The sequence below is a fragment of the Corallococcus exercitus genome, from assembly GCF_042231735.1.
GTDB lineage: Bacteria > Myxococcota > Myxococcia > Myxococcales > Myxococcaceae > Corallococcus > Corallococcus exercitus_B.
On sequence record NZ_CP102577.1, the window covers coordinates 2732769 to 2789749 of the forward strand.

The 56981-nt window shown below is 70.9% G+C and carries 51 protein-coding genes (2 of these 51 cut by a window edge); 24 read left to right on the plus strand and 27 right to left on the minus strand.

Annotated features, from left to right (window positions below; all coding sequences use genetic code 11):
* The 6 genes in view from NR792_RS10235 to NR792_RS10260 are tightly spaced (at most 22 nt apart) and all read left to right on the plus strand, a layout consistent with a single transcriptional unit that may run on beyond the window.
* Nucleotides 1–771, plus strand: the 3' portion of a protein-coding gene (locus NR792_RS10235; RefSeq protein ID WP_375759871.1) for an alpha/beta hydrolase. Its footprint begins 141 nt before the window's first position; 771 of the gene's 912 nt are visible here — the last part of the coding sequence; the start codon falls outside the window, past its left edge; it ends in the stop codon at nt 769–771.
* Nucleotides 768–1997, plus strand: a complete 1230-nt coding sequence (locus tag NR792_RS10240) for an aminotransferase class I/II-fold pyridoxal phosphate-dependent enzyme (RefSeq protein WP_375759872.1) — start codon at nt 768–770, stop codon at nt 1995–1997. Before NR792_RS10235 ends, NR792_RS10240 begins: the two co-directional genes overlap by 4 nt.
* A 15-nt stretch (nt 1998–2012) precedes the next feature.
* Nucleotides 2013–2954: an ornithine cyclodeaminase family protein gene (locus NR792_RS10245; protein ID WP_375759873.1), complete on the plus strand. Its 942-nt coding sequence runs from the start codon at nt 2013–2015 to the stop codon at nt 2952–2954.
* A 22-nt stretch (nt 2955–2976) separates the two neighbouring features.
* Nucleotides 2977–3948, plus strand: a complete 972-nt coding sequence (locus tag NR792_RS10250) for an isopenicillin N synthase family dioxygenase (protein WP_375759874.1) — start codon at nt 2977–2979, stop codon at nt 3946–3948.
* A 10-nt stretch (nt 3949–3958) separates the two neighbouring features.
* Complete coding sequence (locus NR792_RS10255) at nt 3959–5314, plus strand: hypothetical protein (RefSeq protein WP_375759875.1); 1356 nt, start codon at nt 3959–3961, stop codon at nt 5312–5314.
* 3 nt (nt 5315–5317) lie between these two features.
* Entirely contained in the window at nt 5318–6499 is a 1182-nt protein-coding gene (locus tag NR792_RS10260) for an ATP-grasp domain-containing protein (RefSeq protein WP_375759876.1), read from the plus strand.
* A gap of 71 nt (nt 6500–6570) precedes the next feature.
* On the opposite strand, the gene NR792_RS10265 is transcribed toward NR792_RS10260, so the two are convergent.
* From NR792_RS10265 to NR792_RS10280, 4 genes are all read right to left on the minus strand, one after another.
* On the minus strand, nt 6571–7221 hold the full coding sequence (locus NR792_RS10265; RefSeq protein WP_375759877.1) for a PIN domain-containing protein: 651 nt from the start codon (nt 7219–7221) through the stop codon (nt 6571–6573).
* The gene (locus tag NR792_RS10270; protein ID WP_375759878.1) at nt 7218–7679 is read right to left on the minus strand and encodes a hypothetical protein; all 462 of its coding nucleotides are present in this window, start codon (nt 7677–7679) and stop codon (nt 7218–7220) included. Before NR792_RS10270 ends, NR792_RS10265 begins: the two co-directional genes overlap by 4 nt.
* Before the next feature lie 140 nt (nt 7680–7819).
* Nucleotides 7820–8476 carry a dTMP kinase gene (gene tmk, locus NR792_RS10275; RefSeq protein WP_375759879.1) on the minus strand — a complete coding sequence of 219 codons (657 nt, stop codon included), beginning with the start codon at nt 8474–8476 and terminating at the stop codon, nt 7820–7822.
* Nucleotides 8473–8811, minus strand: coding sequence for a hypothetical protein (locus NR792_RS10280; protein ID WP_375759880.1), 339 nt, complete (start codon nt 8809–8811; stop codon nt 8473–8475). The genes tmk and NR792_RS10280 overlap by 4 nt, the downstream gene beginning before the upstream one ends.
* 213 nt (nt 8812–9024) lie before the next feature.
* Between NR792_RS10280 and ribB the strand changes: the two genes are divergently transcribed.
* Both ribB and NR792_RS10290 read left to right on the plus strand, forming a co-directional pair.
* Nucleotides 9025–10152: a 3,4-dihydroxy-2-butanone-4-phosphate synthase gene (ribB, locus tag NR792_RS10285; protein ID WP_375759881.1), complete on the plus strand. Its 1128-nt coding sequence runs from the start codon at nt 9025–9027 to the stop codon at nt 10150–10152.
* 79 nt (nt 10153–10231) lie between these two features.
* The gene (locus NR792_RS10290) at nt 10232–11602 is read left to right on the plus strand and encodes an MFS transporter (RefSeq protein ID WP_375759882.1); all 1371 of its coding nucleotides are present in this window, start codon (nt 10232–10234) and stop codon (nt 11600–11602) included.
* A 9-nt stretch (nt 11603–11611) separates the two neighbouring features.
* Here the strand turns inward: NR792_RS10290 and thrC are convergent, their stop codons facing one another.
* The 5 genes from thrC to greA all read right to left on the minus strand — a co-directional run bounded on the left by thrC (nt 11612) and on the right by greA (nt 17955).
* Nucleotides 11612–12943: a threonine synthase gene (thrC, locus tag NR792_RS10295; RefSeq protein ID WP_375759883.1), complete on the minus strand. Its 1332-nt coding sequence runs from the start codon at nt 12941–12943 to the stop codon at nt 11612–11614.
* Nucleotides 12940–13506 (minus strand): hypothetical protein, encoded by a 567-nt coding sequence (locus NR792_RS10300; protein ID WP_375759884.1) that lies wholly within the window; start codon nt 13504–13506, stop codon nt 12940–12942. Before NR792_RS10300 ends, thrC begins: the two co-directional genes overlap by 4 nt.
* A gap of 99 nt (nt 13507–13605) precedes the next feature.
* The gene (locus NR792_RS10305) at nt 13606–14241 is read right to left on the minus strand and encodes a protein-L-isoaspartate(D-aspartate) O-methyltransferase (protein ID WP_375759885.1); all 636 of its coding nucleotides are present in this window, start codon (nt 14239–14241) and stop codon (nt 13606–13608) included.
* A 90-nt stretch (nt 14242–14331) separates the two neighbouring features.
* The gene (gene recG, locus NR792_RS10310; RefSeq protein WP_375759886.1) at nt 14332–17331 is read right to left on the minus strand and encodes an ATP-dependent DNA helicase RecG; all 3000 of its coding nucleotides are present in this window, start codon (nt 17329–17331) and stop codon (nt 14332–14334) included.
* Nucleotides 17332–17442: 111 nt separating this feature from the next.
* Complete coding sequence (greA, locus tag NR792_RS10315; RefSeq protein ID WP_375759887.1) at nt 17443–17955, minus strand: transcription elongation factor GreA; 513 nt, start codon at nt 17953–17955, stop codon at nt 17443–17445.
* A gap of 184 nt (nt 17956–18139) precedes the next feature.
* Between greA and NR792_RS10320 the strand changes: the two genes are divergently transcribed.
* Nucleotides 18140–18670: an FHA domain-containing protein gene (locus tag NR792_RS10320; RefSeq protein ID WP_375759888.1), complete on the plus strand. Its 531-nt coding sequence runs from the start codon at nt 18140–18142 to the stop codon at nt 18668–18670.
* 18 nt (nt 18671–18688) lie between these two features.
* Here the strand turns inward: NR792_RS10320 and NR792_RS10325 are convergent, their stop codons facing one another.
* The 5 genes from NR792_RS10325 to NR792_RS10345 all read right to left on the minus strand — a co-directional run bounded on the left by NR792_RS10325 (nt 18689) and on the right by NR792_RS10345 (nt 24938).
* Nucleotides 18689–19645: a hypothetical protein gene (locus NR792_RS10325; RefSeq protein ID WP_375759889.1), complete on the minus strand. Its 957-nt coding sequence runs from the start codon at nt 19643–19645 to the stop codon at nt 18689–18691.
* Between the two features lie 312 nt (nt 19646–19957).
* Nucleotides 19958–20443, minus strand: a complete 486-nt coding sequence (locus tag NR792_RS10330) for a hypothetical protein (protein WP_375759890.1) — start codon at nt 20441–20443, stop codon at nt 19958–19960.
* 87 nt (nt 20444–20530) lie between these two features.
* Nucleotides 20531–23599 carry a CHAT domain-containing protein gene (locus NR792_RS10335; RefSeq protein WP_375759891.1) on the minus strand — a complete coding sequence of 1023 codons (3069 nt, stop codon included), beginning with the start codon at nt 23597–23599 and terminating at the stop codon, nt 20531–20533.
* Nucleotides 23596–24207: an RNA polymerase sigma factor gene (locus NR792_RS10340; protein WP_375759892.1), complete on the minus strand. Its 612-nt coding sequence runs from the start codon at nt 24205–24207 to the stop codon at nt 23596–23598. The genes NR792_RS10335 and NR792_RS10340 overlap by 4 nt, the downstream gene beginning before the upstream one ends.
* Before the next feature lie 107 nt (nt 24208–24314).
* A complete protein-coding gene (locus NR792_RS10345; protein ID WP_375759893.1) occupies nt 24315–24938 on the minus strand; it encodes a hypothetical protein in 624 nt (207 codons plus the stop codon).
* Between the two features lie 121 nt (nt 24939–25059).
* On the opposite strand from NR792_RS10345, the gene dgcN reads away from it, so the two are divergent.
* Nucleotides 25060–26073: an N-acetyltransferase DgcN gene (dgcN, locus tag NR792_RS10350; RefSeq protein ID WP_375759894.1), complete on the plus strand. Its 1014-nt coding sequence runs from the start codon at nt 25060–25062 to the stop codon at nt 26071–26073.
* Nucleotides 26074–26134: 61 nt separating this feature from the next.
* Nucleotides 26135–26863 carry a YebC/PmpR family DNA-binding transcriptional regulator gene (locus NR792_RS10355; RefSeq protein ID WP_375759895.1) on the plus strand — a complete coding sequence of 243 codons (729 nt, stop codon included), beginning with the start codon at nt 26135–26137 and terminating at the stop codon, nt 26861–26863.
* Between the two features lie 15 nt (nt 26864–26878).
* Here the strand turns inward: NR792_RS10355 and NR792_RS10360 are convergent, their stop codons facing one another.
* Genes NR792_RS10360 through NR792_RS10370 form a run of 3 tightly spaced genes read right to left on the minus strand, consistent with a single transcriptional unit; the run spans nt 26879 to nt 31247 of the window.
* Nucleotides 26879–28591, minus strand: coding sequence for a sodium:solute symporter (locus NR792_RS10360; RefSeq protein WP_375759896.1), 1713 nt, complete (start codon nt 28589–28591; stop codon nt 26879–26881).
* The gene (locus NR792_RS10365) at nt 28588–28767 is read right to left on the minus strand and encodes a hypothetical protein (protein ID WP_375759897.1); all 180 of its coding nucleotides are present in this window, start codon (nt 28765–28767) and stop codon (nt 28588–28590) included. The genes NR792_RS10360 and NR792_RS10365 overlap by 4 nt, the downstream gene beginning before the upstream one ends.
* Nucleotides 28764–31247, minus strand: a complete 2484-nt coding sequence (locus NR792_RS10370) for a PIG-L family deacetylase (RefSeq protein WP_375759898.1) — start codon at nt 31245–31247, stop codon at nt 28764–28766. Before NR792_RS10370 ends, NR792_RS10365 begins: the two co-directional genes overlap by 4 nt.
* A 132-nt stretch (nt 31248–31379) precedes the next feature.
* Here NR792_RS10370 and bshC point away from each other — a divergent pair, with 132 nt between their 5' ends.
* From bshC to bshA, 3 genes are read left to right on the plus strand one after another with little or no spacing between them, the layout of a single operon-like run.
* A complete protein-coding gene (gene bshC, locus NR792_RS10375) occupies nt 31380–33005 on the plus strand; it encodes a bacillithiol biosynthesis cysteine-adding enzyme BshC (protein WP_375759899.1) in 1626 nt (541 codons plus the stop codon).
* Nucleotides 33002–33808, plus strand: a complete 807-nt coding sequence (gene bshB1, locus NR792_RS10380; protein WP_375759900.1) for a bacillithiol biosynthesis deacetylase BshB1 — start codon at nt 33002–33004, stop codon at nt 33806–33808. The genes bshC and bshB1 overlap by 4 nt, the downstream gene beginning before the upstream one ends.
* Nucleotides 33805–34968, plus strand: a complete 1164-nt coding sequence (bshA, locus tag NR792_RS10385) for an N-acetyl-alpha-D-glucosaminyl L-malate synthase BshA (RefSeq protein ID WP_375759901.1) — start codon at nt 33805–33807, stop codon at nt 34966–34968. Before bshB1 ends, bshA begins: the two co-directional genes overlap by 4 nt.
* Before the next feature lie 24 nt (nt 34969–34992).
* Here bshA and NR792_RS10390 read toward each other — a convergent pair whose 3' ends face one another.
* Nucleotides 34993–35850, minus strand: a complete 858-nt coding sequence (locus NR792_RS10390) for a DUF2911 domain-containing protein (RefSeq protein WP_375759902.1) — start codon at nt 35848–35850, stop codon at nt 34993–34995.
* 152 nt (nt 35851–36002) lie between these two features.
* Between NR792_RS10390 and NR792_RS10395 the strand changes: the two genes are divergently transcribed.
* Nucleotides 36003–37643 carry a DUF2339 domain-containing protein gene (locus NR792_RS10395; RefSeq protein WP_375759903.1) on the plus strand — a complete coding sequence of 547 codons (1641 nt, stop codon included), beginning with the start codon at nt 36003–36005 and terminating at the stop codon, nt 37641–37643.
* 37 nt (nt 37644–37680) lie between these two features.
* On the opposite strand, the gene NR792_RS10400 is transcribed toward NR792_RS10395, so the two are convergent.
* Both NR792_RS10400 and NR792_RS10405 read right to left on the minus strand, forming a co-directional pair.
* Entirely contained in the window at nt 37681–37941 is a 261-nt protein-coding gene (locus NR792_RS10400) for a hypothetical protein (protein ID WP_375759904.1), read from the minus strand.
* On the minus strand, nt 37938–38291 hold the full coding sequence (locus NR792_RS10405; protein WP_375759905.1) for a hypothetical protein: 354 nt from the start codon (nt 38289–38291) through the stop codon (nt 37938–37940). The genes NR792_RS10400 and NR792_RS10405 overlap by 4 nt, the downstream gene beginning before the upstream one ends.
* An 87-nt stretch (nt 38292–38378) precedes the next feature.
* Here NR792_RS10405 and NR792_RS10410 point away from each other — a divergent pair, with 87 nt between their 5' ends.
* On the plus strand, nt 38379–39251 hold the full coding sequence (locus NR792_RS10410; RefSeq protein WP_375759906.1) for an alpha/beta fold hydrolase: 873 nt from the start codon (nt 38379–38381) through the stop codon (nt 39249–39251).
* On the opposite strand, the gene NR792_RS10415 is transcribed toward NR792_RS10410, so the two are convergent.
* Entirely contained in the window at nt 39224–40408 is a 1185-nt protein-coding gene (locus tag NR792_RS10415) for a DNRLRE domain-containing protein (protein WP_375759907.1), read from the minus strand. The genes NR792_RS10410 and NR792_RS10415 overlap by 28 nt on opposite strands.
* A 225-nt stretch (nt 40409–40633) precedes the next feature.
* Here NR792_RS10415 and NR792_RS10420 point away from each other — a divergent pair, with 225 nt between their 5' ends.
* The 3 genes from NR792_RS10420 (at nt 40634) to NR792_RS10430 (ending at nt 43375) form a co-directional block, all read left to right on the plus strand.
* Nucleotides 40634–42241: a patatin-like phospholipase family protein gene (locus NR792_RS10420; RefSeq protein ID WP_375759908.1), complete on the plus strand. Its 1608-nt coding sequence runs from the start codon at nt 40634–40636 to the stop codon at nt 42239–42241.
* 65 nt (nt 42242–42306) lie between these two features.
* A complete protein-coding gene (locus NR792_RS10425; protein ID WP_375759909.1) occupies nt 42307–42708 on the plus strand; it encodes an MGMT family protein in 402 nt (133 codons plus the stop codon).
* A gap of 121 nt (nt 42709–42829) precedes the next feature.
* Complete coding sequence (locus tag NR792_RS10430) at nt 42830–43375, plus strand: D-alanyl-D-alanine carboxypeptidase family protein (protein WP_375759910.1); 546 nt, start codon at nt 42830–42832, stop codon at nt 43373–43375.
* Between the two features lie 6 nt (nt 43376–43381).
* Here the strand turns inward: NR792_RS10430 and NR792_RS10435 are convergent, their stop codons facing one another.
* Together NR792_RS10435 and NR792_RS10440 are read right to left on the minus strand one after the other, a co-directional pair.
* A complete protein-coding gene (locus tag NR792_RS10435; RefSeq protein ID WP_375759911.1) occupies nt 43382–45805 on the minus strand; it encodes a PAS domain S-box protein in 2424 nt (807 codons plus the stop codon).
* A gap of 161 nt (nt 45806–45966) precedes the next feature.
* Entirely contained in the window at nt 45967–47175 is a 1209-nt protein-coding gene (locus tag NR792_RS10440) for an extracellular solute-binding protein (RefSeq protein ID WP_375759912.1), read from the minus strand.
* A 379-nt stretch (nt 47176–47554) separates the two neighbouring features.
* Between NR792_RS10440 and NR792_RS10445 the strand changes: the two genes are divergently transcribed.
* A complete protein-coding gene (locus NR792_RS10445) occupies nt 47555–48079 on the plus strand; it encodes a DUF421 domain-containing protein (RefSeq protein ID WP_375759913.1) in 525 nt (174 codons plus the stop codon).
* A gap of 51 nt (nt 48080–48130) precedes the next feature.
* On the opposite strand, the gene NR792_RS10450 is transcribed toward NR792_RS10445, so the two are convergent.
* Nucleotides 48131–49123 (minus strand): alpha/beta fold hydrolase, encoded by a 993-nt coding sequence (locus NR792_RS10450; protein ID WP_375759914.1) that lies wholly within the window; start codon nt 49121–49123, stop codon nt 48131–48133.
* Nucleotides 49124–49239: 116 nt separating this feature from the next.
* On the opposite strand from NR792_RS10450, the gene NR792_RS10455 reads away from it, so the two are divergent.
* From NR792_RS10455 to NR792_RS10470, 4 genes are all read left to right on the plus strand, one after another.
* Nucleotides 49240–50163 carry a hypothetical protein gene (locus NR792_RS10455; RefSeq protein WP_375759915.1) on the plus strand — a complete coding sequence of 308 codons (924 nt, stop codon included), beginning with the start codon at nt 49240–49242 and terminating at the stop codon, nt 50161–50163.
* A 105-nt stretch (nt 50164–50268) separates the two neighbouring features.
* Nucleotides 50269–52527, plus strand: coding sequence for a DUF4139 domain-containing protein (locus tag NR792_RS10460; protein WP_375759916.1), 2259 nt, complete (start codon nt 50269–50271; stop codon nt 52525–52527).
* Nucleotides 52527–54086 carry a mucoidy inhibitor MuiA family protein gene (locus NR792_RS10465; protein ID WP_375759917.1) on the plus strand — a complete coding sequence of 520 codons (1560 nt, stop codon included), beginning with the start codon at nt 52527–52529 and terminating at the stop codon, nt 54084–54086. The genes NR792_RS10460 and NR792_RS10465 overlap by 1 nt, the downstream gene beginning before the upstream one ends.
* Before the next feature lie 14 nt (nt 54087–54100).
* Nucleotides 54101–54865, plus strand: coding sequence for an alpha/beta fold hydrolase (locus tag NR792_RS10470; protein ID WP_375759918.1), 765 nt, complete (start codon nt 54101–54103; stop codon nt 54863–54865).
* On the opposite strand, the gene NR792_RS10475 is transcribed toward NR792_RS10470, so the two are convergent.
* The 3 genes from NR792_RS10475 to NR792_RS10485 form a co-directional block, all read right to left on the minus strand.
* A complete protein-coding gene (locus NR792_RS10475) occupies nt 54866–55393 on the minus strand; it encodes a hypothetical protein (RefSeq protein ID WP_375759919.1) in 528 nt (175 codons plus the stop codon). It abuts the gene before it with no gap.
* A gap of 68 nt (nt 55394–55461) precedes the next feature.
* The gene (locus tag NR792_RS10480; RefSeq protein ID WP_375759920.1) at nt 55462–56622 is read right to left on the minus strand and encodes an FAD-dependent monooxygenase; all 1161 of its coding nucleotides are present in this window, start codon (nt 56620–56622) and stop codon (nt 55462–55464) included.
* A 30-nt stretch (nt 56623–56652) separates the two neighbouring features.
* A protein-coding gene (locus tag NR792_RS10485) for an MBL fold metallo-hydrolase (RefSeq protein ID WP_375759921.1) crosses the window boundary here: on the minus strand, nt 56653–56981 show its end. The gene runs 520 nt beyond the window's last position; 329 of the gene's 849 nt are visible here — the last part of the coding sequence; the start codon falls outside the window, past its right edge; its stop codon occupies nt 56653–56655.

Consider the following 56981-nt stretch of genomic DNA (forward strand, 5'->3'; position numbering starts at 1 on the left):
ATCGGCGTGGAGCCCGTCAACGTGAACGGCGTTCGCGCCCAGTGGCTCACGCCGCCGGAGTGCGAGCAGGACCGCGCCCTCCTCTTCCTGCACGGCGGCGGGTTCGTCTTCGGCTCGCTGGTGAGCCATGGCCACATGGCCGCGGAGATGGCGCGGCAGGCCCGCTGCCGGGTGCTCCAGCTGGACTACCGCCGGGCCCCGGAGCACCCCTACCCGGCCGCGCTGGATGACGCGACCACCGCGTACCGCTGGCTGCTGGAGCAGGGGTTCGCGCCCGGCCGCATCTCCATCGCCGGAGACTCAGCGGGCGGCGGACTGGTGGTGTCCATGCAGGTCAACGCCCGGGCCAGGGGCCTCCCGCTCGCGGGCGCCCTGGTCTGCATCTCCTCCTGGTTCAACCTGGGCATCCAAGGCGAGAGCTACGAAACGCGCGAGAAGGCGGACGCGCTGGTGCAGCGCAAGGTGGTGGTGGAGGTCGCCCGGCACTACCTCAACGGGCAGGACCCGCGGCAGCCCACCATCTCTCCCATCCATGCGGACCTCACCGGCTTGCCGCCCCTGCTCATCCAGGTGGGCGAGCGGGAGCTGCTCTTCAGCGACTCGCAGGCGATGGCGAAGAAGGCCCAGGCGCAGGGCGTGGACGTCACGTTCGAGGAGTGGCCCGACATGGTCCACGTCTGGCACCTGCACTTCAACCGCCTGACCAGCGGCCGTGAGGCCCTGCAGCGCATTGGCCAGTTCGTGATGGACAAGACAGGAGCGCGGAAGTGACGACGCCCAGCGACGCGGTGATGGGACCCCACCTGCACCGCAACAACCAGAAGATGATCCCCGCCAGCGAGAGCGCCTGGGCCGTGGCCCGCGACTCGCACATGCTCAACATCCGCGTGGAGGCCGTGGGCGGCCAGAACCACTTTCGCGAGGTGGACACCGGGCACGAGTTCGCCAACCTGTGCTCGTGCTCCTATCTGGGGCTCAACAGCCACCCGGACGTCATCCAGGGCGGTATCGACGCGCTCAGGAGCGCGGGCATCACCGGCCTGTCCATGGCGGAGTTCCGCATCCGGCTGGGCCTGATGGAGGAGCTGGAGGAGCAGCTGGCGGACCTCTTCGGCGGGCCCGTGCTGCCCGCCGTCACGTCCAGCGCGCTCACGGCCGCCATCCTCCCGGTGCTGGGGTCCGGCCACCTGACGGACAGCGGTCCGCTGGCGATGGTGTTCGACAAGTTCGCGCACTTCTCCATGGCATTCGTGAAGCCCATCGTCGCCGACGAGACGCTGGTGCTGAACGCTCCGCACAACGACATGAACTACCTGGAGGACGTCTGCCGGAAGTACCCGCGCGTGGCGTACGTCTGCGACGGCGTCTACTCCACGGGCGGCGCGACGGACCTCCCCGCGCTGCTCACGCTCCAGGAGAAGTACGGCCTCTTCCTCTACATCGACGACTCGCACGCGCTCTCCACGCAGGGCAAGAACGGCGAGGGCTACATCCGCTCCCGGTTGCGCGAGATGAACGACCGGACGGTCATCATCGCCTCCATCGCAAAGGCGTTCGGCAGCACGGGCGGCATCGCGATGCTCGGGTCGCGCAAGCACTACGACTTCCTCTACCGGACGGGCCCCATGGGCTGGTCCCAGAGCCTGCGGACGGCGGCCATCGGCACCTCCATGGGGAGCATCAAGGTGCACCGCAGCCCGGAGCTGGCGAAGCGCCAGGAGCAGTTGCGCCGGAACATCTCGCTGTTCGACGAGCACATCCAGACCGCGCAGCGCGGCGACGGGCTGCACATCAAGGTCGTGGAGGTGGGCGAACAGGAAAAGGCCGTGAAGCTGTCGCGCGAGCTCTACAAGCGCGGCTTCTACACCTCCGCGGTCTTCTTCCCCATCGTGCCGGTGGGCAAGGCGGGCATCCGGCTCATGCTGCGCGGCGACCTGCCCACGGAGATGGTGCGGTCGTTCATCGGCCACCTGAAGGAAGTCCTCGCGACGCTGTAGCCGGAGGAGCACGCGATGGCTGCCTTCCTGCCCCACGACGTCGTCTCCGCGCACGGGAACCTGCCCCGGCTCGTGCGCGAGCTGGAGGCGGCGCTCACGGAGGGCCTGCATGAGCGGGTGCAGGTCCCGCTGCGCGTCGCGGTCCCCTCCTCCACCCGGCACGCCGCGTTCGTGTCGATGCCAGCCGTGTCGGAGCACCTGGGCCTCTACATCAACAAGGTCGCGACCCTCTTCGAGCGGGCCGCGACGGATCCGCTGCCCACCATGAACGGCGTGGTGGCGGCGTTCTCCACGCGCACGGGGGAGCTGCTCGCGCTGCTGGATGGCGCTGCGGTCACGGAGCTCAAATGCGCCGCCGTGTCCGCGCTGGTGACGGACCTCTGCGCGCGCACGGATGCCCGGACGCTGGCGGTGGCGGGGGCTGGTGCACAGGCCCGGCAGCAGGTGGCGGCGGTCCGCGCGGTCCGCCCCATCCAGGAGGTGCGGCTCTGGGCGCGCAACCCGGCCCGGCGTGGCGCGTTCGCGGCGGAGCTGCGCGCGTCGCTGGGCGAAGCGGTGCACGTCGTCGCCTGCGCCTCGCTGGACGAAGCCATCCGGGGCGCGGACGTGATTGGCACCGCCACGTCGTCGAAGACACCGCTGGGGAGCTTCGAGGGCCTCACCCCCAGCGTGCACATCAACTGCATGGGCGGACACACCGTGGAGGCGCGGGAGGTGCCGCTCGAACTGCTGCGCTCGTCGACGGTCATCGTCGAGGACCTGGCCACCGCGCTCGCGGAGGCCGGGCCAGTCCATGCCAGCGCCATCACCCTGGGGCAGCTCGTGCGGAGGGACAGCGGTCCCCTGCGCGCGGGCCGCACCGTCTTCAGCTCGACGGGCCATGCCTTCCTCGACGTCCTCACGGTCGCGCACGTGCTGCGCGAGCTCGAGGGACGGCACCGGCCCGGGAAGCCCTGAGCCATTGAACCTGGAGGAGCACATGATGAAGGAGTTGCCCCGAATCGATTTGACGTCCGCGACGCCAGGGTCCGAAGCCGAGCGCCGGGCGGCGTTCGAGATCGACCGGGCCTGCAAGCAGGTGGGCTTCTTCACCCTCAGCGGCCACGGCATCGCGCCGGCCATCTTCGAGGACGCCTATGCCCTGTCACGGGCGTTCTTCCACCAGCCCTTGGAGGTGAAGAACCGCTGCCGGTTGCAGTCCGGCTTCACCATGGCCGCGGACGACTACACGCCCTATGGCTACAGCGGCATGCTGGAGGAGAACGCCTTCGCGTACATGGGCCGCAAGGGGCTGCCCAGCGACTACGTGGAGAAGTTCAGCGTGGGCCGGCTCATCGAGGACGACGGCGCGAGCCTGCCCTTCAGCGCGGACGCGGAGGGCCAGCGGCTGCGCGCGGCGCTCAAGGCGTACTTCCGCGAGTGCGAGGCGCTGACGTCCCGGCTCACGGAGCTGTTCAGCATCGCGCTGGACCTGCCCCGGGACTTCTTCGCGAAGAAGACGTCCGCCTCCACCGACTCGCTCCGCTCCCTGCTCTACCCCCAGCTCAGCCCGGAGCTGGTCAACGACCAGGGCATGGGCGAGCACACGGACGGGACGCTGCTGACGATGCTGGCCCAGACGGGCCCCGGCATCCAGGTGAAGGAGCGCGGGGGCTCGTGGATCACCCCCACGCTGGAGCGGCGAGACCACCTCATCGTCAACATCGGCGACCTGATGGCCCGGTGGGCCAACGACGAATACGTCTCCACCCCGCACCGGGTCGTGCTGCACGGCGGTGAGCGCCAGTCCCTGGCGTTCTTCAAGCTCGCCAACGACGACGCGCTCATCGAGTGCTTCCCCAAGTTCTGCAAGGACACGCCCGCGAAGTACGAGCCCGTCGTCTACAAGGCCTTCTCCCTCCAGAAGATGAACGCGCTGTTCGGTGTCGGCGGCGACGCCGGACGCACCTAGAGGCCCACCCATGATTGGCGAATTCAACGAAGCGTTCCTCGCCGCCCTGGAAGAGGGGTGGACCCCCGCGCGTGACGCCACGGCGCAGGCGAGCACGATTGCCGCGATCCACGACCTGGACTCGCCCATGTACGAGAAGAGCCAGTTCGCGCACCCGCTCCTCTTCAGCCAGGCGGAGTTCGTGGAGCTGAGCCAGGCGTGCCGCGCCCTGCTCTCCGCGCAGCTGAAGCTGATCAACCACCTCATCGACACGCGCTCGCGGGAGGGCCTGCTCGACCTGCTGCGGATGCCCCGCCACCTCGCGCGCTTCATCCACTGGGACAACCTGCGCCACGGTGACGCGACGATTGGCCGCATGGACATCGTGCCCACGCGGCAGGGGTACTTCTTCTGCGAGTTCAACATCTTCCCCGGCGTGGGCGGCGGCGAGGCCTACGAGGGCTCCCGCGCGGCCACCGAGGCGCTGGGCTTTCCCAAGGCCGGGTTGATGGGCAGCCCGCTGCGGGACCTCGCCGTGCTGTACGCGGAGGAGTGCCGGAAGCGGGAGCTGCGCCGGGTGGTGATCCTCGACTCCCGGGGGCACTCGGGCCTGGGGTATCCGCGCCAGGAGTACCTGAAGCGCTACCTCGAAGCGCTGAACCCAGACGTGCAAGTCCACATCCTCGACGAGGTGAGCTATCCGGAGGCCTGGCTGAAGCGGGAGGAGGCGGAGCGCACGCTCATCCACCGCATGTTCACCTACGAGGAGGTCACGGACGGCTTCGCGTTCCTGGAGAAGCTCTGGGCGAGCGGCGCGGTGCTCACCAACGGCTTCGAACCGGAGCTGCGGATGAGCAAGCGGTTCCTCGCGCTGCTGTACGAGCCGGGCCACCATGCGCTGTTCAGCGACGAGGAGGTGGCCGCCATCCGGAAGTACCTTCCCCCCGCCTTCTCGCTGTCGGAGGAGAACCTGGCGGGCGCGCTGCGCGACAAGGCCGGGCTCGTCTTCAAGATCGACGACAGCAGCTCCTACGGCGGCAGCGGCGTGCTGATGGGGGCGGACTGGTCCGCGGGCGTGCTGGAGCAGAAGCTGCGCGAGCCGGGCGTCGAGCGGTGGATCTGCCAGCGCGTCGTGGAGGCGGAGACGGTCCGGCTGCGCGCGGGCGGTGACTCGGCCCCGGAGGAGTACCGGTTGGTGCTGGGCTTCTACTCCTACGGCGGCAGGACCAACGGCTTCCTGGTGCGCGGCAGCCGCACTTCCAAGGTGGTGAACATCACCAGTGGAGGCAAGCTGGGGTGGGCGTTCGTCGTTTCCGAGGAAGGACGCCAGGCCTTCATCCGTCACGCGCGGAGCCGCGTGGAGGACTTCACTTCAAGGAGCGCATGAACCATGGCTGCGAACCTCATCCTTCTGGGCGCACGGCAGTTCATCACGGAGCGGGCGTGGCAGCTGGGCCTGCGGCCGTTGATCATCCAGCAGCCGGGGCTGTCCGATGACGTCGTGAACCGGCAGTCCGACCGGGTCCTGCTCATGGCCTACGACGACCCGGCGCTCATCCCCATGCTGAAGGCCGCGCACGCCGTCACCCCGTTCGTGAGCGCCATCACCGTCGCGGAGGAGGCGCTCATCCCCTGCGCGCGCATCAACGAGGCGCTGGGGCTGCGGGGCACGCCCCTGGAGCTGGTGGAGAAGACGCGCGACAAGCCGGCCATGCGGCGGGTGCTCGACTCCGGCGGGTTCTCCCCCGTGCAGTGGGCCGCGGTGAAGACGCGGGAGGACGCCGTCGCGTTCGCGGAGCGTCAGGGCTACCCGTTCATCCTCAAGCCGGTGGATGGCGTGGGCAGCATCGACGTGCGGCTCGTCCGTAGCGCCGCGGACCTGGAGGGCGTGCTCAACGGCCGCGCGTCGTGGATCGCCGAGGAGTACCTGGACGGCCCCGAGTACTCCGTGGAGTGTTTCTCCTTCGCGGGGCGCCACGTCATCCTGGGCATCAACGAGGAGACGAAGAGCACGGACCCTCACGGCAGCGCGTTCCTGGAGATCGCCCACCAGGTCCCCGCGCCGATGAGCCCGGAGCGGGACCGCGAGGTGCGGGACTTCATCCGGAGCTTCCTGGACGTGCTGGGCATCCAGGACGGGCCTTCGCACACGGAGCTGAAGTACACGTCGCGCGGCCCCCGCATCGTGGAGACGCACACGCGGCTGGGCGGCGACCGGCTGTGGGACCTGGTCCGGCTGACCACCGGGCACGACCTGCTGGACATGACGCTCCAGTGGGCCATGGGGACGCTGAAGCCGCTGGAGGCGGATCCGGTGCCCCGGGGCGGCGCGGCCATCCAGTTCTTCACGCCGCCGCCCGGCAAGCTCAAGCGGCTCAACGGCGCGCACGCGCTGCGGCGCATTCCAGGCGTGGTGGAGATCTCGCTCCAGGTGGAGCTGGGCGCCACCGTCCGGCAGGCCCTGAAGTCGGAGGACCGCGCCGGCTTCGTGATTGCCTACGCGGACACCGTGCAGCAGGCGCAGGCCGTGTGCAGGGAGGTCAGCCAGCGGCTCGTGTTGGAGACCGCTTGAGGTGATGCGTTCTCCGGCGCGGTGGGTGTGAAACCCGCCGCGTCGGCCGCGGCGCTCAGCGCTTGTGAGCGCTACGCGACTCCAGGGATTGGCAATACCGACGGGCGAGGGAGCTTCACATTGTGCTGCGCGAGCTTCTCAACGGTTCTTTCGAACGAATCGCAGTACTCGGCCCCGAGAGAGCCCAACTCATCGTGTACCTGCGGGATGTCAAAGTCCTTGTGATTGCGACTGACAAACAGCTTGGGCCGAATCCGCTCTCGCTTCCGCGCATCCGCGACAACAGACGCATAGATGATGGCGTCAGACGACGAAAGGTCATAGTCGCGCCTGTAGTTCAACGCTTGCTCGAACATCTCGATCGTCAATTCAATCCGGCTCGCGGTTCGCAAGGACCGCATGACCACGGAGTCGAGTGCGTCTGATTCAGCCGTCTCCAACCCCAGAAGAACCGCGGGAGCTGTCTCGAAGGGCTGAATCGTGGCCTGGTGCTGCCTGGAACGGCGAAGCTGCCGGAACTGCTCCTCCAACTGGTTTCCAATCTTCTTTCGCTCCCGGCCGCGGTGGGCCAGCGTCCCGAACGGCTCACTGAGCGAGAACGCTGGAATCACCAACTCGAACAGTCGCTGCTCTGCCCCGGAAAGAATTGACTCCGCTGCGGCAGCCCCTTCTTGCCCCAATGCAAGCTCAAGGATGAAGTTCGACTCAATATAGACAATCAAGCGGGCGCCCCGAACGGGTCCAGCGCGACTTCGTGCATGACCTGGGCGCCGCGAATCGCGTCGAGGAATCCAAGCTTCTTCAGCTTCAATTCGGTTCCCGACCTCGAAGGCGCCGTTTTCAGGGCCAGCTCGGTCAACCACTGGACCAACAGCAGTTCCAATTGCGTTCCGTGAAGCCGAGCCCCCTGCCCTGCCGGCAGGTATCGCTCAACCACCTTGCCCATGGGGAACTCGGCATCAGGAAGCGCGTCCGCGCGGCTTGTGGTCGCGCCCTTCCAAATGAATCCACGCTCCTGGGTAAGCAGCAGGAAATAAGGAACTGTCGCAGGAAGCCCGTGCGCAAGCATCCGGCGGCGCAGTTCCATGGCGAGCGTAGGCGTCAACTTCATGGAGCCCTTGGCCTCGACCACGGCAATGACTTTTCCGTTCGGGCTTCGGAGCACGATGTCCGCATTCATGTCCACGACCTCCAGCAAGGCTCGCCCAGTAAATCAGTCATGGCACCATAGCTGACATCATCCAAGGGATGCCCTGGGATACCAGAAGGCGTTTACCCTGAGGAACAGATGGGCCAGGAAAGGCTGTGTCCCGCGAGGCGTCAGCGCTTGCGCGCGAGCAACTGCCGCACTTCCACCAGGCACGCTTCCGTCACGGCCTCGACGGACAGCTCACCGTCGATGTGCACGATGCGCTCGTGCTTCTCGCGCAGCTCGATGGCCTTGACGTACTGGGCCGCGATGCGGCGCTGGGCCTCGTCCGCCTCGAACAGCTCCTCGGGGCCTCCGCGCACGGCCCGGCGCTTCGCCGCGACCTTCGGGTCCACGCCCACGAACAACGTCAGGTCCGGCGACACGGCGTGCGCGTTCACCTCGTCCACCCACGCCATGGGCAGGCTTGCCCCCTGGTACGCCAGCGAGGACAGCACGTAGCGGTCGCACAGCACCACCTTGCCCTCCTCCAGCGCTGGCAGCACCCGCGCGTGCAGGTGGTCCGTCCGGTCCGCCGCGAACAGCAGCGCCAGCGTCTCCGGGGCCAGCGGCCCCCGGCCCTGCGGCAGGCCCAGGCGGCCCGTGAGCGCCTGGCGCAGCATCGTGCCCACCGGGCCATCCGAAGGCTCGCGCGTCGTCACCACCGCGTGCCCTTCCGCCCTCAGCACGGACGCCAGCCGCTCCGTCTGCGTGGTGGTGCCCGCGCCGTCCAGGCCTTCCAGCACGATGAAGCGCCCCGGAAGGGCGGCCTTGCTGGCGGTGCTCACCGGGGAAGGAGTGCGGCCGGGTTGTCCAGGTGCAGCTCGCGGCGCAGCGCCAGCAGCGCTTCATAGCGCTGGAGCTCGTCCACCAGCACCTTGCGGCCCTGGCGGTAGCTGCGGAAGCCGTACACCAGCAGCCCCAGCGCCAGGAGCGTGGCGCCCCAGGCCAACAGCGGGGTCCGCAAGGAGTCGTAGAACAGCTTCCCCGCCGCCCCTGAAATCAGCATGAAGGCGATGACGGAAACACCCGCGTGGGTGAAGTGGGTGGTGCTCTGCCGGGTCGCCAGGCTCTCCTGCAGCTGGTTGAACCGGGCCCGCTTGTCCTGGATGTCTGCGCTCACGGAGCCGAGCACCCTACATCACGCGCCCCAGGCCGTCGAGTCGCCGGCCGGGCCACGACACCTACACGGACGCCCGGTCACAGGTTCCCCTCATCCCAGCCATCGAACGGACGCACGCTCGCACCCCGGGCATCGCTTGCCACCCCACCCCCCTCGCGTTACATGCCGCGCACCATGCCCCTCCACGTCGTCAGCAGGGCGAGCACCCCCGACATGAGCCAAGACTCCGAGTTGAACACCATCGAGGAGGCCATCCGGGACATCCAGGCCGGCAAGTGCGTCATCGTCGCCGACGACGAGGACCGCGAGAACGAAGGCGACCTCATCATGGCCGCCGAGCTGGCCACCCCGGAGCAGCTGGCCTTCATGGTCCGCCACACCAGCGGCATCATCTGCCAGCCCATGCTCGCGGAGCGGCTGGACGCGCTGCGCCTGCCGCAGATGGTGGCGGAGAACACCGAGTCCCACCGCACCGCCTTCACCGTCTCCGTGGACTTCCGCCACGGCACCACCACCGGCGTCTCCGCCAGCGACCGCACGAAGACCATCCGTGCGCTCGCGGACCCGAACAGCACCGCGGACGACTTCCTGCGCCCCGGCCACATCTTCCCGCTGCGCTACCGCGAGGGCGGCGTGCTGCGCCGCGCGGGCCACACCGAAGCCGCCGTGGACCTGGCGCGGCTGGCCGGCCTGCAGCCCTCCGGCATCCTCTGCGAGCTGGTGAAGGACGACGGCACCATGCAGCGCATGCCGGACCTGAAGCAGTTCGCGCGCGAGCACAACCTCAAGCTCATCACCATCGCGGACCTCATCCAGTACCGCAGCCGCAAGGACCGGCTGGTGCGCCGCGAGTCCGGCCAGAGCGTCGTGCGCACCCGCCACGGCGAGTTCACCGCCCTCACCTATACCTGGACGCCCGACGGCGCGAAGTCCCTGGTCCTGGTGAAGGGCGACCCCTCGAAGGCCCAGCCCGCCCCGCTGGTGCGCCTGCACGGCGCCTGCGCCATGGGTGACGTGTTCGGGTCACCGGATTGCAAGTGCAACCTGCTGCTGGACCGCGCGCTGGAGACCGTGGCGCGCGAGGGCAATGGCGTCATCGTCTACCTGCCCGGCATGCACGGCAACGACTTCGGCATCCACCACAAGCGCGCGGGCGACGGCAGCAACGCGTCCTCCACCCGCGCGGCCAACGAGTCGCGCGACGTGGGCATGGGCTGCCAGATCCTCACCGACCTGGGCGTGAGCGCCATGCGCGTGATGTCCAACACGGACATGACCTACCGGGGCCTTTCTGGCTTCGGTCTCACCATCGAGTCGCGCCTGCCGCTCGTGGTGGAGTAGCAGGACCCGGGAGGTTCGCCGGACGTCCGGTGTCAGAGCGGAGTGGCAGGGTTCGTGGCCATTCCAGTTCGACCCGGGCATGCGAACCTCCCTCCCCCAGACACCGCGCGGCCGTGACAGTGGGCCTGGGCCCTTCTCCCGGTTCGTGCTGCTGTGGCTGGGGCAGACGGTGTCGGGCATGGGCTCGCACCTGAATGGCTTTGGCCTGAGCGTGTGGATGTATGAGCACACGCGGTCCACGTCGCTCTACTCGCTCATCGCCCTGGCCGCCTTCGCGCCGGGCGTGCTGGTGGCACCGCTGCTGGGCGGCGTGGTGGACCGGCACGACCTGCGCAAGGTGATGATGCTGGGGCATGCGGGCGGCGCCGTCTGCACCGTGCTCATCGCGCTGCTGCTCCTGCTGGATCGCCTGAGCGTGGGTGCCATCCTCGCGCTCGTCGCGGCCGGCGCCGCGTTCAACAGTGTCCAACGGCCCGCCTTCACCAAGGCCACGACGCTGATGGTGGGCCCGGAGCGGCTTCCGCGCGCCAACGGCCTCATGCAGCTGGGCCTGGCGCTGGGCTACATCGTCGCGCCGCTCCTGTCCGGCTCCCTGCTGCCCGTCATCGGCGTCACCGGTCTGCTGACCATCGACGTCATCGCGGCGGCCTTCTCGCTGGTGGTGCTCCAGGCCCTGCGCATGCCCGCCGCGCCACCGCAGGAGGCAGCGCCGGTGAAGGCGTCCCTGGGAGGCCGCGCGCTCCAGGACGCTGGGGTGGGCTGGCGCTTCATCCGCGAGCGGCCGGGCCTGCTGGGGCTCCAGGTCCTCCTCACGCTGATGAGCTTCAACCTGGGCATCCTCCAGGTGCTCGTCACGCCCCTGGTCATGTCCTTTTCCGACGTGCGCACGCTGGGCGCGGTGATGACCGCGGGCGGGGTGGGCATGCTCGCCGGCAGCCTGCTGCTGCTCGCCTGGGGCGGGGCTCGCCGCGTCTGGACCGTGCTGGGGTTCGTGTTGCTCCAGGGCCTGTGCATGGGGCTGGGCGCTTCACGCGCATCTGTGTGGGGGGTGGGCGCGGGCGCGTTCGGCGTCCTGTTCACCGTCCCCGTCATCATGAGCTGCAACCAGACCCTCTGGCAGCGCAAGGTCCCCACCGGGCTGCAGGGCCGCGTCTTCGCCGTGCATGCCGCGCTGTCCGGCGGCGCCATCCCCGTGGCCTACCTGCTCTCCGGGCCGCTCGCGGATCACGTCTTCGAGCCGATGATGGCCGTGGGCGGGCCGCTGGCCTCCACGCTGGGCCCGTGGGTGGGGGGCATGGGGCCGGGCCGGGGTATCGCCCTGTGCTTCCTGCTGCTCGGCGCCGCCACCGTGTTGCTCGTGGCGACGTGCACGCTGCTGCCAGGTGTCCGCCGCGTCGAACAGGCCCTGCCCGATGCGCCGCCGGATCCGCTTCCCGGCCTCACCTCCTGAGCTGCTGGCTCAGCCCAGGTCCTTCAGGGCGGCGCGCACGGCGGACAGGTCCGCGGGCAGCTCCACCGGCGGGTTCGCGTGCGCGGCCTTCACGTCCGTCAGCGTCTCGCGGTGGTAGCCCACCTTGAAGTCCGCGAACTTCAGCCCGTGCGCGGTGGCCACCACCGCGACGCTGGCGCCCTTCGCCATCACACCCGACGCGGCCAGCTTCTCCACCGCCGCCAGCGCGACGCCCGTCTGCGGACAGGCGAAGGTGCCCTCGCGGTCCGCCCGGGCCGCCGCGTTGGCCAGCTCCGACTCCGTCGCCTCCTCCACCACGCCGTCGAACGCGCGCAGCATCCGCACCGCGCGGCGGAAGGACACCGGGTTGCCAATCTGGATGGCGGACGCGAGCGTGGCGCCCGCCTGCATGGGCACCAGGTCCTGGAAGCCGCCCCGGAAGGCGCGCGCCAGGGGGTTGGCCCGCTGCGCCTGCGCCACCGCGATGCGCGGCCGGCGGGAGATGAGCCCCAGGTTGAGCAGCAGGTCCAGGCCGCGGCCCAGCGCGCTCGCGTTGCCCAGGTTGCCGCCCGGGATGACGATCCAATCCGGCGGCTCCCAGCCCAGGTCCTGGCACAGCTCGATGGCGATCATCTTCTGGCCCTCGATGCGCAGGGAGTTCATCGAGTTCGCCAGGTACAGCCCCGTGTCCGCCGTCACCGCCTGCACCAGCTTCATGCAGCCGTCGAAGTCCGTGTCCAGCGACAGCACGCGCGCCCCGTTGGCGATGGGCTGCACGAGCTGCGCGAGCGACACCTTGTTCTTCGGCAGGAACACCACCGCCGGGATGCCCGCCGCCGCGGCGTACGCGGACAGCGCCGCGGACGTGTCGCCCGTGGACGCGCACGCCACCGCGCGGATGGGCGTGCCCCGCGAGCGCAGGTGCTTCACCGCGGACACCAGGACGGTCATCCCCCAGTCCTTGAAGCTGCCCGTCGGGGAGACGCCGCACTCCTTCAGCATCAGCGAGCCCAGCCCCAGCTCCGCCGCCATGCGGGGCAGCGGCTTGAGCGGCACGCGCCCCTCGCCCAGCGAGACGATGTCCTCCACCGGCAGCTCGGGCAGGGCCCACTCGCGCTTGCCCCAGACGCCGGAGCCGTCCGGCAGCCGGGACGTGGCGAAGCGGGACTCGAAGCGGCGCTTCCACTCCGCGGCGGGCACGGCGCGCAGGGCGGCTTCGTCGTGGGCCACCTCCAGCAGCCCTTCGCAGCGCGGGCAGCGGTAGACGACCTCCCACAGCGAGGCGGTGAAGCCGCAGCCCTCGCTGCACGCGTAGCCCGCCTTCAGCGCCGGAGCCGTCACGCCTCCGCCTCCACCTTCGTGCCGCACGCCACGCACGCGCGGCCCGGCCAGGCCGGCACGTGGCAGGAGGGACAGGGCACGCGCTCACCCTCGTCCGCGCCCTTGCGCTTCGCGGTCGTCTGCGCCGCCACGCGGGCACGGGGCAGCCGCATGCCGCAGCCGTCACACAGCAGGCCTTCCGCCTGGACATTGCGGCAGTAGCGGCACGTCACCGCGCCCACGGGGGCGGCGGTGCGCACGCCGTCGTCCTGCGCGCGGCCCGTGTCCAGGTCCGTCATCTGCGCGACGGGCACCTCGCCCGTGACGCCCGAGCGGGTCAGCTCCAGGTCGGGCACGGACATGGCCGGCAGGTCCGGCCCCGAGCGCAGCCGCGTCAGGTCCAGCTCCGGCAGCACGGGCGCGTCCACGGGCACGCGGCCACCCGCGTGGTGCGTCAGCTCCAGCTCCGGCAGCGGGGCCACGACGGGGTCCGGGGTGTTCACGAGGCCAGGAAAGCGCTTGCCGCAGCCTTCGCACTCTTCGCCTTCCGACTGCACGTGGTCACAGACCGGACAGATGATCATGGACGGGACGTTACCGGTCCCCTCCCCTGACGGCAACGCGACCCGGGACGCAGGGAGTGGGCGTGCAGGCGTGCGTCCTTCCGCACCCGCCAGCTCCCCTCAAGGAGGAACCGAGGCCTGGCCCGTCATGGGGACGAAGCGCACCGGCAACAGGCGCTCGACCCGGGGCAGCAGCCCCGGCTGGCCCCGGCGGATGCGCAGCAGCTCCTGCGCCTCGTTCATGGCGCCCACGGGGATGACCATGCGCCCCCCGGGCCTCAGCTGCCGCAGCAGCTCGCGTGGAATCTCCTCCGGCGCGGCGGTGGCGATGATGGCGTCGAAGGGCGCGGCCTCGGGCCAGCCCAGGGAGCCGTCGCCCTCCCGGAAGAACACGTTGGTGAAGCCCAGCCGGTGCAGCAGGCGCCGGGCCGGCCGGGCCAGCTCGCGGACGATCTCCACCGTGAAGACCTCGCGGGCCATCAGCGCGAGCACCGCCGTCTGGTAGCCGGAGCCGGTGCCAATCTCGAGCACGCGCTCGCAGCCGCGCAGCCGCAGCGCCTCCGTCATCAGGGCGACCACGTAGGGCTGGCTGATGGTCTGTCCGTGGCCGATGGGCAGGGGCACGTCCTGGTAGGCCGCGTCCCGCTCACCGTCGGGCACGAAGTCCGCACGGCTCAGGTTCGCGATCGCCGCGAGCACCCGCCGGTCCCGGATGCCCTGCCGCGCCAGGTACTCCGCTCGGCCCCAGTCTCCCATCGTGTCCGTCCCCCCGTACGCCTCCGGGGAAAAAGTAAGCACGACGACAGTCCGGGACAATCCAAGGGGCGGGGGCAGGCCTCCCCGGGCCTACCCCACCCGGGCAAGCGCGAGCCGGCCCTCCCAGCGCTCCTCCAGCGCCTTCACGAGCCCCTGGTGGTCCGGATCCTGGAGCTTGGGGTCGGTGTCCATGATGCGCCGCGCTTCCACCTGGGCCAGCGACAAGAGGTCGCCGTCGCGCACGAGGTTCGCCACGGCCAGCTCCGGCAGGCCGCTCTGGCGCGTGCCCAGGAACTCACCCGGACCGCGGATCTCCAGGTCCTTCTCCGCGATGACGAAGCCGTCGCTGCTGCGCTCCATCACGCCCAGCCGCTCGGTGGACTCCCAGGAGCGCGCGGCGCCCGCGACGAGGAAGCAGTAGCTGGCCGCGGCGCCACGGCCCACGCGCCCGCGCAGCTGGTGCAGCTGCGACAGGCCGAAGCGCTCCGCGGCCTCCACCACCATGACGGACGCGTTGGGCACGTCCACGCCCACCTCCACCACCGTGGTGCAGACGAGCAGCTGGATGCGCTTGTCGCGGAACGCCTCCATCACGGCGTCCTTCTCCTCCGGCTTCATGCGCCCGTGCAGCAGGCCCACGCTGGCGGTGGGGAACACGACCTGCAGCTTCGCCGCGCCCTGGGTGGCGTCCTCCAGGTCCAGCTTCTCCGACTCCTCCACCAGCGGGTAGACGACGTAGGCCTGGTGGCCCTTGGCCAGCTCCGCGCCCACCGCTTCGTAGACGCGCGCGCGCTGCTCGTTGTTGAAGACGCGCGTGGTGATGGGCGTGCGGCCCGGCGGCAGCTGGTCGATGATGGAGACGTCCAGGTCGCCGTAGAGCGTCATCGCGAGCGTGCGCGGGATGGGCGTGGCGGTCATCACCAGCACGTCCGGCGTGAGCCCCTTGCTCATGAGCGTGTGGCGCTGGAGCACGCCGAAGCGGTGCTGCTCGTCGATGACCACGAGCCCCAGCTTCTGGAACGACACGCCGCCTTCAATCAGCGCGTGCGTGCCCACGGCGAGGTGGATGTCCCCCTTCGCCACGGCCTCGCGCACCTCGCGCTTGTGCTTCGCGGAGCCCGCCGCGCTGATGAGCCCCACGCGGTAGCCCAGCGGCTCCAGGATGCGGCGGAAGGTGCGCTCGTGCTGTTCGGCCAGGATTTCGGTGGGGGCCATCACCGCCACCTGGTAGCCGTCCTGCAGCGCCACCATGCCGGCCACGAGCGCCACGGCCGTCTTGCCGCTGCCCACGTCGCCCTGCACCAGCCGGTTCATCGGCTCCGGGCGCGCCATGTCCCGCGCGAGGTCGCCCACCACGCGGGCCTGCGCGCCGGTGAGCTGGAAGGGCAGCGCGGCGCGGGCCTTCTCCAGCCGCTCCGGGGTGACGTCGAAGGCGATGCCCTCCTCCGCCTTGATGCCCTGGCGCTTCAAGGCCATGCCCAGCTGGAGGAAGAACAGCTCGTCGAACGCGAGCCGGCGGTGCGCGGGGCTCTGGTGCGCGTCCAGCGCTTCCAAGTCCGCGTCGTCGGGCGGGAAGTGGATGAAGCGCAGCGCGTCCGGCAGCCCCATCAGGTGGTAGCGGCGGCGCAGGTCCGCGGGCAGCGGCTCCTCCAGGTGGTGCGCGTGCTGTTCGCTGATGCGCGAGGTCAGCTCGCGGAAGGAGCGCTGCTCGCCGCGCTCGAAGCCCGGGTAGACGGGGACGATGCGGTGGAAGTGGACGGAGGTCGTGTTCTCCAGGTCCTCGGCGGGCTCCAGCTCCGGGTGGGCCATCTCGCGGCCGTTCATGGAGGCGCGCACCTCACCGGAGAGCACCAGCTGCTTGCCCACGGAGAAGCGGCTCTTGAGCCACGGCCCCGCGTTGAAATAGGTGGCCGCGATGCTGCCGGAGCGGTCACCCACGACGGCGCGGAACATGCGCTTGCCGCCGCGTCCCGGGACGAAGTCGGCCGTCTTGACGGTGCCTACCGTCACGCCGCGCTCGCCGGGGATGAGCTCCGCGATGGTGCGCAGCCGGCGGCGGTCCTCGTAACAGCGTGGCAGGAGGAACAGGATGTCGCCGGTGCGGCGCAGGCCCTTCTTGTCGAGCGCGGCGATGAGGCGCGGCCCCAGGCGCTTGCCCAGCGTCTTGAGCGGCGCGGACAGCGGGCCGGTGCGCGGCGCGATGGACAGGAGCTTCGCCTCGGAGCGGGACGCCTCCGCGCCCACGGCCTTGGCCTTCTTCTTCCGGGTCTTCTCGGCGGGTGCCCGATCCGCCGGCGGCGCGCCCTTGCGCGGGTCGGCGCCCGTCTTCGCCCCGGGAGCGCGGGCCACCGCGTTGCCGGGAGCGGCGGCCGAGGGAGCGCGAGCCGCGGCATTGCCGGGACCGGCGGCGGCACGGGCCGCCGCCATGCGTGCGCCGTAAGGCTGGGCGTCGCCCTGCGCGAAGCCTGCTGCGGCGCCTCGCGAGGCCGCCATGCGCGCACCATAGGGCACGGGCTCGCCCCTGGCCGGGCCTGGGTTCGCCCCCGGAGGTGTCGCGGTCCGCGCTCCCAACGGAAGCGCCTCGGACACGGGGGCCTGACGGACCTGTGCGCCCTGGGGTACCCCACCCGCCTGCGGCACGGGGTCCTGCGAACGCCAGGGCGGCACGGTGTTGCCGCGCGCCTCCACCGTCCCCGGCGGCGGCGTCAACCGGCGGCGGGGCGGCGCGGGGAGGAGCTCCCCTTCGAGCAGGTGCGTCCGCTCCGGCGCACGCGGGAACCCCGCCGCCACGGCGTTGATCTCCCCCGTGACGACCACCCGCTCCAGCTCCTCTGGCAGCGCCACGCCGCTGAGCTTCAGCGCGCCCAGCACCTGGCGCAGCGCGGCCTTGCGGTGCTCCGGAGGCGCGGGCGGATCCACGTGCGGCAGCGCCGCCCTCAAGTCCTCCAGCGCCCGCGCGTCCACGCCCCCGGCCGCGGCCAGGGTGCGCTCCATCAGGGTGCGCAAATCCCGCACGGTCCCGAGCTGGGCGAAGTCACGCTGACACGCGTACTTGAGAGGTCCAACGAGGCTGGCGAGCGGGTGGTTCACGCGGATTTTCCAGCCTCCATCCTACGAAGCGCACCTGACGCCGCAGGGAAAACGAAACCGGGGGAGCGAGCCCAGGCCCGCCCCCCCGAAGGACACCCGACCGGCCGGGCTTCAGCTCGCGCTGGCCGGCTCTTCCTGCGGATCCTCGAAGGAGATCTTCACGACCTCCAGCTCGCGGACGCCGCCGGGGCTCTGCACCGTGGCGATGTCGCCCACCTTCTTGCCGATGAGCGCGCGCGCCACCGGCGAGGTGACGGCGATCCACCGCTTCTTCAGGTCGGCCTCCGTCTCACCCACCAGCCGGTAGCTGATGGTCTTGTCGTTCTCCGTGTCCACCAGCTCCACGGTGGCACCGAAGACGACCTTGTCGCCGCCCAGCTTCGCCGGGTCGATGACCTCCGCGCGGGCAATCCAGTCGCCGAGGGTCAGGATGCGCCCCTCGATGTGCGACTGCTTCTCCTTGGCCGCGTGGTACTCGGCGTTCTCACGCAGGTCGCCGTGCGCACGCGCGACCTCGATCTCACGCGAAATCTTGCCCCGCTCCACGGACTGGAGGTGCTTCAGCTCGTCCTTGAGCTTCTGCAGACCGTGAGGGGTCATCGGGATGTTGTCGCTCCCGCTCATCGAACCACCGCTCCTTCCATCACCTGGCTGCATGCATCGGGGGTCCGGCGCTCCCTCCTGGAACCCGGCCCGCGACTCGAAAGGGTCAATGTAGGGAACGAGCGACTCGCGGGTCAACGAAAGCCTCACCCTGACCGTCCGGTAGTGGCTGGGCGCCCGACGGCCGACCCGTTAGGCTGCCCCCGTGTTGTCCGTCCAGGAATTGCGTGCGCTCGCCTCCGCCCTGCCCGTGGGCGCCTTCCAGCATCAGCTGGGCCCCTTCGCGCTGGTGCAGCGTCCGCCGTCGGAGCTGTCCGCCGCCGCGCTCGCGCCCACCCGCATGGCGGACCCCGGCGACGTCGAACAGGGCATGCTCGCCCTGCTCTTCGAGTTCGACGACCTGCTCGTCGCCACGCTGCCCAACCTCAAGGACTCCGACGTGCTGAGGATTGGCCGGAGGCTGGACTGCGAGCTGGTGCTGGACGACGCGTCCGTGTCCAAGCAGCACGCGGAGCTCAAGTGGAGCCGCGCGGAGGGCCGCTGCACCGTGCGCGACCTGGGCTCCACCAACGGCACCTTCGTCAACGCCAGCACCATCGGGAAGCGCGAGGTGCCGCTCAGGGGCGGCGACATCCTCAGCTTCGGCAACGTCCAGTTCTGGTACCTGCTCACCGACGCGCTGCACGAGCGGCTGCGCGCGGGCGCGGCCTCCGGCCTGGGCTCCCACTCCGGCTGAAGGCCGCCCCGCGCTCCCTCAAGGACAGGCGCCGCAGTCCGCCGCGCACGCGTTGTACGTATCGGACGTGCCGCAGGACTCCGTCACCTGGCAGACGCCGTCGCCGCACACGGCCACGTCCGCGTCGCGCACGCGCGTGGTGATGGGCTGGAAGGTGACCCCGCCCGCCGTACAGCTCGCGAAGGCCAGCCCCGCCGTGCCGTCCGGGGTGCACGCCGCCGAGCAGCTCCCCACGTAGACGAGCGGCGCGCACGTCATGCGCGGCGCGCCGGAGCCATCCACCACCGCGCAGGCGCGCGTGGTGCTCTGGTTCGCGGCGAGGGGCGGGTTCTGGCTGCCCGCGTAGATGCCCTGCCCCTGGAAGAGGTTGCCGAAGAAGCACGACTCCGGCCGGGCGAACGTGGCCAGCTCCTCCGCGGAGGAGGCAATGGGCTGCCCCTGCCCGTTCCGTCCCTGCACGGAGATGGGCACGCTCACGCCGAAGGGGTTGGCGTGCGCGGCGAGGCACGCGGAGACGATCTGCTGTTCAGCCAGCGTGGGGGGCGCGCCCCCGGCCCAGCCCGGCGCCAGGCCCAGCAGGCCCGTCCAGGTGTGCACCGTGTTCGTCGCCGCATGCGTGTACGCGCGCGTCTGCCCCGCGGGGACGGCGCAGCGCACGACGTAGCGCATGACCTCATCCGCGAGCGCCGGATCCGAGCCGAACCACGACGCGAAGGCGGCGGTTGACAAGCCATTGAAGGACAGCCCGTTGAACGACAGCCCGTTGAATGACAAGCCGTTGTACGACAGCCCATTGGCGGACAGCTGGTTGTAGCTGAGGGCCTCCTGCTCCTGGGTGGCCAGTGGCTCCATTAGCGCGGGTTCCTTCGCGCCCGGGTCACAGCCCGCCCCCAGCCCCGCCAGGGTCAGGACCCATGCCCCGAACAGCGTGCGCACTCCCGCGCCACGACGACGCCCATTTTCCATGTTCCCCATGTGTGCACCCTCTTGCCGCCTTGGGGTCCTCCGGCCGGACCCACAGTCATTCGGACGAGAAGGGCGTCAAAGACAAACAGGCGAGCCGCGCCCCCTCACGCACGAAAAGTGTGACCACGTTGTACGTGGGGCAAGGCATGAGAGGCATGGGAAACGCGGGAGCGCGGTCAGGGCCGACACTCGGGGCGTCTGGGGTTGAACGCGCAGGCCCGGGTCCATCCAGGAACGTGAAGGCCGTGGCCCTCCGGGGTGAGGGTACGTGTCCCCACCCCGGCGCCACGGCCGTCCGTTCCATCCCGTGAGAGGTTGCGATTACCGCAGCCGCGCCGCGCCGAGCTTCACCTGAGCCTTGTTCAGCTTCAGGGTGGCCAGCTCGCGCTTGATGTTGGCCAGGTCCGCCTGGGTGAGGAGGTCCGGATCATGTCCGCCCGGGGGGCCTCCGCCCTTGGGAGGCCTGCCTTCGGGGGCGACAGCGCCGCCGCGGTCCGGGTCCACCAGGGACGCACCGCCGCTGCTCTCCACGGAGGCCAGCGCCTTGAAGCCGGCGGTGGTGCTGGCCGCCTCCTTCTGGCTGAGCTGCTTCACCAGCGTGAGCTTCCCGCTGCTCCGGTCGTACCGGTACATCCGGGTGCCCTTGGCGCCGTCATCCACGGCCACGTCCACCGCGCCGGTGGCCTTCGCCTTCGCCGGGCTGGCGACCGGCTTCGCGGCCGGGGCGACCTTCACCGCATTGTTCGGGGTCTTCACCTGCTGGGCCCCGGCCTGCGTCGCCGACAGCGTGGCGATCCCCACGGCCATCCTTCCTACTGCGGACTTCCAACGCGTGATCATGATTCCTCCCGGTTCCTTTACGCGCTCGGGCGCGATTATTCGCCGGAAGCCCTGCTATTCGAACGCGACCAGGTCCTGGACCCACCGGGCGCTGCCCTGCTGGAGCCACCGGGCCCGGGTGTCCCGGAGCGCCTGGGCGGGCGGCGTGCCGCGCCGCAGCGAGTCCAGCAGCGCCTGGAAGAAGGCCCCCGCCTCCACGTCCGGCACCTCCGTGGACGGCGCGACCACGGCCCGGGCGCCCGCCTGGATGAGCGCGGCCGGCAGGCTCCACACCGCGTGGTAGCGCCATGCGCCCACGTTCGCGTCGCAGGCGGCCAGCATCACCACCGGGGCGCCCTGGAGCGTGTGCCCCTCCAGGTCCTCCGCGGTGAGCGCGTAGCGGCCGGCCGCGTCCGGGGACAGCGCCAGGAAGGCCGCGTCGGACACGGCGCCGGAGAGGCCGTGCGTGTGCAGCTCCACCTCCGTGGCGTCCTTCATCTCCGCGAGCACCGCCTCCGGCGTGGCCGCGCGGCCCCGCAGGTGGACGTCGCCCGGGCCCGTCATGCCCTTCCACGGCATCAGGCGCGGCAGCCCCAGCGCCGCGGGGGGCGCCACGTCCGACACCACCAGCCGCTTCGGGGCGGGCGCCACGGCCGAGGCCTCCACGCGGTGGCCTCCGGGGGCCAGGTAGCTCCATGCGCGGTCCGCCGGCAGCAGCCCGGGGCGCCCCTGGAGGATGGGCTCCGCGAGCACCCGCACGGCGTCGCAGCCGGCGAGCACCTGGAGGAGCGGCTCGGGCACCGCGGGCACCTGTTCGCGCAGGGGGCGCTTCAGGGCGTTGAGGTACAGCCCGCTGCTCGCGCCGGTGGGGCCGCGGGCGACGAAGAGCAGCCGTTCGTCCTGGCCGGCCAGCGCCAGCAGGCACGACGTGGGCGCGGTGCGGTCCACCTCCTCCGCGAGCAGATCCACGGCGGGGCCCCACTCCTTCGCCCGGCCCGCGTCCATCACCAGCACGTGGTGGCTGTGGGCCCAGGCCTTGCGCGCCTCGATGTCGGTGGAGCGCGGGAGCGCGGAGCCGGTGATGACCCCTCGGAGGATCTTCTGGCCCTCCTCGCGGTCGCGCTCGATGAGGATGCGCCCCTCGATGTGGTCCACGAGCAGCCGCTCGCCGGCCGTCAGCGACGGGTCCTCGCGCAGCACGCGGATGCGCTCGCGCACGCGGTCCAGCTCGCGGCCCGGCACCGCGCTGCCCTCCAGCCGCAGCAGGTCTCCGGCGACGGCGACCTCCAGGAGCGTGGGCGCGGTGGGACAGGCGAGCGCGTCCTGCACCTCGCGCCGGGCGCGCTTCGCGTCCAGGTCCTCCACGAAGAGGAGCGCCCGCGCGTGGTGGTACTCCGAGCGGCGCGCGCAGTCCTCCGGCGCGTGCTGGACGTACTCGTCCAGGAACGCGCGGGCCAGCGCCGGGGCGTGGCTCAGCCTCGCGCTCGTCACCAGCTCGGCCAGGAGCATGTCCTCCTGGAACCAGCTGTCGCTGCGGAACGCCTCCTCCAGCGCGGAGCGGGCCAGGGACTCGGCCTCCTTGCGGCGGTCCAGCCGGTTGTAGAGGCCCGCCAGGTGCCGCTGGAGGTCCACGCAGCGGTACTGGAAGCCCGCGCTCCGGCACGCGGCCAGCCCGTCCTCGAGGGACGTCTCCGCCGTCCGCGTGTCGCCCCGCGCCTGCGCCGCCTGGGCCCGGCCCCGGGCGAGCGGGGCGTCGTACCAGGCGGGCTCGCCGGACTGCCGGACCAGCGTCGTCAGCTCGTCGACGAAGCGGTCCTCCTGGTGGAGCAGCAGGATGGCGCCCAGCAGCAGGTCGCGCTCGCTGGAGCGCCGCAGCCGCGCGAGGAACGCGTCCGCCTCCGCGCCCTCCAGCGTCCGCGTGCCGGCCAGTATCTCGCGGTAGGTGTTCGCCAGCGGGCCGCGCTTGTGGAAGTCCGCCGCCGCCACGTGGGCCACGTAGGCGCTCGCGGTCTTCGTGCGGGTGGCGTCGTCCAGCACTTCGGCCAGCGGCGCCAGCGCCTTCACGCGCTCCACGGACGGGGCCGCGCGCAGCGCGTGGTAGAGGTACAGCCGCGCCAGGTCCGGGTTGCGCCGCGCCATGGAGGCCGGGTACGGCGTGCCGTCCAGCGCCAGCGCCATGCCGGCCGCGTTCATGGCCTTCCACGAGTCCCGCCGCGCCAGCGCGCCCTTGCGCAGGCCGTCCGCGCGCTCGAGGGCCTCGGTGCTCCAGCCGGGCTCCTTCGCCTGCGCCACGCGGGAGAACTCCGTCGCGGCGGCCAGCTCCAGCGAGAGCGCCTGGAGCGCGAGGCCCCGGTTCCAGTGCAGCCGCGCGTCGTCCGGCGCGGACTCCAGCCCGAGCTCCAGCAGGGACAGCGCGCGCTCCGGCTGGGAGCGGCCCAGGGCCGCCAGCGACAGGTCTCCCATGACGGCGGGCGACGCGGGCAGGCGCTCCAGGATGCGCTCCGCGCGCTCGAAGTCCCCGGCCGCGAGCCAGGCGGTCGCGACGCCGTGCAGGTCCCCCTTCGCCTCCAGCTCCGTCAGGGCCTTGAGGTCCAGGTCCGGCCGTCCGTCCGCGCCGCCGCGCATCGTGCCCGGCGCGCGGTAGCCCGCGAGCCCCGGGTGGCTCAGCCGGCCCTCCAAGGGGCGCGTGGCGGCGAGCGCGAAGGGCAGCACGCGCTCCGTCTCGGACGAACGCCACGGACGCCCCACCGCCAGCACCGCGAGCACCACCGCGGCGGCCGCCGCCGCGAAGCCCACCACCCGGCGGCGATCCCAGGCGCGTGCGCGGGGATGTTCGGAGCGACCGGATGAAGATCGCGTTCCGGCGTCGGACAGCGGCGCGGAGGGCGTTCCCGTACCGGGGACGGCCCGGAGTCCCGCGCCGGGCCGCGCTTCCGCCCCCGACGACTCCACAGCTCCCGCACCGGCCCCCGCCTCCGCGCGCGCGTCCGCGGCGGCCTGCACGAGGAGGCTCGCCTGCACCTGGTCCTCCAGGGCGGCCTGGCACTCGGCGCAGTCCGCGAGGTGGACCTGGAAGGCCTCCGCCTCTTCGGGCGGAAGCTCTCCGTCCACGAAGGCGGCGAGCTGTTCACATGACACCGTCACGCCGGACCCTCCGCGGTTCCTTCGCGGGCCAGGAGCAGCTCCTTGAGCTTCTTGCGCGCCCGGAACAGGCGGGTGCCCACCGTCATGGACGGGATGCCGAGCCGCCGGCCGATCTCCGCGTAGCTCTGTCGCTCCATGTCCTTCATGCGGACCACCTCGCCCAGCTCCGGGGGGAGCTGTTCCACCGCCTGCCACACGTCGTCCAACGTGTAGCGCGCCCAGGTCTCCGGGGCGGCTTCGGCCTCCGCCAGGGTGTCCCCCATCGCGTCGGTGAACTCCTCCTGGGGGTGGCGCCGGTCGTGCCGGCACCAGTCGAGGAAGCGTCGAACGAGGATGGACGCCAGCCACGCCATGGGGGGCGCGGACCGGTCATACGTATGAAACGCGCGGAAGGCGCGCTCGTAGGTCTCCTGCAGCAGGTCCTTCGCGTCCCCCGGGTTGCGGCCCCGGCACAGGATGCGGGCCCGCGCTTCCAAGGCCGGCGCGCACTGCGCGATGAGCGCCTGGAACTCCGCGGCGTCCTCACGGGAAGCCGAAGGCACCTCCGTGTCGGAGGCGGAGGACTCCCCGGGCCGGGGGGCGACGCGGGGCGATCGCGGGCGGAACACCACGGGGGCGTTCCTAGCAGGAGCGGCCCCGCCCGCGAAGTCCATCGACACCCTCCCCCGCGCTTCCCACCTGGCGGGTGGGACGCCCGGGACGGCGGCCCGGAGGGCTAGCAGGGGCCGTTGCCGACGCGAACGCCCGTGCGCACCCGGGTCTTGAAGACACCCAGCGCCGCTCCAAAGCCCGTGACACGCATCTTGCTGTAGCCGGACCCGCCCGTGCCGATGTTGAAGCGCAGCACGCAGAACCCATTCGGGAAGAAGAGCCCCGGCGGAATCCAGGTGCCGTTGGTGCTCACCGAGCCCAGCCCCCACCAGACGCCGTTCGAGTAGCCGAACGCGGCGCCGGTGATTGCCACGCCCTTGCAGGCGCTCTCCGTGACGTTGCTCGACGCCGGGATGAGCTCCACGAACGGCTGGGCGTAGTTGCCCCCCAGGCCGGTGACCTCCGTCACGAAGCGGTGGGCGCAGGACGGCTGATCATAGGTGCCGTCATTGGAGGCCGCGGACGCGTCCGCGTACGAGCAGTGGGGAAAGACAGCCGTGACCGAAGCACCGTCCGGCTGCGCCAGCACCACCCCCGAGCCCACGCAGGCCTCGTCAACGCCCTGCTCCTGGCTGGCGATGGACTCGTCCACGACCTCGGCGCCAGGGGCCTCCTCCTCCAGCGGGCCTCCACACGCGGTGGCGAGCGAGGCAGCGAACACGAGGGCGGCGGAAGGCAGCAAGCGCATGGGGGGACTCCGGGGCAGAGGGGGAAGCCCGTGGCCGGGCTCCACCCTGTTACGTCCGCTGTCGCGCTTATTCCCCCGCGCCATTTCCACGCCGTTTTTCGGCCGTGCTAAGGCACCGCGCGTGGACATCGACAAGCCCTACCTGCTGTTCCTGGGGGACGTGAAGGATCAGCTCGCGGCCAAGACGGCTCACGGCATCGTGGACTGGCGGCCCGACTGGTGCGTGGGTCAGCTGCGCCTCCCGGGCTGCGCGGCGGACTGTGGCCTGCCGGACATGGACCTCGCCCAGGCGAAGGCGAAGGGCGCGCGCACGCTGGTGGTGGGCGTGGTGAACCCGGGCGGCGTGCTGGCGGACACATGGGTGGACACGCTGGTGCGGGCGCTGGAGGCCGGGCTGGACGTGGCCACCGGGCTGCACAAGCGGCTGTCTTCCTTTCCCGCCGTGGCGGCCGCGGCGGCGAAGCACGGGCGCAAGCTGCACGACGTGCGCTTCCCGGACCGGGACTTCGCCACGGGCCAGGGCACGAAGCGCCCCGGCCTGCGCGTGCTGACCGTGGGCACCGACTGCGCGGTGGGCAAGAAGTACACGGCGCTGGCGCTGGAGAAGGAGCTGCGCCAGCGCGGGTGGAAGGCGGACTTCCGGGCCACCGGGCAGACGGGCATCCTCATCTCCGGGCGCGGTGTGGCGCTGGATGCCGTCGTGTCCGACTTCGTCGCCGGCGCGGCGGAGTGGCTCACGCCCGCGAACGACGCGGACCACTGGGACGTGGTGGAGGGCCAGGGGTCGCTGTTCCATCCCTCCTTCGCGGGCGTCACGCTGGGCCTGCTGCACGGCGCGCAGCCGGACGCCTTCATCGTCTGTCACGAGCCCACGCGCACGCGCATGCGGGGCGTGAAGCACCCGCTGCCGTCCATCCAGGACGTCATCGACCGCACGGTGCTGGAGGGGCGGCTGACGAACCCGGCCATCCAGTGCACGGGCATCGCCATCAACACCGAACACCTGGGCGAGGCCGAGGCGCTGGCGTTGTTGGAGTCCACCGGCCGGGCGCATGGCCTGCCCTGCGTGGACCCGCTGCGCACGGGCGCGGGCCCCCTGGCCGACGCGCTGGCGAGCCGCTTCCCGCGCGGGTGACGCGGGCCCCTTCTTCCGAAACCCGCTCCACCGGAACGGGTCACGGTATATTGAGGAAACCATGGGACGCATTTTCGAGACACGCAAGGCGACGATGTTCGCCCGCTGGAACAAGATGGCGAAGGTCTTCACGCGCATCACGAAGGACATCGTGATTGCCGTGAAGGCGGGCGGGCCGAACATCGAATCGAACCCCGCGCTGCGCCGGGCCGTGCAGAACGCCCGCGCGGCGAACATGCCCAAGACCAACGTGGACGCCGCCATCAAGCGCGCCAGTGGTCAGGACCAGGCCGACTACCAGATCCTCCTCTACGAAGGCTACGCGCCCCACGGCGTGGGCATCCTGGTGGAGGCCGCCACGGACAACGTCACGCGCACCGTGGCCAACGTCCGCTTCCCCTTCACCAAGCTGGGCGGGAGCATGGGCACGGCGGGCAGCGTGTCCCGCCTCTTCGAGCACATGGGCGCCATCCGCCTGGACGCCGAGGGCGTGAACGCGGAGGAGCTGGAGCTGGAGCTCATCGACCACGGCCTGGAGGAGATGGGCGAGACCACGGGCGAGAAGGGCGAGAAGCAACTGCTGCTGCGCTGCAAGTTCGCGGACTTCGGCAAGCTCATGTCCGCGATTGAAGCCAAGGGCATCGCGCCCGTGTCCACGCAGTCCGAGTACATCCCCCTGCCCGGCACCCTCAAGGAGCTGCCCGAGGACCAGGCCACGGAGGTGCTCAAGCTGGTGGACATGCTGGAGCAGGACGACGACGTGCAGCACGTCTTCCACAACCTCGCCTGAAGCACCCCCGCGGACTCAGGCCCCCGTCGCCGGGGCCTGCGTCCCGCCGCGCGGCAGGACGGCCTGCATCACCCAGCTGAGCACCACCACCAGCGCGCAGCCGATGACGTTGAACCAGAGGTAGCCCACGTCGGAGAGGAAGAAGAGGGCAATCACCGTCGCCTGGGAGAGGACGGCCGCCGCGAACACGGCATGGCCTCGCACGTGTTTCACGAAGAAGGCCACCAGGAAGATGCCCAGCACCGTGCCGTAGAAGATGGACCCCAGGATGTTGATGGCCTGGATGAGGTTGTCCAGCAGCGAAGCGAAGGTCGCGAAGGCCACCGCGACCAGCCCCCAGAACACGGTGAACAGCTTGGACGCCACCAGCACGTGCCGGTCCGAGGCGCCGGGCTGGAACACCCGCCGGTAGAAGTCCACCGTCGTGGTGGTCCCCAACGCCGTCAGCTCGCTGGCGATGGAGCTCATGGCCGCGGACAGGATGACGGCGATGAGCAACCCGAACAGCCCGCTGGGCAACCAGCGCTTCACGAAGGCGATGAAGATGTAGTCCGAGTCCTTCGTCTCCGCGCCCGGAAGCGCGCGCGCCACCATGGCCTTGGCCTCCTTGCGGACCGCGCTCGCCTGCTGCTGCGCGCCCTGGAGCAGTGCCCGTGACGCCTCGCCGGCCGCCACGTCGCCCGACTCGACGGCCGACAGGTAGCGCTCCACCTCCGCGCGCTTGCCGGACTGGACCTGCTCCCACTTCGCTTCCAGCTCGGAGTACTCGGTCGCCTGCGGCGTGCCCTGCATGCGGGTGCGCAGCGCCTCGTTGAAGATGAGCGGCGGCGTGCTGAACTGGTAGAAGACGAAGACGAGGATCCCGACGAAGAGGATGAAGAACTGCATCGGGATCTTCAGCACGCCGTTGAAGAGCAGCCCCAGCCGGCTTTCGGAAATGGAGCGGCCCGTCAGGTAGCGGCCCACCTGGGACTGGTCCGTGCCGAAGTACGACAGCGACAGGAACAGCCCTCCCGTGATGCCGGACCAGAAGTTGTAGCGGTCCTGCATGTCGAAGTCGAAGCTCACCACGTTCATCCGGCCGAACGCGCCCGCGACGTCCACCGCCTTGCCGAACGACACGTGCGCGGGCAGGCGCCAGAGGATGACCGCGGCCGCCACCACCATGCCGCCCATCATCACCACCATCTGCTGCTTCTGCGTCTGGCTCACGGCCCGGGAGCCCCCCGTCACCGTGTAGAGGATGACGAGCGCGCCCATGACGATGACCGTGGGCTCCAGCGGCCAGCCGAGGATGGTGGAGAGGATGATGGCCGGCGCGTAGATGGTGATGCCCGCGGCCAGGCCGCGCTGGATGAGGAAGAGGAAGGCGCCCAAAAGCCGCGTCTTCAGGTCGAAGCGCGACTCCAGGTATTCGTACGCGGTGATGACGTTCAGCCGGTAGTAGATGGGCACGAAGACGGCGCTGATGATGACCATCGCGATCGGCAGTCCGAAGTAGAACTGCACGAAGCGCATCCCGTCCTCGTAGGCCTGCCCGGGGACGGAGAGGAAGGTGACGGCGCTGGCCTGCGTGGCCATGACGGCCAGGCCAATGGTGGGCCACTTCAGCTCACGGCCTCCCCGCATGTACTCGTCGCTGGTGGCCTTCCCCCGGGACTTCCAGAGGCCCCACACCACGATGAACGCAATCGTCCCGCCCAGGACCAGCCAGTCGAGCCCCGTCACGCGTACGCCCCGGTGAGCGCCCAGAACAGGGCGACGAACAGCACGAAGATGCCCAGCACCAGGATGTAGATGTTGCGCCAGGAGCCCAGGAGCGGCGGTGCGTCATCGAGCTCGGGCCGGTGCGCGGGGGCGGCGCCGGCGGGCTCGCGGGGGGTCAGGTGGGGAGCGGTGCTCATGGGGAGAGGATGTTGGCCAACAGGCGGTAGGCGCCGGGGACCCCGGCGGGGAGCTGACGGAAGAAGGCGAGGCCCGTGTAGATGAAGGTGCCCTTGCCGTGACGCGCGACCAGCAGCGCGCCCTGGAGCGGCGCCTCGCCGGCATCGTGCATGGCGAACACGGGCTGATAGCGAGCGTCCCACGACGACGCGAAGTAGAGGCCCCGCTCCTGGACCCAGCCCTCGAAGTCCGCGGCCGTCAGCGCATTGGGCGCGCGCAGCAGCGGTTCATGGGCGCGCAGCGGCGTCATCACCGCCGTCTCATCCGTCACCCGGTCGCGGCCAATCTCCATCGGATAGGGCCCGACGAAGGACGTGAGCGGCCCCACGCGGCTGTTGGTGTTGTACTGCACCACCAGCCGCCCACCGCCTTCCACGTACTGGAGCAGCCGCTCCCGGTGGACGGCCAGGTGCGTGTTGGCGTTGAAGGCGCGCACGCCCACGAGGATGGCGTCGAAGCGCTCCAGCGGCTCCCGGGCCAGCCGCTCCTCGGGAAGCAGCGTCACCTCATAGCCCACCGCGCTCAGGCTCTCCGCGACGCGGTCACCCGGACCGGGGATGTAGCCAATGCGCTTGCCCTTCATGGCCAGGGAGAACGGCACCACCGTGGCCGTGGAGGGCTGGCGCACCGTCAACGGCGGGATGTGGGGATGGGACACGGAGCGGGCACGCCACGACCAGGCGCGGTCCGCCACGTCGACCTCCACGGAGAGGACTCCCTGCTGCGTCGACCCCTGGGGCGGCGTGACCTGGAAGGTGGCGGTGCGCTCGTCTCCGCGCGCCGCGAGCTTGAACTCGATGGAGGCGGGCTCCACGCGCCAGCCGGGCGGCGCCACCATCCGCACCCTGCCCGGCACCTGGTCCATCCCCGCGACCAGCACCACCGGCACGGCACGGGACTCGCCGTTGGGGAACATGAGCACGTCCTGCGCCAGGGTGGCGGTGACGGGCGGGACGATCTCGAAGTCACGGTAGAGCTCGCCGCGCACCGGGTCCGTCCAGGCGTGGACCACCGGACGCACCGCGCGGAAGCGCCGGCCCGCGACCTTGTATTCGAACACCACCGACAGCGCGGGAGCGCCCTCCGGCTGGCCGGTGAGCGCGCGGTCCTCGCCCTTGAGCGTGTAGAGCCCTCCGGCGACAGGCTCCCGGAGCCAGTAGGGCGTGGAGATGGGCGCCGTCGCCGGCGGCGTCACCGTGCGCGACAGCTTCAGGGGCACGTTCGCGCCCAGCGCCTTCCCCACGGCCTCGGGCGCCTCGCCTGGCAGGGTCAGCCCCACCCACTCGACGGCGGCGGGCGAGCGGTTCAGCGCCACCACGTCCAACGCCACGGGCACGCCTGGGATGCCCATGGGCGCGGCGGCGCGCACCTCCAGGAACAGCCCCGCGCAGGCGGCGATGAGCGCCTCCGTCTCACGCAGCTTGGGCGCCTTCCACGGGTGGGTGTCCGGCAGCGCGCTCAGCGCGTCGTGGACGCGGACGAGCGCGGGCAGGGAGCGGTGGGGGGCGCGCGCATCGAACGTCTTCGTCGCGGCGGCCACCGCGCCGGACACGGCCTCCGAGCCCTTCCAGCGCTTCCAGGAGAACTCGAGCCCCTCGAACACGTCGCGCTTCGGAAGCGTCCCCGCCAGCGGCGTGAAGTACTCGGTGGCGGGGCCCCGGTCCGCGGCCTGGCCGAAGCCCTGGCTCTTGTGCTGGCTGCGGCTCTCCGCGGCCACCTCGCCCCACGAACGCCCGAGCAACGCGTCATAGCCGCCCACCTCCAGCTTCACGTAGCGGGACAGGTCCTCACCGGGCTTGAACGACCACGAGGAGGCGTTCTGCAGCAGGCGGTCCGCCTTCCACGGCTTCACCTCGGACAGCTGCTCGGGGAAGCGCTTCGGGTCCGCGGCGGCGATGAAGGCCTCCGCCGCCAGCAGCGCGGAGGCCGTGTGGTGGCCGTGGTTCGGCGGCTGCGTGGTGAAGCGGGTGATGATGACGTCCGGCTGGAAGCGCCGGATGGCGAGCACCACGTCCGCCAGCACCGCTTCATGTCCCCAGATGCGCAGCGCCTCTTCCGCGCTCTTCGAATAACCGAAGTCCCGCGCCCGCGTGAAGTACTGCTCCGCGCCGTCCACGCTCCGCGCGGCGAGCAACTCATGCGTGCGGATGAGCCCGAGCAGGGCGTCCTGCTCGGTGCCGATGAGGTTCTGCCCACCATCCCCGCGCGTCACGGACAGGTAACCCGCGCGCAGGCCGCGCTCTCCCACGAGCCACGCGAGCAGGCGCGTGTTCTCGTCGTCCGGGTGGGCCGCGACATAGAGCACACTGCCCGTCACACCGAGCCGCTTCAGGCCCGCCGCGATTTCACCCGCGTGGAGCTGCCGGGCAGGCCGCGCCATCGCCGTCGACCCGAATCCAAGGCTCATGGCCAGCGTCATTCCAAGGAGCAGGTTCCGCATTCGCACGGACCCTATACCAACCCCTGCGGTCCGCATTCATTCCGGAATGACGCTCGCCGCCATGCACGGACGCAAGGTGCGAGTCCGCACTTCCGGTGGCGTGCCCGCCGCGACCTGTTATCACCGCAGGCCGTGACGTCCTCGTTCTCGACCGCGTGGCTGCGCGGAGATGCGTCCGCGCTCTCCTTTCTCTCCGACGACTATCGGCACCGCGAAGCGCGCGCCCGCGCCGTGGCCGCCGCCGCGTCGCGCACGGTGTCGCCCGCGCTGCTGGACGTCCTCGCCGCGCAGAACGCGCGCCTCGCGCCGAGTCCCGCCCGGGAGCGGAACCTCGCGCTGCTCGCGCGGCCCGGCACCGTGGCGGTGGTGACGGGACAGCAGATGGGCCTCTTCCTGGGCCCGCTGTACACGCTCTACAAGGCCGCGTCCGCCATCGTCACGGCGCGCGCGCTCCGGGAAGAAACCGGCCGGCCCTGTGTTCCCGTCTTCTGGCTCCAGACGGAGGACCACGACCTTCCGGAGATCGACCACTGTGTCATCCCTCGTCCGGGCGGAGGGCCCTGTCGCCTGGCGCTCGAGCTTCCGGATGCGGCAACGTCTCGAGCGCCCATCGCCCACCGCCACCTGGGTCCGAGCGTCCTCCCCGCCCTGGCCACCCTCCGCGCCCAGCTGGGAGCGGAACCCCACGCGGAGGAGTTCCTCCGCCTGCTGGAGCAGGCCTACCGGCCCGAAGCCACGCTCGCGGGTGCCTTCACCGACGTGCTGTCGTCCCTCTTCGCCGACGAGGGCCTTGTCTTCCTCGACCCGAGAGACGCACGGCTGGCGCCACTGGCCGCGCCCGTGCATCGCTTCGCCCTCCAGGAAGCGGGGACACTCTCCGCGGTGCTCGCGGCCCGCGTGGAGGCGCTCACCCGCGCGGGCTACGCGGTGCAGGTCCATGTCCGCCCGGGCTCGCCGCTCAGCTTCTTCTCACCGGATGCGCTCGATGGCCCGCGCTACCGGCTGGACCCGGCGGAAGCGGGCGCCTGGAGTCTGGTGGGCCACCCGGAAGGCAGCGCCATCCCCCAGGACGCGCTGCACGCCGCCCTGGAGCGCGAACCGCTGCGCTTCACCACGTCCGCGCTGCTGCGCCCCCTCCTCCAGGACACCTGGCTCCCCACGGCCGCGTATGTCGGCGGCCCGGGCGAGCTGGCCTACTTCGCGCAACTGGCGCCGCTCTACGCCCACGCGGGCCAGCCGATGCCGCTCGCCATTCCCCGGGCCCGCTTCCGCGTGCTCGATGACCGCGCGCGCCGGTGGCTGGGCAAGGTGGGGCTTCAGCCGGATGAGGTGAACGTGCCGCGCGACACGCTGCTCACGCGGCTGGCCACGCGGGATGCCCCGGAGTCGCTGGAGACGCCCGAGGCCCTGGAGGCCCGCCTCTTCGGCGCGTTCTCCTCCGAGCTGGAGCGCGTCGCCGGGCAGGTGTCGGCGGTGGACGCGAACCTCCAGGACGCGCTGCGCCGCACCCAGGGCACCGTGCGGGTCGCGGTGTCCCGGCTGGCGGGCCGCTACCGCCGCGCGCTCGCCCGGCGCGATGCCACGGCGGCCGAACAGGTGGACCGCCTGCGCACGTTCCTCTTCCCGCTGGACGCGCCCCAGGAGCGTGTCCTGGGGTTGCCCTACTTCGCCTGCCGCATCGGAATGCGTGCCTTCACGAAGCAGGTGCTGGACGCGTGTGTCCCCTTCTCCGGTGACTCGAAGGACCTGACGCCATGAGCACGACCGGCACCGCCTACGGCATCGACGTCCTCGCCTTTGGCCCCCACCCGGATGACGTGGAGCTGTTCTGCGGCGGGCTGCTGGCGAGCATGGCCACCCGCGGCTACCGCACCGGCATCGTCGACCTGACGCGCGGCGAGAAGAGCTCGCGCGGCACGCTGCAATCCCGCGCGGAGGAGACGCAAGCCGCCACCCGCGCGCTGGGGCTGGCCCACCGGGAGAACCTGGAGCTGCCCGACGGCTGGCTCAATCCGTGGGCGGGCTTCGACACGCCCGAGCCCGAGCGCGCCCGCACCGCCGCCGTGGCTCGCGTGGTGGAAGCGCTGCGCCGCCTGCGTCCGGAGCTGGTCGTCGTGCCCTGGGAGCAGGAGCGACACCCGGACCACGAGGCGGCCAGTGCGCTGGTGACGCGCGCCCTCTTCTTCGCGGGCGTGCGCAGGTTCGACGCGGAGCCCGCCGCGGAGCCCTTCACGCCGCGGCAGGTCCTCTACTACCCGCTGCGGCACCTGGCGGAGCCCAGCGTCGTCGTCGACGTCTCCGCCGTCTACGAGCGCAAGCTGGCCGCGGTGCACTGCTACGCCAGCCAGGTCATGCCCCGCCCGGATGCCCCTCCCACGCTGGTGGGCTCACCGCTGTCGCTGTCCTCGCTGGAGGCCCGGGACCGCTTCCATGGCGCGCGGATCGGCGTCAGCCACGGCGAGCCCTACGTCCTCCGCGAGACGCTGGGGCTGGCCGACCCGCTGGACCACTTCCGCAGGAATAGCTTCGCCCGGCCCCTGTTCTTCCCGGCACGCACATGAACGCCCCGCTCAACGTGGCCATCACCTGCTTTCCGACCTTCGGTGGCAGCGGCATGGTCGCCACGGAGATTGGCCTCGCGATGGCGGACCGGGGCCACCGCGTCCACTTCATCGCCCGGGACCTGCCGGTCCGGCTCCATGGCGCGAACCGGAAGGTCGTCTTCCACGAGGTGACGGAGAGCGACTACCCGGCGCTCCAGCAGTCCAGCACCTATCCCATCGCGCTGGCCTCCAAGATGATCGAGGTCGCCAGCTACGAGCACCTGGACATCCTGCACGTCCACTACGCGGTGCCGCACGCCACCGCCGCGTGGATGGCGCGCGAGGTGCTGGGCGACAGGGCGCCGCGCGTCGTCACCACGCTGCACGGGACGGACACCACGCTGGTGGGAATCGACCCCAGCTACCTGCCGATTACGCGCTTCTCCATCATGCGCAGCGACGCGGTGACGGTGCCGTCGGCCTACCTGCGCCGCGCGACGTGGCAGGGCTTCGACATCCCCGAGAGCGTCCCCATCGACGTCATCACCAACTTCGCGGACACCGCGCGCTACGCCCCGGTGCGCGACCGCGCCTGCCTGCGCGCGCTCTTCCCGGCCCTGCACGACCACGAGCCGGTGCTCATCCACGTCTCCAACTTCCGGCCGGTGAAGCGCATCGTCGACGTGGTCGCCATCTTCACCGAGGTCCACCGCCACCGTCCCTGCCGGTTGGTGATGGTGGGAGACGGTCCGGAGCGCTCGCCCGCGGAGCGGATGCTGCGGGAGAAGGGCCTGGAGGACCGCGTCGCGTTCCTCGGCAAGCAGGACCGCTTCGAGGAGCTGATCGCCGCCTCCGACGTCTTCCTGCTCCCCAGCGAGCAGGAGAGCTTCGGGCTCGCCGCGCTGGAGGCGCTGAGCTGCGGCATTCCCGTGGTGGCCAGCGACCTGGGCGGAATCCCGGAGCTCGTCACGCACGGAGACACGGGCTTCCTGGCGCCGCTGGGGGACGTCTCCGCCATGGCCCGGCACGTGCTCACGCTGGTCGAGGACGCGGAGCGCTGGCAGGGCTTCTCACGCCGCGCGCGGGCGCGGGTCCTGGAGCGCTTCCAGAAGGACCCCGCCATCGACCGCTACGAGGCGCTCTACCGCCGGCTCCTGACGGGGCCCCTCCGTCGCTGAAGGAGCCCCGGGAGCGCAAGCGGGCTACTTCTTGTTCTTCCACTCCGCCAGCGCCTTGGCGACCTGGTCACGGGCGAAGAAGTTCTTGTCCTTCTGCCCCAGGTCCCACGAGGTCTGCGCGGCCTTGCGGGCCTCGGCGTACTTGCCCATCTGCGACAGGACGTTCGCGCGAGTCCAGTGGGCGTACCAGGTGGGGTTGGCGGCCACGGCCGCGTCGGCGTGCTTCAGCGCGGCGGCAGGGTCCTTGCCGGTGCCCGCGAGGTAGGTGGCCGCGCTCGCGTGCATGCTGGCCGCGCTCTTCTCCGCCTGTTCGATGTTGGCCTTCACGAGGGCGGCGGTGTCCACCGTGATGGGCACGGAGACGCGCAGCTTCTCCCACTCCAGGTCCAGCCGCGTGCCGGCGTCCGTGGTGTCGGTGAAGAGGTACGTCAGGCGCTCGCGCGCCGGAATCTCCGTGGTGGTGGCGCTCACCGAGGCCACGTCCTTGGAGGCGTCATAGGCCGCGCCGCCCCGCCACAGGCCCAGGTCCGTGTTCAGCATCACCTTCCAGCCCTTCTGCGAGGGCAGGCTGACGATGGCGTAGGAACCGGCCGGGACGGCCTTGCCGCCGAAGGTGACAGGGTGGCTGAAGGTGATCTTGGTGGCCGCGTTGGCGCCGCTGCGCCACGCCTGGTCGTTGGGGACCAGCTCGCCCCAGATCTTCCGGCCCTTCACTGCGGGGCTGGAATATTCAACGGAGATTTCGGAGACCCCCACCTCCTGCGACACCTTCGCCGCGGGGCTGGGGGCCGGCAGTTTGAGCTGAGCCAGCGCGGGCATCGCCGACAGGGTGATGAGCGCGGAGGCCATACAGCCGAAAAGCGGGTTCTTCATCGTCTTCACTTCGTCCTTTCCGACCCCGGAAGGGTCGCAGAGCCGACGGAGTGTATAGACGAGGTCTCGCGCCGCCTCACCCTCCCAAATTGAAGGGACGCCGCGCCTGTGCTTGAAGAGTCCCCGGGCCGGGAAGCGCGTTGGTGCACGAGGGGAAGTCCATGTCGGACGAGGGTGAAGGGCAGGACCTGCGGGACACCGTGAAGCGGCTGGAGGCGACGGTCGCCGCCCTGGAGACGCGGCTCGCGAGCCTGGAAGCCCGGGAGGTGCCGCGCCCCGTGGCCACGCCCACGGTCCCCGTCGCGTCGCCCCCGGTGGCCGCCGCGCCCGAGCAGCGGGACCTGGAGGCGCATGTCGGCACCTACTGGCTGAGCCGCCTGGGCATCGTGGCGCTCATCATCGGCATCGCGTACCTCATCACCTACCACTTCGGGGAGCTGGGGGTGCTGGCGCGCGTGGGCGCGGGCTACCTGCTCAGCGCGGGGCTGGGCGCGTTCGGGTTGTGGCTGGCGCGGCGGCACCAGCTGTTCGGCCGCATCGTCTTCGGCGGGGGCCTGGCGCTCGCGTACTTCGTCACCTACGCGCTGCACTTCATCCCGGCGGTGCGGGTCATCGACAGCGAGGTGCTGGCGCTGGTGCTGCTGGCGGGGTTCGTGGTGGCCATCGTCACCATCGCGCACCGGATGCAGTCGGAGACGGTGGCCGGCATCGCGCTGTTCCTGGGGCTGCACACGGGGATGCTCAGCGACATCACCGCGTTCACGCTGCTGTCCACCACGCTGCTCGCGGCGGGCGCGCTGTTCTTCCTCGTGCGCAACCGCTGGGTCATCGTTCCTTTGTCCAGCCTGGTGGCCGTCTACAGCACGCACGTCGTCTGGGCGGTGCGCACGGGCCACATGGCCCCGGGAGCGCCCGAGAACGACCGGTTGTTGTTGAGCCTGGGCTTCCTCGCGCTCTACTTCCTGCTGTTCTCCGTGGCGCTGCTCGTCCGTCCGCGCGACCTGCCCGTGCGCGCGAGCCTCGCGTTCACGCTGCTCAACTGGGTGGGCCTGACGTCGCTGGGCGCGTACGAGGTCTCCCAGGAGCAGGACTCGGGCCTCTTCACGTTCCTGCTCGTCGTCGCGCTGGCGCATGGCGCGGGGGCGGCCGTGTCGCGGCTCCAGCGTGCACCCGCGGCGCTGACGCACGCATACCTCGCGCTGACCGCGGTGACGCTCGCGCTGGCCATGCCGGCGCGCTACGACGACGTCGCGCTGGTGGCGGCGTGGACGGTGACGGGGCTCGTGGCGGGGCTGGCCGCGCGGGGGGTGGAGTCCCCGGTGCTGCGCGGCGTGGGCGTGCTCATCCTCTACGTGGCGCTGGGCGCGTGTGAATGGGAGACGCCGGGACGGCTGGCGCTGCTCACCGGGCTGGTGGTGGCGTTCGTGCTGGTGGAGCGCGGTGGGACGGTGCGCGTCGCCGGCCTGCCGGAGCCCGAGGCCCGGACGCTCTTCACCGCCATCTGCGCGGTGGGCGCGGGGCTGTCCCTCGTCGCGCTGGTGGGCGCGCGGATGCCCGAGGGGCTCGTCACGCTGGGCTGGGTCATCGCCGCGTTCCTCCTCTTCGGCGTGGGCTTCGCGGTGCGCGAGCGCTGGTACCGGCTGGCCGCGCTGGCGGTGCTGGGGCTCGCGCTGGGCCGGCTGGTGCTGGTGGACGTGGCGAAGCTGCCGCCGGATCAACGCGTGCTCACGTTCATCCTGCTGGGCGTCATGCTGCTGCTCGTCTCATACACATACACCCGGCTGCGCGACCGGCGCGGGTGAGGACAGGCGCCCGCCCGCGCGGCGCCGGCCCCAGTCGTCAGTCCTGCTGCCGGTCGATGACCCGATACTCCTGCCGGTAGGCCTTGCCCCCACGCTCGAAGGTCTCCACCACGGTGAGGCCGTCCTCGGCGAGGAAGAGGCGATAGTTCTTGTCCGCCGTGGGCGAGCTCACCCCGTAGTTGCCAAAGGGAAGCTTGAAGACCACGCGCGGGGGGCGGTCCGGACAACAGGCCGTCAACAGCGAGGAGGCCAGGGCACTGGTCAGCATGCCCGCGAGCACGATGCCCAGCTTCCTCATGGCTGCCTCTGGAGGCTGAGGTTCCGGTAGAGCTCTCCCGTGCCTTCCGTCGGCGCGACCTCGAAGAGCATGGCCTTCGCGAAATCGCCGGTCGCGCCCTCCTCGGGCCGCACCGCCCCCACGTAGTAGGCGTTGCCAATGGGGCCCGGCCCCTGCGGGGGGATGATGGAGACGCCATCCGCGGTGGCCGACACGAGCCGCAGCCGGATGCTTTCGGCTTCATCGGCGAGCGGATCACACACATTCCCCTGGAGCTTCGCGCCCGCGAACAGGGGCCAGCCCAGCGCGAGTCCCGCGCAGAAGAGTGCCGCGGGGAGGACCTTGCGGCGATGCGACAAATGAATTGGCATGGGATGGGAGCCTGCTCCAACTCCCAAGCGATGCGCCAGCCACCCCGGGGCAGGTCAGCCTTGTGTCTCTTTGCGTCAGGAGCCTCCGTGAGTCACGCCGCCTACCGCCGACAGAGCACCTTGCACCGGGGCTGTACGCTGAGCTGGTTCGTGGAGGGCGACGGTCCTCCGGTGGTGATGATCCAGGGGGTGGGCATTGGCGCCACCGGCTGGCGCCCCCAGGTGGAGGGGCTGGCCTCCCGCTTCCGCTGCCTGTGTCTGGACAACCGGGGCTTCGGCGCCAGCCAGCCTCCGGGCGACGCGCTCACGGTGGAGCTGATGGCCGAGGACGTGCTCGCGCTGATGGACGCGCAGGGCTGGAAGAGCGCGCACGTCCTGGGGCACTCGCTGGGAGGGCTGGTGGCGCTGTACCTCGCGCACCGGGCCCGCGAGCGGGTGCGCAGCCTCGCGCTCCTGTGCACGTTCGCGACGGGCGCGGTGCCCACCCGGCTCACGCCGCGCATGCTGCTCATGGGCCTGCGCACGCAGGTGGGCACGCGGCGCATGCGGCGCCATGCCTTCCTCCGGATGGTGCTGGCGCCCCAGGAGCTGGCCCACGCCGACAAGGATGCGCTGGCGGAGCAGCTCGCGGAGCTGTTCGACCATGACCTCGCGGATCAGCCCCCGGTGGCGATGCGTCAGTTCCGCGCCATGGGGAACGCGGACGCCACGCCGTTCCTCCGGGGGCTGGCGGGCCTGCCGACCCTGGTCGTGAGCGCGACACACGACCCCATCGCGCCCCCCACCGCCGGGCAGGCCCTGGCGGTGGGAATCCCTGGCGCGCGCTTCGTGGAGCTCCCCAATGCCTCACATGGCGTCACACTCCGCTTCGCGGAACGTGTCAACGCGCTGCTACGGGAGCACCTGGACGCTGCGGAGGAACCCGTGCTTCGTCACGGAGGGCAGGGCCTGTCGAAGTAGAGCGTCAGCTTGGGCCAGTGGATGTCCGTCCCGAAGTAGGGCGAGTAGAACTCCACGCCGTCCGACGAGTCACTGCGCAGCCCGAGCTCTAGCCGGAATCCCGTGCCGTTGGTTCCCAACGTGCCCGTGCCGCCTCGCACCAGCCCCGTCACGTCCAGCTTCATGGTGGTGAAGGGCGGGACAGCGCCCAGCCCCGTGATGGGAGAGGGTTCCAGCTGGGGGCGCGTGTTCCAGGTGCGGCTCTCCGGCGTCCAGGTCCCCGGCACCACGTTGTGCAGGCTGGGGCCGTGCTGGGTGCCGTCATCACGCGAGCGCAGGCTCAGCACCGCGCGTTGGATGTGCCGTCCGCGCGGGTCGATGATGAAGCTCAAGAAGGTCTCACGCCCCACGTCCTTGTCCACCCACAACGACGTGCTGCGGGACAGGCGCGAGTCGGGCGAGGACTCGGACACGTGGAAGACCCGGTCCGGGAAGTTCACCTCGTAGCTCTCCACCATCGTGCCGGGGGTGCAGTTGGCGGGCTCCGTGTTGACGAAGAGCACGGGCCGCAGCTGCTCCAGGGTGCTGTTGCGCGACACGAAGCTCGCGCCATCCGTGGAACCCATTCCCACGCCGAAGCTGTAGACACCGTTTCCCTGCACCACCTCCGTGGCGTCCAGCTCCACCCAGGACTCGTCCTCCACCGGCAGCGGGGTGTTGAGCACCGGCCCGCCGTAATACAGGGGGCGGTTGTCCCAGGTGATGGTGGATTCGGTCCAGTCGTTGGAGACGGGCCATGCGGTCAGCGTGCTCTTGGAGCCGGTGGTCGCGTACAGGCGCAGCTTCGCGTTGTTCACCGGGGCGCCCAGTCCCACGAACTCGAAGCGCAGGAAGGACTCGGATGCGGGCGAGGAGTCCGCGCGCAGCCGCGTGGTGTCTCCGTAGTTCGTATGCTCCGAGCTCCCGTCCGTCCGCGCGTCGGCGCTCGCGATGGCGTAGTTCGTCAGGCCCGGCGTCAACGCGGAGGACTGCTGCCCCTCGGGCATGGGCGCCACCTCCTCGTCCGCGAGCTCCAGCTCGTCCAGGTCGACCGCCTCCTCCCCTTGCGGCCCACAACCGGTCCCCGCCAGCAGCAGCAGGCCCAGGCCCGCCGCGCTCCCCGCACACTTCAATGACATACGCACCCCCAGGATGTACCCGCGCGAAATGCATCCCGCGTGCCCATGAAACAACGTCTCACCCTGCCCCCCGGCCGGCGGTCACCGAGGCCCGAGGGGAAGCGCCAGTGCGTGATGGGACACTCCCGTACAACACCAGGGCACCCAGGCGACCCTGCGAGGGAACGGCGCGGGCGTCGGGGGCCATGGCCGTTGCCCGATCTCGCTTAAGCTCGTGGCACTCCCATGAGCCAAGACGCCCCCTCCCCTGTCTCGATGAAACACGGTCCGCTCGGGCCGCTCGCGCTGTCGCTGTCCGGCGGTGGTTATCGCGCGGCGGCGTTCCACCTGGGGACGCTGCGGTTCCTGGACACCGTTGGGCTCCTGTCGGATGTCGTGGGCCTGTCCACGGTGTCCGGAGGAACGCTCACGGGCCTGGCCTGGGTGGTGAGCCAGCTGGACGGCAAGCCGTTCAAGGCGTTTCACGAGACGTTCTCCGCGTACCTGCTGCGGACGAATGTGATTGCCGAGGCGCTGACCGGGCTGACCTCCAACCGCGACCACGGCAGCCATGCGTGGGCCAGCCTCATCCGGTCCGCCGCGGACGTGTATGCCCGACCCGACTTCCTCGGGGACCGGCGCTTCGGCGAGGTCCTGGATGCCAGCGGGCTCCAGCTCCAGGAGGCCATCTTCAACACCACCGAGTTCCACTCGGGCCTGGACTTCCGGTTCCGGCGCAGCAGCAACCCGCACACCATCCTCGGCAACAACGGCTGCCGGCTGCCGCGCCCCGTGGCGCAGCACGTGCGGCTGGCGGACGTCGCGGCCGCGTCGTCCTGCTTCCCGGGCGGCTTCGAGCCGCTCGTCTTCCCGCAGCAGTTCCACTGGCCCCAGGGCTACCCGCTCGACACCGCGTTGGGGGCGCTGGGGCCGAACTTCCAGAGCGGCCTGCCGCTGATGGACGGCGGCATCTACGACAACCAGGGCATCGACAGCCTGCTGCTCGCGTACAGCCGGGCGGAGTCCCCGCCCACGCTGCTCATCTCCGACGTCAGCGTCCAGAGCCCGCAGATGTACAACGTCCCCGAGAACCCGACGAAGCGCGGCTGGGTGACGCTCAACGGGGTCTCCTGGATGGCCTACGGCCTCTTCTTCCTCACCCTGCTCTCGGCCGCCATCCTGGCGTGGCGCGGTTTCGAGACCGCCCGCGAGGGCGCCTGGGAGCCCCGGGACTATTTCCTCTATCTGATTCCCGGCGTGCTGGCCGCGTCGGTGGCGACGGCGCTGGTCTGGGTCCGCGCCCGCCTGGAGGACGTCATGGCCCTGCTCAAGCGGCAGATGGACCTGGACGTCTGGCCGTCGTTCAAGAAGCTCACGGTGCTGGAGTTCGCGCAGATGCTGGTGCTCCGCGTGACGTCGATGCTGGCGCTGACGTCCCAGGTGTTCATGAAGCGGGTGCGCGGGCTCGTGTTCGGACAGGTGTATGGGGACTCGCGGTTCAAGGACCGGAGGGTCTCCAACCTCATCGGCGCGCTCACGGTGGACCGGCCCTACCTGTTCGCGAAGCACCCCTGGCTCAAGCCCGGCGCGCACCTGGTGTCCCTGGGCACGCAGGCCTGCCAGATGCCCACGACGCTCTGGTTCACGGACCCGGCTCAGTTCACGACGGTGGAGGGCGCCGGAGCCGCCACCGTCTGCTTCGTGCTCCTGCGTCACCTCGTGGAGCACCACGCCGGGCAGTACGAAGCCCCGGGCCAGCCGCTGAATGCCCTGTACGAGCGCCTGCGCCAGGAGTGGGCGGTGCTCAACCGGGCCGGCGCCCCGTCGCAGGAACGGCAGGCCGTGGCGGCCTAGCAGGTTCTGCGTGCATCAAGGGATGCCATGAGTAGGATTCGGGCAAGCCCCCGCCCGGAGACCCGATGGCATCCCCCACCGACACGCAGGACCCGTACGAGCGCATCTACGTCGTCTGCGAGCAGGTGCCCTCCGGACAGGTGGCCACCTACGGAGACATCGCCGCCATCGTCGGCGGGGGCTGTGATGCGCGCACCGTGGGGCACGCGATGGCGGCGCTGGGGTCGCGCGCGGCGACCGTGCCCTGGCAGCGGATCATCAACCGCACGGGAGGCATCAGCACCTCCGGCCACCGCCAGCGCGAGCTGCTGGAGGCCGAGGGCGTCGCCTTCGACGACGCGGGCCACGTGCGCATGGACGCGCACCATTGGAAGGGCCCGAGCGAGGCCTGGGCACGCGCCCACGGCTTCAGCGTGCTGCCGCCCAGGGACGCGCCCGCACCCGACGCGCAGCTCAAGCTCTTCTAGGGCTCACGGAGCGTCCGGGCGTCCGGGCACGAGCCGGAAGCGCTCGGCGGCTCGCCTGCTTTTCAGTGCGGAATAAAGGCGTCAGCCTTGTGTCCCCGCCCACTGCTTGGACCTCCGAAGAATGTCCTCTCCCCTGCTCCGCCGGGGCCTCGTGCTCCTGGTCTGTCTGCTGGCCCCTGTTGGGTTCGCGAAGGAAGTGAAGGTCCGCAAGGCCAAGGCGAAGGCGCCGCGGCTGGTGCGCATCCACAGCGGCCACCGGCTCCACCGCGACGCGGCCGCCGCCTTCGAGCGCATGGCGACGGAGGCGCGCACGGCGGGGCAGCCGTTGCTCGTGACGAGCGGGTGGCGTTCGTACCAGCAGCAGCGCTACCTCTGGCGCCGCTACCGCAAGGGGCTGGGGCCCCAGGCCGCGCGGCCGGGCCGCTCCAATCACAACCGTGGGCTCGCGGTGGACCTGGTCGTGGGCAGCGAGGAAGCGTCCCCCACGTATGACTGGCTCGCGGGCAACGCGTGCCGCTTCGGCTTCCGCCGCACCGTGGCGTCGGAGCCGTGGCACTGGGAGTACCGGCCCCAGAGCACCCCCGCGCCCCAGGACGGCATGGACTGCCTGGGCCGTCCCCTGAACGTGGAGCCCGCGCCCGCCGTGGTCCGCCAGGACGCGAGCTAGGCCCCGTCAGTGGGGCACGCGAAGCGGCAGCTCCACGATGAACTTCGCGCCGTGCCCCGGGGTGCTCTCCACGGAGATGGTTCCACCGTGCGCTTCGACCAGCTGGCGCGTGATGAAGAGGCCCAACCCGAGCCCTCCGTAGTTGCGGGAGGCGGCGCGCTCGAAGCGCTCGAAGATGCGGGCCTGCGCCTCCGGGGGGATGCCCATGCCGTGGTCCTCGACGACGAGCCGCGCTTGACCCTCGTGGTTCGTCACCTCCATCCGGATGGGCCGCCCCGCGCCATACTTCATCGCGTTGGTCAGCAGGTGGAGCATGACCTGCTCCATCCGCAGCCGGTCCCACGCCCCCTCGACCGGCTCCGGTGCCATCAGCTCGAACGCGCAGCCCACCTTCTGGAACTGCTCCGCGAGGTGGTCCGTCACGTCCCGTGCCAACGCGGCCAGGTCCAGCTCCTCCGGGCGCAAGGCGAGCCGCTTCTCGTTGATGCGCGAGACATCCAGCAGGTGCTCCGCCAGGTGTGAGAGCCGTTGGAGCTGGGACTGGAAGACCTCCAGCAACTTCGACACCTTCTCCACGGGCAGCGCGCGTGAAGCCGCGACGGCGGACTCCAGCTGCTGCACGCGCAGCCGCATGGAGGTGAGCGGGGTCTTCAGCTCGTGGGACGCAATGGACAGGAACTCATCCCGCGCGCGGATGGACTCCTGCGCCGAGCAGTAGAGCTGGGCATTGTCGATGGCGACGGCGGCCCGGCGGCCCAGCTCCTCCGTCAATGCCAGCTCCGCCGGCGTATACGTGCGCCCCGGCGCGGGAGAGACGAGGAACAGCACGCCCAGGGTGCGTCCTCGCGCCTGGAGCGGTACGCCCATCGAGGGCCGGCCCTGGAGCGTCCGCACCACCGCCCAGCGCTCCTCCTCCAGCGCCAACGGATCCAGCAGCCCCTTCGACGCTTCGGACGTCTCCGAGCTTCCCGTGGACAGGATCCGGGCTGGACCGTGAGGGGCCGCCGGGTCCGGTGGGTGGCGTTGGAGGAACGCCCTCACGCCCGCGGCGCGGTCCGGCGACCGGTCCGCCATCGCCACGGGCCGCAGGGGCTCCGTCTCCGTCCGCACGAAGACGACACACAGGTCCGCCAGCACGGGCACCGCCAGCTCGGCCACGCGCTGGAGCGTGGTTTCGTAGTCGAGCGACGTCACCAGCTCGCGGCTCGCCTCGGCCAGGAAGCGCTGGGAGATCTCCATCTGCTTGCGCTCGGTGATGTCGGTGGCGATGCCGCAGAGCGCGTAGACCGTTCCGGCGGCGTCCCGGAGCGGGAACTTCTGCGTGAGGTGGATGTGGATGCCATCGTCGTGCGCGAGCCGCTCCTCCCGCTCCACGGAGACGCCGGCCTTGAAGATGTCCCGGTTGGCCTGGTGCAGGGCCTCCGCGATGTCCTGGGGAAAGACGTCGAAGACGGTCCTCCCCGCGACATGTTCCCGGGTGCGGTGGAAGAGCCGCTCCCATTCACGGTTCACGAAGAGGAACCGCTCCTGTGTATCCAGCAGGAAGAACACCGTCGGCGCGTTGTCCAGGATGGCGCGCAGCCGCTTCTCGCTCTCCTGCAGCGCGTCCTCCGCCTGCTTCCGCTCGGTCACGTCGATGAGCACCGCGAGCGAGCGGAGCACCTTGCCGGATGCGTCCCGCTCCGCGATGGCGGAGAGGAGGACGTCGATGGGCTGCCCGTTCTTCTTCACCACCTGGTACGGCACGTTCCAGCAGGCCCCCGTCTTGAAGTACTCGGGGAGGATGACCTCGCGGGCGAACCGCCGGGACTCCGGCGTCAGGAAGTCCACGGAGTCATGTCCGAGCACTTCCGCGCGCTCATAGCCCAGGATGCTCAACCAGCGATCGCTGACGCTGATGAGCCGCCCGTTCGGGTCGATGGAGTGCATCATCACGGGCGTGTTGTTGTAGAGCGAGCGGTACTTCTCGCCGGCCTCGCGCACCGAGTCCTCGCTCTTCTTGTGGTCGGTGACGTCGCTGACGACGGAGACACCGCCGCGGATGATGCCGAGCTCGTCACGAACCGGGCTGGAGCTGACGTGCAGCCAGGTCCCCGCCGGCCTCGCCGCGTTGCGCACGAAGACCTCCTCGCGGCTGACGGTTTCGCCACGCAGGGCCCTGTTCATGGGCAGGCGCTCGGGCGGATAGAGCGTCACCTTGTCGGGCAGGTAGAGGCCGTAGTGCTCCGGCCACCGGCTGACGGGCTCGGCGGTGGGCCCCATGCCCAGGATGAGCTCCGCCTTCGGGTTCATGAACACGAGGTGCTGGTGGTCGTCCGCCACCATGAGCCCCTCGCCCATGCTGGCGAGGACGGCCTCCAGGAGGCGGCTCTGCCCTGGCGGCGTGGCGCTCGGGGGTGGATGCGCTGGGCTGTCGTGCAGGCGATCCATGGGACGCGTGACTGGAATGAACTCTTCCCTCTTCAACGATGGGGGCTCGCCAGCCCATGTGCCACACGTCGCCCTCCTCCCTCCGTGGCACGGGGAACCGACCCGGCGTGACGGGACACGCCGAGCCGCTTGCTGAGGGGAGGCCCCGTACGGTCATCCCCTCACTGGAGCGCTTCGAGCAGGGCTCCCTGGAGCGCCTTCCGGTTCTCGGGGAAGTGCTGGTTGGGATAGGGCCGTGCTCCACTGAGGATGGCTTCGTACTGCGGGTACATGGGGTCGGAGCGCGCGGGCTCCTGCTGATAGAAGGCGCGGCTGGCCTGGAGCAGGTAGCGGGGCCGGGTGCCCTCGGGGCCGTCCTTGCTGAAGGCGATGAGGCTGCGCGTCTCGGGGGCCTGCATGAACGACGTGAAGGTCCGGGCGTCCTCCGCGCACGTTCCGGTGCAGCTCGCGTTGAGCACCAGCGCATCCACGAAGACCGCCGGCGCCGAGCCCGCGCCCAGCGGAACCGAGACGACCTCCGGGAGCGGCATGGAGGGATTGGCCTTGAGGATGTAGAACAGGCGCTCGGTGTAGCCCATGAAGCCGTTGGCCTGCTCCGCGGCGAAGGCCTCTTCCGCCACCGAGTTGTCCGCGTAGGTGCCATCCAGGCACGGATTGACGCCCGCTTCGAGCGAGCAGCTGTCGACGACCTCCGCGAACGCCCCCACCGTCGGTGAGTCGAGCGGCAGGGAGATGGCGCGCGCGAGCGCATCCCCCGGATGCGTGTCCGACCAGGCATCCAGGTACGAGGCGGGCAGCGTCCAGCTTCCGTCGAGGTTCATCGCCAGCGGGCGCTTGCCGGGAGCCACCTCGCGGAGGATCCGCACGAGGGAAGCGCTGTCGGTGGCGGACCGGATGTTGGGGGTCCGCGAATAGACGACCTTGGTGCAAAGGTAGGTGGGCACGCCATAGTGCTGCCCGGAGATGCTGACGGCTTCCTCGGCCACGGGATGCGCGACGCCCGCCTCCAGCGCGACCGGTTGGATCCACCCCTTCGCCGCGAGCGAGCCGAGCAGCAGCGTGTCCACCTCCACCACCTGGGCGGCCCCCTCCTGCGCGCCCAGGAGCTGGTTCAGCGTTCCCCCTTCATCCAGGTCATAGACATCCAGGCTGGCGTCGAACACGACGTCCAGGTCGATGTCCGGATGGGCCCTCTCGAAGTCGGCCTCCAGCCGCTGCTCCAGGCTGGCGAAGCTGTCCCCCGCCGAGTCAGGGATGTATGGGAACAGGACCGCCTTCAGCGGACGCCTGGGGGTGGGATCGGGGTCGGATGACTCCGAGCAGGCGCTCAGGACCAGCACGACGGGGCAGAACAGGGCTCTCCAACGCATGGCGGGTGACCTCTCTTCGATGGACGCCCGCTGGCGCGCGGACGCCTCGGGGTTGGATGATGGTCCTGCGATGCGCGACTCCGGAAGGATGCTGGCGGTCCTGGTGCTCCTGCGGCGACGCCCGCCTGGGCCAGTGACATGTGCGGGATGGGTGGGTTCTTGATGCTCCCGCCTGTCTATCTGTGGCGGCTCCGCACGCGCCTGCCGTAGCACGAGGAAAGCAACACGTCGTCCCCAGCGGTGGAGCGCCAGGCCTCGAACAAGGCTCCATTCCTCCTGGACGCCGCTCCCATGCCTGCTCCCTGCGACGGGACATGCGACTCAATACGCTAAGAATTGGCCAGCAGGAGGACGGGCTCATCAAAGCGGGGGGTGGGACATGGCGGGCTGGACAGACCTCTTTCGTTTCAGCGTGCCGGTGGAAGAGAGCCTCCTGCGCGGCACGGTGATGTTCCTGGCGACCTACGCCATCGTGCGGGTCGCCGGTAAGCGGGAGGCTGGCGCGCACTCGCTCACCGATCTGCTCGTCGTCGTGCTCGTGGCGCAGGCCGCTGCGCCCGGCCTCGCGGGAAAGTCGGCGGGGACGCTCGACAGCCTGTTGGTGATCGCGACCATCTACGCCTGGAGCGTGGCGATTGACGCGTTGGCCTACCGGTGGCCGGCCCTCGCACCGCTGCTCAAGTCCCGGCCCGTGGCGCTGATTCGTGACGGGCGGATCAACCAGCGCGCGCTGCGCCGTGAGTTCATGGGTCGTGAGGAGCTGATGGCGGAACTGCGGATGCACGGGGTCACGGACGTGAAGGACGTAGCCCGCGCATACCTCGAGCCGAGCGGGATGATCAGCGTCATCCGCGCGGATCACAAGGAGCCCGACCCTCCAACAAAGTCGCACGTCGCGGGCTGATGTTCGGAGGGCGCACGGGCTGGATCAAAAGTGGCCGCGTCCTCGGCGGCTTCAACGCGCGAGGAACGCGCGCATCGCGGAGACGACCTCCGCCTGCCGCGTGAGCCAGAGGTAGTGCCCGGCGCCCTGGAGCGTCACGAGCTTCCAGTTCGGCAGGCTCTTGAGCAGCGCGTCCTGGGCAGCCTCGTGCTGGCGCAGCTCCGGCAGGAAGACCCGGGCCCGCTCGCGCAGGTCGGCGGGGACGTTCTCCGCCTGGGACAGGTACGCCACCCAGCCCGCGAAGGCCTGATCATCGGAGATGGCCAGCACGGGGCCTCGCAGCTTCGCGTAGTCCGGCAGGGCCGAGCCCCGAATGCACTGCTCCGTCGACTCGGGGAGCCGGTGGTAGCGCAGGTACGCGCCCGTGGCGGCGTCGAACTCATACGCCTGCTCAATCTCGTGCGGCGGGAACGGGCCGCCCAGGTCGCGCGCCAGCAGCGCCGTCACGGCCTCACGTGATGGCTGTCCATCAAGCACCGTGAAGGGCAGCGGCGGCAGCGGGCCGGGCTTCAGGAAGTGGGCGATCTCGCCCCGGTTGTCCGTGGCGTCCAGGAAGATGAGCGCCTCCACCCGCTCCGGATGGTTCAGGCCCATCCAGTTCAGCTCATCCCCCGCGAGCGAATGTCCCGCGAGCGTCGCCTTCTTCAGCCCCAGCCCGTCCAGCGCGGCCAGCACGTCGTGCCCCAGCGTCGCGCTGTCGTAGCCGGTCGCGGGCCAGCTCGACGCGCCGAAGCCGCGCCGCGTGAAGGCATAGACGTGGTGCGTGGCGATGAATTCCGGCGCCAGCACGTCGAAGACATGGCCCGTGCTCCCCAAGCCCGGCAGGAACACCAGCGCCGGCCCCTTCCCGCCGTAGTCGAGCACCTCCAGCTCCACCTCCGGCGCCACCTTCACCCGCCGCACCTGGTGCAGCGGATCCGCCGTGCCGCCCGGCGGCGGCGACGGAGTGGTGGCACACGCGGACAGCAACAGCACCCACGACAGACAGAGCCAGGACGTTCGCATGGGCGGCAACCTTCGCACGGCCCCTTGCGACAACGGAACAGCCTCAAGCCTGTGAATCATGCCAAGCCAGATTTAACAGTAATTTTCCATTCCTCGCTGAATCCCCCTGGAGACAGATGATGCGCTTCAACTGGATGACGTGGTCCCCTGCCCTGCGGGTGTCCGCGGGCCTGATGCTGGCCGCGTGCGGCGGCGCGGAGGTGGAGGCGCCCGCGCAGGACGTGTCTGCCATTGGCACGGTGGAGGGCGAGGCGAACTCCCCCATCTACGACCGGGCGCGCGCGTTCGCCGCCGCCAATCCCAAGCGTGACGGCGGTTCATGGAACCAGTGGTGCGGTTCGCTGATGGTGCGCTTCGGGCAGCTCCCGGACTCCGCCGTGCGCCCCACGGCCATCGAGGCGTATCGCGCGTCGCGCATCGTCTCCCTGGATGCGTCCAAGGCGCTGACGGGGGCCTTCCACTGGTGGGACATCGGGTCGGCGGGCCACGTGGGCGCGGACCTGAACGGTGGCGGCGGCACGGTGTTCATGGCCACGTACAACCTCTCCCAGTCCTGGGGCGATGCCATTGGCGTCAACAGCGTCTCCGGGTACTCGGCGAAGACGGGCGCGCGCTACCTGGGCTGGTCCATGGACTACGCGGGCGGGAGGATTGCTGGCGGTGGCCAGTCGCCGGGTGGCGGCTCCAGCAGCCTGCCGCAGACGACCACCGAGTTCGACGGCATCCCGGGTGAAATCTATTACAAGCGCATCCAGACCGTGGGCCAGCGCGACTACGGCTACACGGGCCCCATCGACGGCGTCACGGGCCCGAACACGGAGAAGCTCCGCGTGCGCATCACCGCGCGCGAGCTGAACCGGCGCGGCGGCCCGCGCACCTCCGCCGAGGACGACGGCATTCCTGGCTCCATCTACTGGACCCGCGTGCAGACCGTGGGGCGCGAGTTCGGCTACACCGGCCCCATCGACGGCCTCCCCGGCGCGAACACGTACAAGGCCGAGCACAAGATCTGCGCGTACGCCGTGAACCGCGCCTTCTGAGCGCGCACGGTGTCCCACGGCGCGGTGCGTGATCCGCGCCGTCACCGTCGCCATGGGCGGGGGCCTCGGGGTAGCGTGCGGCCCTCTCCGCGGAAGAGGGGGCCCATGCGCGTCGTACCGTCCGTCCTGGAATCCGTCACCGTTCACGCCGAGGGCGCGCTGTGCACCCGCGCCCTCGTGCTGTCACCCGAGAACGGGCACCTGCCCGGCCAGGTCCGCGTCGACGGCCTGCCCCTGGCGCTGCGCACGGGCTCGCTGCGCGCCCGGGTGGTGGAGGGGCCGTCGGGCCTCCTCGTCCGCGACCTCAAGCCCACGTTCGACGTGCGGCTGCCGCCGGAGTCGGAGCTGCCCGCGGAGCAGCACGCGCTTGAAGCGGCGGAGGCCGCGCTGTCGGCCGTGCACAGCCGGCTGGAGCGGGTGCGCTCCGAGCTCGCGGCGCTTCGCGGCCTGACGCCCACCTGGCCCGCCCAGCGCAAGGGCCACCCCCCGCGCGAAGCCCCGCTGACGGCGATGCTGTCGCTCACGGGCTTCGTGGACGCGGAGCTGGCGGAGCTGCAGGCCCAGGAGCTGGACCTGGAGCGGCGGCACCGCGACGCCACGAACGAGCTGGAGCTGCGCCGCCGACGCGTGCAGGAGCTGTCCTCCGCGCGCAGCGTGGACCGGGCCCAGCTGTTCCGCGCGGCGCTGCTGACGCTGTCCGGTCCCATCCCGGCGGACCGGGATGCACGGCTGGTGCTGGAGTACGCGGTGGCTGGCGCGCGCTGGGTGCCCACCTATGACCTGCGCCTGCCTCGCACGCTGGAGGAAGGCACGCTGCGCATGCGCGCCGCCGTCATCCAGCGGACCGGCGAGGACTGGACGGGGGTGCGGCTGGCCGTCTCCACCGCGAGCCTGGAGCGGCGCGCGGAGGTGCCGGAGCTGAAGTCGCTGCGCATCGGCCGCAGCCAGCCGCCGCCCGCGCGCTCGGGGTGGCGTGAACCCGCGCCGGGCCTGGAGGAGCTGTTCGCGGGCTACGACGCCCTGCACGGGGGTTCCCCGGCACCGGGGTTCCAGAAGCCCCCACCGCCCATGGCCCCGCAGTACGAGGAGCCCCTTCCGGAAGCGGATGAGGACGACTACGAGGAGCAGGAGTCCTACAAGGAGATGGCCACGTTCGGAGGCGCGCCAGGAGGTGCGCCTGGCGCGTCCCGCCCGCCTCCGCCGCCTGCCCCCATGGCGGCACCGAAGTCCTCGGGAGCCTTCCTCGGCGGTGCCCGGCCCTCTCCCAGCCGCAACATCACCGGAGCCATCCCCGCCGCGCCGCCGAGCATGTCCGCACCGGCGCCGGACCGGGGCGGTGGCGGCATGGAGCGCATGCGCAGCAAGAAGCGCGCGGTCATGGAGGTGGAGGAGAGCCTCGATGACGCCCCGATCAAGGACCTGCTGGGCGACGACGACGACGATGGCGACGCGCTTCGCCGTGCGGCGGGACTGGAGCCGGCGGACAGCCTGTTCGACTACGACTCGCTGACGCTGGCCTCCGCGGCCTCTCCGCGGCAGCGGGGCCGCCTGCGCCCCCGTCCCGCGCTCATGTCGCAGGCGATGCTGTCCATCACCTCCGTCAACGTGCAGGTGGAGGTCGTGCGCCTGGAGGCCCAGGCCTTCGTCTTCGCCGAGTCCGTGAACACCGTGGAGCCCCCCATCTGGTCGGTGCCGCCGCGCGACTCCGCCCGGTACTTCGACGCGCGCTTCGACGCGGAGGCCGTCGCGGACGTGCCGTCCGATGGCGCCTGGCACACCGTGCCCATGCTGACGGTGCCCCTGGAGTTCAAGGCCGAGTACGTGTGCGTGCCCTCGGTGGAGCCGCGCGTCTTCCGCACGGTGCGCCTGGACAACGCCTCGCCGCATCCGCTGCTCGCGGGGCCGGTGGACGTGACGCTCGGGGACGAGTTCCTGATGACGTCCCCGCTGCCCACGCTGGGGCCGGGTGAGACGCAGCGGCTGGGCCTGGGCGTGGAGGAGGCGCTCCAGGTGGCGCGCAACACCCGCTTCGAGGAGGCCACGGGCGGCATGTTCGGCAACAGCACCGTGCTCACGCACCACGTCTCCGTGGAGGTGGCGAACCACCTGTCGCGTCCCGCGAGCATCGCCATTTCCGAGCGCATTGGCGCGGTCCCCGAGTCCCAGAAGGACCTCAAGGTGGAGGAGGCGGAGGTGGTGCCGCCCTGGCAGAAGCCCACGCCCCTCCCGGGTGAAGAGGTGGTGGAGGGCGAGCGGGTGTGGCGCGTGACCGTCGCTGCTGGAGAGAAGCGTTCGATGAAGGCGACGTGGGTCGTGAAGCTGCCCGCCAGCAAGATGCTGAACGGCGGGAACCGGAGGACGTGATGCGCACTTCCATTCTGTTGCCCCTGGTCAAGGTGACGGTCCTGGAGGACCGGGCCCTCATCGAACGCAGCGGCGCGGTGCGGCTCCCCCCGGGCCCCTGCCGCCTCGTGGTGGACGGACTGCCGGCGGTGGCGGTGGACCGCTCGCTCCAGGCGAAGCTCACCGGCGGCGTGGTGACCCAGGCCAGCCTGCGCCGCACGATGCGCGCGGTGCTGCCGGAAGCGCTGCGTGAGCACCACTCGGAGCTGGCCAGACGCGCCTTCGAGCGCGAGCAGGTGCTGGCCCGCGCCCAGGCGGAGGTGCGGCGCCTGGAGGCGAAGCACGAGCTGCTGGAGACCGCGCGCCAGGACGTGCTGCGCGCCATCTCCGAGCGCACCGGCGCCGGAGAAGCCGATCCCGCGAAATGGAAGGAACAGCTCGCGACGGTGCGCAAGGAGCAGACCGCGGCGGACGATCAACTGCGGCAGGCCCGCCGCGACCTGGGACGCCTGGAGCGGCAGCACATCCAGGAGACCCGCGACGTGCTGGCGCGCACGGAAGCGCTGGAGCCCACCGTGGACGTGCGCGCGGAGCTGGACGTGAGCCACGCGGCGGGCGGTGAGACGACGTTGACGCTCAGCTACCTGGTGCCGTGCGCCGCGTGGCGGCCGGCCTACCGCGCGGTGCTGGGGCTCGCGGAGGCGGCGTCCTCGGTGACGTTGGAGTGCGAGGCCGTCGTCTGGCAGAACACCGGCGAGCCGTGGAAGGACGTGACGCTGGCCTTCTCCACGGCGCGGCCCACGCTGGGGGCCACGCCGCCCCGGCTCACGGAGGACTGGCTGACCCTGCGGGACAAGACGTCGCGCGAGAAGCAGGTGGTGGACGTCTCCCTCCGCGAGGAGTCGCTCCAGGAGACGGGCGAGGCCGGCACGCCGAAGGCCGCGGACGCGCTGCCCGGCATGGACGACGGCGGCGAGCCGGTGACGCTGTCCGCGCCGCACAAGGCCACGGTGCCGTCGGATGGCGAGGCCCACCGCGTGGCGCTGTTCTCCTTCACCGCGCCCGCCACGTCGGAGCTGGTGGCCTGTCCGGAGCAGTCCCCGCTGGTGCACCGGGTGGCGCGCTTCGACAACACGGGGCCGGCGGTGCTGCTCGCGGGGCCGGTGGACCTGGTGCGCGCCAACGGCTACGTGGGCCGCGCGCAGCTCAAGTTCGCGGGCCGGGGCGAGCGCGTGAAGCTGGGCTTCGGCAGCGAGGACTCGCTGCGCGTGTCGCGGCAGGAGGACGTGGGCGAGGAGGTCGCGCGCATCACCGGCCGGCGCACGCGCACGCAGAAGGTGAAGCTGTTCATCTCCAACATGGGCGCGAAGCCCGCGGCGCTCGCGTTGGAGGAGCGCATGCCGGTGTCGGAGGTGGAGGCGGTGGAGGTGACGATGCTCAAGGACGCCACGAAGCCCGCGCCCACGAAGGTGAGCGAAGAGGGCATCGTGCGCTTCGAGTTGAGCGTGCCGCCGCGCTCCCGTCAGACGGTGACCTTCGGCTTCACGGTGGCCCGCGGCGCGAAGGCCGCGGGCCTGTAGGGAACCCCCACGCCATGCCCTTCGCGACGAAGTCCGGCCGCCGCATCCACTACGAGGTCCAGGGCCACGGCCCTCCCCTGCTCCTCTTCCACGGCCTGCTCCAGCTGGGCTCGCACTGGTCGCTCAAGGGCTACGTGCCCGCGCTGACGGACGCGTACACGGTGGTGACGTTCGACTCGCTGGGGCATGGCCAGAGCGACACGCCGCACGACCTGGAGGCCTACGGGCTGCGGCACCGGGTGGAGGACGCGCTGTCGGTGCTGGACACGCTCTCCATCGACCGGGCGCACGCGTGGGGCTACTCGATGGGCGGCTGGACCGTGTGCGGCCTGGCGTCCTTCGCGCCGGAGCGGCTGGCGTCCTACGTGGTGGGCGGGTGGGACCCGGCGGTGGGTCTGCCCGTGGCCTACGCGGCGCTGGAGAAGCAGCTCCGGCCGGGGAAGGACGTGGACTGGTTCCAGGTGCTCCTCTTCGGCGCAAGGCGCGCGCCGGAGCTGGCGGAGGCCATCGACGCAGGGGACCTGGAGGCGCTGCGGCTGTGCCTGAAGGCCTGCGAGAAGTCGGCGGGCCTGGATGAGGCGCTGGTGCGGTCCGGACGGCCGGGGCTGCTGTACTGCGGCGCGATGGACCCGTATCACGACTCCATGAAGGCCGTGGCCGCGCGGGCCGGCGCGGCGTTCGCGACCATCGAGCACGCCGACCACGGCGGGGCCTGGGCGAAGGCACCCAAGGTGCTGCCCCACGTCCTGCCGTTCCTTGAGTCCGTCGCGCGGTCCTGATCAGTTCGCGGACTGGATGGCGATGACCCGGACGTCGAAGTTGGCGGCGTCCTTGCGGATGCCATGGAGCCACGCCTCGCCCTGGCCGAACATCACGCCCTGTTCGTTGACGAAGAGGTCCGCGTAACGCTGCCGGGTGATGACCTTGGCGATGGCCGGGGTGACGATGGCGTCGTAATGCCTCACGAACGCCGCGCCGTCGGGCAGCTTCACCCTCCTGCCGCCGATGTTCGCGGTGAAGGGGTACGCCACCAGGGCCGCGACCGCCTTCGCGTCGCGCGCGGCCACGGCCCTCTGGAACGACGCGAAGGTCTGCGCATACTTCGCGGGCTCACCGAGGACACCCTGGATGCGCGCGTTGACCGCGGCGATGTCTTCAGCGGTCCCGGCATCTGGAGGCACGGCGACGAGGTTGGGTGCGGCCGGCGGCGCGGTGGACCGTGGGGAAGCCCCTGGCGGATCCGTGCGTGGGCAGGCCGTCGAGGACACGAGGACGACGGCGGCAAGCCGCGGAGGTTTCGTCTGCATGGTCTTCCCCCCGCCAGGACCGACAACGTGATCCTGGCAACGTCAGACTTTACAGAACCCAATTCCTCTCAGCGCATACCCTGCACCAGGGTCTGAAGCTGACGTCTCGCGGCCGACTCCGGAACGCGCCGGATTAGTGCATCGCGGACAAAGCGAGCAGCCGTGTTCTCCCACTGGGCCATCTGTCCCATCTGGCGTGAACGCACGACGAACTCATTGGCACGCTTCACCCGGCGGGACTCGTAGACGCGCAGGGCCTCCTCCACGCTGCCCGGGGCCGCGAGGCACTCCCCGAGCACGACGCCGTCCTCGATGGCCTGGCAGCCGCCCTGCCCCAGGTTCGGGGTCATCGGATGCGCGGCGTCGCCCAGGAGCGTCACGCGCCCCTTGCTCCAGCGCCGCACCGGCGGACGGTCATGGATGTCCGTGCGCAGGACCCGCTCCGGCGACGTGGCCGCGATCATCTGCGCGATGGGCGCGTGCCATCCGGCGAAGCGCTCCTGGAGCACGGCGAGCGTCTGGCCCGGCGCGTCCTCCGACCCCTGCGGCGCATTCAGCGTTGCGTACCAGTACACCTCGCCATGGCCGATGGGCACGATGCCGAAGCGGGCCCCGGGCCCCCAGGTCTCCGTGAAGTGGCCGTCCTTCACCAGGTCCGGAGCCACGCAGATGCCACGCCAGCTGGTGTAGCCGGAGTAGCGCGTGGGCTGCGCGCCCAGCAGGCGGGCCCTCACGGCGGAGCGCAGGCCATCCGCGCCCACCAGGACGTCGCCGGAGACGGTGCCGCCATCGGACAACGACACCGTGACGCGGGCGCCGTCATCCTGGAAGTCCGTCACGGAGACGCCCAGCCGCACGGCCTCTTCCGGGCCCGCGTGGGCGCGAAGGACGGCCTGGAGGCGGGCGCGGTGGATGGACACCATCGGAGCATCCAGGTCCACCTGGAGCGAGCGCGCGTCGAAGCCGGTGATGCGAACTCCCGCCGGGTCGAGGATGAGGGTCTGCTCGGCGCGCTCGCCCTCCGCGACCACCGCGTCACACAGGCCGATGCGGCGCAGGGCGACCGAGGCGTTCATCTGCACGGTGATGCCCGCGCCCACCGGCCGCAGCGCATCCGCGCGTTCGAACACGGTGGCGCGGACTCCCGCGCGACGGAGGGCACAGGCCAGCGTGAGGCCTCCAATGCCGGCTCCAGCGATGAGGACGTGACGGGACGACGGGGACGTCATGGCGGCCTCCATACGGGCCGGCGCTGGCGTTCAACCGAACCAGCGGCCGGAGTCAGGAGCAAAGACTCGCACGCGTTCGAGCAGCGCCGCCGGCAGACGGGCCTGGAGCGTCGCGTGGACCTGCGCGGGGCTGTAAGCCTGACTGAAGTGCATCAGGACCAGGGCCTCGTTCTGGAAGCGGTCCGCCATGGAGGCGATCTCCTCCAGGTGGATGTGGGCGCGCTCCTGCGCGTCGCGGACGGTGCGCTCCGCGTCGATGAACGTGCATTCGAGGATGAGCACGCGGCTGTCGAACAGGGACGGCTGGCGCTCCAGCACGTTGGAGAGGGTGTCGGTGCAGTAGGCCAGCTCCAGGCGTT

Bases quoted from the DNA above. Each gene is read 5' to 3' on its own strand.
- NR792_RS10245 (WP_375759873.1), top strand. From the start codon at position 2,013: ATGGCTGCCTTCCTGCCCCACGACGTCGTCTCCGCGCACGGGAACCTG.
- NR792_RS10250 (WP_375759874.1), top strand. From the start codon at position 2,977: ATGATGAAGGAGTTGCCCCGAATCGATTTGACGTCCGCGACGCCAGGG.
- NR792_RS10255 (WP_375759875.1), top strand. From the start codon at position 3,959: ATGATTGGCGAATTCAACGAAGCGTTCCTCGCCGCCCTGGAAGAGGGG.
- NR792_RS10260 (WP_375759876.1), top strand. From the start codon at position 5,318: ATGGCTGCGAACCTCATCCTTCTGGGCGCACGGCAGTTCATCACGGAG.
- NR792_RS10270 (WP_375759878.1), bottom strand. From the start codon at position 7,679: ATGAATGCGGACATCGTGCTCCGAAGCCCGAACGGAAAAGTCATTGCC.
- ribB (WP_375759881.1), top strand. From the start codon at position 9,025: ATGAGCCAAGACTCCGAGTTGAACACCATCGAGGAGGCCATCCGGGAC.
- NR792_RS10290 (WP_375759882.1), top strand. From the start codon at position 10,232: ATGCGAACCTCCCTCCCCCAGACACCGCGCGGCCGTGACAGTGGGCCT.
- NR792_RS10300 (WP_375759884.1), bottom strand. From the start codon at position 13,506: ATGATCATCTGTCCGGTCTGTGACCACGTGCAGTCGGAAGGCGAAGAG.
- NR792_RS10305 (WP_375759885.1), bottom strand. From the start codon at position 14,241: ATGGGAGACTGGGGCCGAGCGGAGTACCTGGCGCGGCAGGGCATCCGG.
- greA (WP_375759887.1), bottom strand. From the start codon at position 17,955: ATGAGCGGGAGCGACAACATCCCGATGACCCCTCACGGTCTGCAGAAG.
- NR792_RS10325 (WP_375759889.1), bottom strand. From the start codon at position 19,645: ATGGGGAACATGGAAAATGGGCGTCGTCGTGGCGCGGGAGTGCGCACG.
- NR792_RS10330 (WP_375759890.1), bottom strand. From the start codon at position 20,443: ATGGCCGTGGGGATCGCCACGCTGTCGGCGACGCAGGCCGGGGCCCAG.
- NR792_RS10345 (WP_375759893.1), bottom strand. From the start codon at position 24,938: ATGCGCTTGCTGCCTTCCGCCGCCCTCGTGTTCGCTGCCTCGCTCGCC.
- NR792_RS10355 (WP_375759895.1), top strand. From the start codon at position 26,135: ATGGGACGCATTTTCGAGACACGCAAGGCGACGATGTTCGCCCGCTGG.
- NR792_RS10365 (WP_375759897.1), bottom strand. From the start codon at position 28,767: ATGAGCACCGCTCCCCACCTGACCCCCCGCGAGCCCGCCGGCGCCGCC.
- NR792_RS10370 (WP_375759898.1), bottom strand. From the start codon at position 31,247: ATGCGGAACCTGCTCCTTGGAATGACGCTGGCCATGAGCCTTGGATTC.
- bshB1 (WP_375759900.1), top strand. From the start codon at position 33,002: ATGAGCACGACCGGCACCGCCTACGGCATCGACGTCCTCGCCTTTGGC.
- bshA (WP_375759901.1), top strand. From the start codon at position 33,805: ATGAACGCCCCGCTCAACGTGGCCATCACCTGCTTTCCGACCTTCGGT.
- NR792_RS10395 (WP_375759903.1), top strand. From the start codon at position 36,003: ATGTCGGACGAGGGTGAAGGGCAGGACCTGCGGGACACCGTGAAGCGG.
- NR792_RS10400 (WP_375759904.1), bottom strand. From the start codon at position 37,941: ATGAGGAAGCTGGGCATCGTGCTCGCGGGCATGCTGACCAGTGCCCTG.
- NR792_RS10405 (WP_375759905.1), bottom strand. From the start codon at position 38,291: ATGCCAATTCATTTGTCGCATCGCCGCAAGGTCCTCCCCGCGGCACTC.
- NR792_RS10415 (WP_375759907.1), bottom strand. From the start codon at position 40,408: ATGTCATTGAAGTGTGCGGGGAGCGCGGCGGGCCTGGGCCTGCTGCTG.
- NR792_RS10420 (WP_375759908.1), top strand. From the start codon at position 40,634: ATGAGCCAAGACGCCCCCTCCCCTGTCTCGATGAAACACGGTCCGCTC.
- NR792_RS10425 (WP_375759909.1), top strand. From the start codon at position 42,307: ATGGCATCCCCCACCGACACGCAGGACCCGTACGAGCGCATCTACGTC.
- NR792_RS10430 (WP_375759910.1), top strand. From the start codon at position 42,830: ATGTCCTCTCCCCTGCTCCGCCGGGGCCTCGTGCTCCTGGTCTGTCTG.
- NR792_RS10435 (WP_375759911.1), bottom strand. From the start codon at position 45,805: ATGGATCGCCTGCACGACAGCCCAGCGCATCCACCCCCGAGCGCCACG.
- NR792_RS10440 (WP_375759912.1), bottom strand. From the start codon at position 47,175: ATGCGTTGGAGAGCCCTGTTCTGCCCCGTCGTGCTGGTCCTGAGCGCC.
- NR792_RS10445 (WP_375759913.1), top strand. From the start codon at position 47,555: ATGGCGGGCTGGACAGACCTCTTTCGTTTCAGCGTGCCGGTGGAAGAG.
- NR792_RS10450 (WP_375759914.1), bottom strand. From the start codon at position 49,123: ATGCGAACGTCCTGGCTCTGTCTGTCGTGGGTGCTGTTGCTGTCCGCG.
- NR792_RS10455 (WP_375759915.1), top strand. From the start codon at position 49,240: ATGATGCGCTTCAACTGGATGACGTGGTCCCCTGCCCTGCGGGTGTCC.
- NR792_RS10460 (WP_375759916.1), top strand. From the start codon at position 50,269: ATGCGCGTCGTACCGTCCGTCCTGGAATCCGTCACCGTTCACGCCGAG.
- NR792_RS10465 (WP_375759917.1), top strand. From the start codon at position 52,527: ATGCGCACTTCCATTCTGTTGCCCCTGGTCAAGGTGACGGTCCTGGAG.
- NR792_RS10470 (WP_375759918.1), top strand. From the start codon at position 54,101: ATGCCCTTCGCGACGAAGTCCGGCCGCCGCATCCACTACGAGGTCCAG.
- NR792_RS10475 (WP_375759919.1), bottom strand. From the start codon at position 55,393: ATGCAGACGAAACCTCCGCGGCTTGCCGCCGTCGTCCTCGTGTCCTCG.
- NR792_RS10480 (WP_375759920.1), bottom strand. From the start codon at position 56,622: ATGACGTCCCCGTCGTCCCGTCACGTCCTCATCGCTGGAGCCGGCATT.